The sequence below is a fragment of the Bradyrhizobium altum genome (assembly GCF_020889705.1).
GTDB classification, from domain to species: domain Bacteria; phylum Pseudomonadota; class Alphaproteobacteria; order Rhizobiales; family Xanthobacteraceae; genus Bradyrhizobium; species Bradyrhizobium altum.
Genome location: NZ_JACMYP010000038.1, coordinates 1 through 45,369, shown reverse-complemented (window position 1 = coordinate 45,369; position 45,369 = coordinate 1). Strand labels below are relative to the sequence as shown.

At 58.6% G+C, this 45,369-nt stretch carries 41 protein-coding genes and 9 pseudogenes; 29 read left to right on the top strand and 21 right to left on the bottom strand.

Features of this window, described 5'->3' with window-relative positions:
* Nucleotides 1-223, top strand: a 223-nt coding sequence (locus H8B02_RS13200; RefSeq protein WP_229166631.1) for a hypothetical protein, incomplete at its 5' end; no start/stop codon positions are given.
* Entirely contained in the window at nt 216-1,289 is a 1,074-nt protein-coding gene (locus tag H8B02_RS13195; protein WP_229166630.1) for a hypothetical protein, read from the top strand. The genes H8B02_RS13200 and H8B02_RS13195, both read left to right, overlap by 8 nt.
* A gap of 68 nt (nt 1,290-1,357) precedes the next feature.
* Here H8B02_RS13195 and H8B02_RS13190 read toward each other — a convergent pair whose 3' ends face one another.
* On the bottom strand, nt 1,358-1,585 hold the full coding sequence (locus H8B02_RS13190) for a hypothetical protein (RefSeq protein ID WP_229166629.1): 228 nt from the start codon (nt 1,583-1,585) through the stop codon (nt 1,358-1,360).
* Nucleotides 1,586-1,776: 191 nt separating this feature from the next.
* Between H8B02_RS13190 and H8B02_RS13185 the strand changes: the two genes are divergently transcribed.
* From H8B02_RS13185 to H8B02_RS13170, 4 genes are all read left to right on the top strand, one after another.
* The gene (locus tag H8B02_RS13185; protein ID WP_229166628.1) at nt 1,777-2,370 is read left to right on the top strand and encodes a CHAT domain-containing protein; all 594 of its coding nucleotides are present in this window, start codon (nt 1,777-1,779) and stop codon (nt 2,368-2,370) included.
* Nucleotides 2,371-2,386: 16 nt separating this feature from the next.
* Nucleotides 2,387-2,842 (top strand): hypothetical protein, encoded by a 456-nt coding sequence (locus tag H8B02_RS13180; protein WP_229166627.1) that lies wholly within the window; start codon nt 2,387-2,389, stop codon nt 2,840-2,842.
* Nucleotides 2,843-2,994: 152 nt separating this feature from the next.
* Entirely contained in the window at nt 2,995-4,182 is a 1,188-nt protein-coding gene (locus tag H8B02_RS13175) for a hypothetical protein (protein WP_229166626.1), read from the top strand.
* 2,802 nt (nt 4,183-6,984) lie between these two features.
* Nucleotides 6,985-7,893: a LysR family transcriptional regulator gene (locus H8B02_RS13170; RefSeq protein WP_229166625.1), complete on the top strand. Its 909-nt coding sequence runs from the start codon at nt 6,985-6,987 to the stop codon at nt 7,891-7,893.
* A 257-nt stretch (nt 7,894-8,150) separates the two neighbouring features.
* On the opposite strand, the gene H8B02_RS13165 is transcribed toward H8B02_RS13170, so the two are convergent.
* The 3 genes and pseudogenes from H8B02_RS13165 to H8B02_RS13160 form a co-directional block, all read right to left on the bottom strand.
* A complete protein-coding gene (locus H8B02_RS13165) occupies nt 8,151-8,510 on the bottom strand; it encodes a DUF2285 domain-containing protein (protein WP_229166624.1) in 360 nt (119 codons plus the stop codon).
* Nucleotides 8,511-8,808: 298 nt separating this feature from the next.
* A pseudogene (locus H8B02_RS48930) lies at nt 8,809-8,937 on the bottom strand (transcriptional regulator domain-containing protein); the annotation flags it as partial.
* 169 nt (nt 8,938-9,106) lie between these two features.
* On the bottom strand, nt 9,107-9,382 hold the full coding sequence (locus H8B02_RS13160; RefSeq protein WP_229166623.1) for a DNA -binding domain-containing protein: 276 nt from the start codon (nt 9,380-9,382) through the stop codon (nt 9,107-9,109).
* 800 nt (nt 9,383-10,182) lie between these two features.
* Between H8B02_RS13160 and H8B02_RS13155 the strand changes: the two genes are divergently transcribed.
* Both H8B02_RS13155 and H8B02_RS13150 read left to right on the top strand, forming a co-directional pair.
* The gene (locus H8B02_RS13155; RefSeq protein ID WP_229166622.1) at nt 10,183-10,407 is read left to right on the top strand and encodes a helix-turn-helix domain-containing protein; all 225 of its coding nucleotides are present in this window, start codon (nt 10,183-10,185) and stop codon (nt 10,405-10,407) included.
* 120 nt (nt 10,408-10,527) lie between these two features.
* Nucleotides 10,528-10,845, top strand: a complete 318-nt coding sequence (locus H8B02_RS13150; RefSeq protein WP_312000865.1) for a helix-turn-helix domain-containing protein — start codon at nt 10,528-10,530, stop codon at nt 10,843-10,845.
* Nucleotides 10,846-11,294: 449 nt separating this feature from the next.
* On the opposite strand, the pseudogene H8B02_RS13145 reads toward H8B02_RS13150, so the two are convergent.
* The 4 genes and pseudogenes from H8B02_RS13145 to H8B02_RS13130 all read right to left on the bottom strand — a co-directional run.
* Nucleotides 11,295-11,483 (bottom strand): annotated as a pseudogene (locus tag H8B02_RS13145) (DUF736 family protein); the annotation flags it as partial.
* A gap of 318 nt (nt 11,484-11,801) precedes the next feature.
* Nucleotides 11,802-13,145: a UDP-glucose dehydrogenase family protein gene (locus H8B02_RS13140; RefSeq protein ID WP_229166621.1), complete on the bottom strand. Its 1,344-nt coding sequence runs from the start codon at nt 13,143-13,145 to the stop codon at nt 11,802-11,804.
* Between the two features lie 7 nt (nt 13,146-13,152).
* A complete protein-coding gene (locus H8B02_RS13135; protein ID WP_229166620.1) occupies nt 13,153-14,229 on the bottom strand; it encodes an NAD-dependent epimerase/dehydratase family protein in 1,077 nt (358 codons plus the stop codon).
* Nucleotides 14,226-14,411, bottom strand: a complete 186-nt coding sequence (locus H8B02_RS13130) for a hypothetical protein (RefSeq protein WP_229166619.1) — start codon at nt 14,409-14,411, stop codon at nt 14,226-14,228. The genes H8B02_RS13135 and H8B02_RS13130 overlap by 4 nt, the downstream gene beginning before the upstream one ends.
* A gap of 945 nt (nt 14,412-15,356) precedes the next feature.
* Between H8B02_RS13130 and H8B02_RS13125 the strand changes: the two genes are divergently transcribed.
* From H8B02_RS13125 to H8B02_RS13115, 3 genes are all read left to right on the top strand, one after another.
* Nucleotides 15,357-15,521 (top strand): integrase core domain-containing protein, encoded by a 165-nt coding sequence (locus tag H8B02_RS13125; RefSeq protein ID WP_376711655.1) that lies wholly within the window; start codon nt 15,357-15,359, stop codon nt 15,519-15,521.
* 1,918 nt (nt 15,522-17,439) lie between these two features.
* A complete protein-coding gene (locus H8B02_RS13120) occupies nt 17,440-18,678 on the top strand; it encodes a class I SAM-dependent methyltransferase (protein WP_229166618.1) in 1,239 nt (412 codons plus the stop codon).
* Between the two features lie 390 nt (nt 18,679-19,068).
* Nucleotides 19,069-20,376 carry a DUF4910 domain-containing protein gene (locus H8B02_RS13115; RefSeq protein ID WP_229166617.1) on the top strand — a complete coding sequence of 436 codons (1,308 nt, stop codon included), beginning with the start codon at nt 19,069-19,071 and terminating at the stop codon, nt 20,374-20,376.
* A gap of 465 nt (nt 20,377-20,841) precedes the next feature.
* Here H8B02_RS13115 and H8B02_RS13110 read toward each other — a convergent pair whose 3' ends face one another.
* A complete protein-coding gene (locus H8B02_RS13110) occupies nt 20,842-21,783 on the bottom strand; it encodes an NAD-dependent epimerase/dehydratase family protein (RefSeq protein WP_229166616.1) in 942 nt (313 codons plus the stop codon).
* A 125-nt stretch (nt 21,784-21,908) separates the two neighbouring features.
* On the opposite strand from H8B02_RS13110, the gene H8B02_RS13105 reads away from it, so the two are divergent.
* Nucleotides 21,909-22,112: a hypothetical protein gene (locus H8B02_RS13105; protein WP_229166615.1), complete on the top strand. Its 204-nt coding sequence runs from the start codon at nt 21,909-21,911 to the stop codon at nt 22,110-22,112.
* A 47-nt stretch (nt 22,113-22,159) separates the two neighbouring features.
* Here H8B02_RS13105 and rfbF read toward each other — a convergent pair whose 3' ends face one another.
* The 3 genes from rfbF to H8B02_RS13090 form a co-directional block, all read right to left on the bottom strand.
* Complete coding sequence (gene rfbF / locus H8B02_RS13100) at nt 22,160-22,939, bottom strand: glucose-1-phosphate cytidylyltransferase (RefSeq protein ID WP_229166614.1); 780 nt, start codon at nt 22,937-22,939, stop codon at nt 22,160-22,162.
* Nucleotides 22,936-23,274, bottom strand: a complete 339-nt coding sequence (locus H8B02_RS13095; RefSeq protein WP_229166613.1) for a hypothetical protein — start codon at nt 23,272-23,274, stop codon at nt 22,936-22,938. Before H8B02_RS13095 ends, rfbF begins: the two co-directional genes overlap by 4 nt.
* Nucleotides 23,275-23,448: 174 nt before the next feature.
* Nucleotides 23,449-23,700: a hypothetical protein gene (locus H8B02_RS13090; RefSeq protein WP_229166612.1), complete on the bottom strand. Its 252-nt coding sequence runs from the start codon at nt 23,698-23,700 to the stop codon at nt 23,449-23,451.
* A 569-nt stretch (nt 23,701-24,269) separates the two neighbouring features.
* On the opposite strand from H8B02_RS13090, the gene H8B02_RS48925 reads away from it, so the two are divergent.
* Entirely contained in the window at nt 24,270-25,049 is a 780-nt protein-coding gene (locus H8B02_RS48925; protein ID WP_376711652.1) for an amidohydrolase family protein, read from the top strand.
* A gap of 14 nt (nt 25,050-25,063) precedes the next feature.
* On the opposite strand, the gene H8B02_RS13080 is transcribed toward H8B02_RS48925, so the two are convergent.
* From H8B02_RS13080 to H8B02_RS13075, 3 genes are all read right to left on the bottom strand, one after another.
* Nucleotides 25,064-25,249, bottom strand: a complete 186-nt coding sequence (locus H8B02_RS13080) for a DNA -binding domain-containing protein (protein ID WP_229166610.1) — start codon at nt 25,247-25,249, stop codon at nt 25,064-25,066.
* Between the two features lie 246 nt (nt 25,250-25,495).
* Nucleotides 25,496-25,669 carry a transcriptional regulator domain-containing protein gene (locus H8B02_RS48920; protein WP_376711651.1) on the bottom strand — a complete coding sequence of 58 codons (174 nt, stop codon included), beginning with the start codon at nt 25,667-25,669 and terminating at the stop codon, nt 25,496-25,498.
* A gap of 4 nt (nt 25,670-25,673) precedes the next feature.
* Complete coding sequence (locus tag H8B02_RS13075) at nt 25,674-25,838, bottom strand: hypothetical protein (protein WP_376711650.1); 165 nt, start codon at nt 25,836-25,838, stop codon at nt 25,674-25,676.
* A 1,674-nt stretch (nt 25,839-27,512) separates the two neighbouring features.
* Between H8B02_RS13075 and H8B02_RS13070 the strand changes: the two genes are divergently transcribed.
* Together H8B02_RS13070 and H8B02_RS13065 are read left to right on the top strand one after the other, a co-directional pair.
* Nucleotides 27,513-27,989, top strand: coding sequence for an Lrp/AsnC family transcriptional regulator (locus tag H8B02_RS13070; protein ID WP_229166609.1), 477 nt, complete (start codon nt 27,513-27,515; stop codon nt 27,987-27,989).
* 490 nt (nt 27,990-28,479) lie between these two features.
* A complete protein-coding gene (locus H8B02_RS13065; protein WP_229166608.1) occupies nt 28,480-29,316 on the top strand; it encodes a Crp/Fnr family transcriptional regulator in 837 nt (278 codons plus the stop codon).
* A gap of 676 nt (nt 29,317-29,992) precedes the next feature.
* On the opposite strand, the pseudogene H8B02_RS13060 reads toward H8B02_RS13065, so the two are convergent.
* Together H8B02_RS13060 and H8B02_RS48915 are read right to left on the bottom strand one after the other, a co-directional pair.
* Nucleotides 29,993-30,500, bottom strand: a pseudogene (locus H8B02_RS13060) (ATP-binding protein); the annotation flags it as partial.
* A 151-nt stretch (nt 30,501-30,651) separates the two neighbouring features.
* Nucleotides 30,652-30,808: pseudogene (locus H8B02_RS48915) on the bottom strand (Mu transposase domain-containing protein); the annotation flags it as partial.
* A 1,008-nt stretch (nt 30,809-31,816) separates the two neighbouring features.
* On the opposite strand from H8B02_RS48915, the pseudogene H8B02_RS13045 reads away from it, so the two are divergent.
* The 3 genes and pseudogenes from H8B02_RS13045 to H8B02_RS13035 form a co-directional block, all read left to right on the top strand.
* Nucleotides 31,817-32,020, top strand: a pseudogene (locus H8B02_RS13045) (phosphoenolpyruvate phosphomutase); the annotation flags it as partial.
* A gap of 70 nt (nt 32,021-32,090) precedes the next feature.
* The gene (locus tag H8B02_RS13040; protein WP_229166605.1) at nt 32,091-32,372 is read left to right on the top strand and encodes a helix-turn-helix domain-containing protein; all 282 of its coding nucleotides are present in this window, start codon (nt 32,091-32,093) and stop codon (nt 32,370-32,372) included.
* Nucleotides 32,373-32,513: 141 nt separating this feature from the next.
* Nucleotides 32,514-33,449 carry a LysR family transcriptional regulator gene (locus tag H8B02_RS13035; protein WP_229166604.1) on the top strand — a complete coding sequence of 312 codons (936 nt, stop codon included), beginning with the start codon at nt 32,514-32,516 and terminating at the stop codon, nt 33,447-33,449.
* Nucleotides 33,450-33,713: 264 nt separating this feature from the next.
* Here H8B02_RS13035 and H8B02_RS48910 read toward each other — a convergent pair whose 3' ends face one another.
* From H8B02_RS48910 to H8B02_RS13025, 3 genes are all read right to left on the bottom strand, one after another.
* Entirely contained in the window at nt 33,714-34,130 is a 417-nt protein-coding gene (locus tag H8B02_RS48910; RefSeq protein WP_376711654.1) for a DUF2285 domain-containing protein, read from the bottom strand.
* Nucleotides 34,131-34,299: 169 nt separating this feature from the next.
* The gene (locus tag H8B02_RS48905) at nt 34,300-34,494 is read right to left on the bottom strand and encodes a transcriptional regulator domain-containing protein (protein WP_376711653.1); all 195 of its coding nucleotides are present in this window, start codon (nt 34,492-34,494) and stop codon (nt 34,300-34,302) included.
* Nucleotides 34,495-34,659: 165 nt separating this feature from the next.
* Nucleotides 34,660-34,932, bottom strand: coding sequence for a DNA -binding domain-containing protein (locus H8B02_RS13025; RefSeq protein ID WP_229166603.1), 273 nt, complete (start codon nt 34,930-34,932; stop codon nt 34,660-34,662).
* A gap of 634 nt (nt 34,933-35,566) precedes the next feature.
* Here H8B02_RS13025 and H8B02_RS13020 point away from each other — a divergent pair.
* On the top strand, nt 35,567-35,848 hold the full coding sequence (locus tag H8B02_RS13020; RefSeq protein ID WP_229166602.1) for a helix-turn-helix domain-containing protein: 282 nt from the start codon (nt 35,567-35,569) through the stop codon (nt 35,846-35,848).
* An 816-nt stretch (nt 35,849-36,664) separates the two neighbouring features.
* On the opposite strand, the gene H8B02_RS13010 is transcribed toward H8B02_RS13020, so the two are convergent.
* The gene (locus H8B02_RS13010) at nt 36,665-36,829 is read right to left on the bottom strand and encodes an LLM class flavin-dependent oxidoreductase (RefSeq protein WP_229166601.1); all 165 of its coding nucleotides are present in this window, start codon (nt 36,827-36,829) and stop codon (nt 36,665-36,667) included.
* Between the two features lie 782 nt (nt 36,830-37,611).
* On the opposite strand from H8B02_RS13010, the pseudogene aepX reads away from it, so the two are divergent.
* The 10 genes and pseudogenes from aepX to H8B02_RS12965 form a co-directional block, all read left to right on the top strand.
* Nucleotides 37,612-38,506 (top strand): annotated as a pseudogene (aepX, locus tag H8B02_RS13005) (phosphoenolpyruvate mutase).
* Nucleotides 38,507-38,864: 358 nt separating this feature from the next.
* Nucleotides 38,865-39,956 carry an aminotransferase class I/II-fold pyridoxal phosphate-dependent enzyme gene (locus tag H8B02_RS13000; protein WP_229166600.1) on the top strand — a complete coding sequence of 364 codons (1,092 nt, stop codon included), beginning with the start codon at nt 38,865-38,867 and terminating at the stop codon, nt 39,954-39,956.
* A 46-nt stretch (nt 39,957-40,002) separates the two neighbouring features.
* Nucleotides 40,003-40,777: pseudogene (locus tag H8B02_RS12995) on the top strand (phosphocholine cytidylyltransferase family protein).
* A gap of 495 nt (nt 40,778-41,272) precedes the next feature.
* Nucleotides 41,273-41,680, top strand: coding sequence for an STAS-like domain-containing protein (locus tag H8B02_RS12990; protein ID WP_229166599.1), 408 nt, complete (start codon nt 41,273-41,275; stop codon nt 41,678-41,680).
* The gene (locus tag H8B02_RS12985; protein ID WP_229166598.1) at nt 41,613-42,371 is read left to right on the top strand and encodes a hypothetical protein; all 759 of its coding nucleotides are present in this window, start codon (nt 41,613-41,615) and stop codon (nt 42,369-42,371) included. Before H8B02_RS12990 ends, H8B02_RS12985 begins: the two co-directional genes overlap by 68 nt.
* Before the next feature lie 160 nt (nt 42,372-42,531).
* Nucleotides 42,532-43,572, top strand: a complete 1,041-nt coding sequence (locus H8B02_RS12980; protein ID WP_283842185.1) for a phospholipase effector Tle1 domain-containing protein — start codon at nt 42,532-42,534, stop codon at nt 43,570-43,572.
* Between the two features lie 5 nt (nt 43,573-43,577).
* Nucleotides 43,578-43,637: pseudogene (locus H8B02_RS48900) on the top strand (phospholipase effector Tle1 domain-containing protein); the annotation flags it as partial.
* Between the two features lie 30 nt (nt 43,638-43,667).
* On the top strand, nt 43,668-44,048 hold the full coding sequence (locus tag H8B02_RS12975; protein ID WP_229166635.1) for a hypothetical protein: 381 nt from the start codon (nt 43,668-43,670) through the stop codon (nt 44,046-44,048).
* Between the two features lie 366 nt (nt 44,049-44,414).
* Nucleotides 44,415-44,879, top strand: a complete 465-nt coding sequence (locus H8B02_RS12970) for a hypothetical protein (protein ID WP_229166597.1) — start codon at nt 44,415-44,417, stop codon at nt 44,877-44,879.
* Nucleotides 44,854-45,369: pseudogene (locus H8B02_RS12965) on the top strand (hypothetical protein); the annotation flags it as partial. The gene H8B02_RS12970 and the pseudogene H8B02_RS12965, both read left to right, overlap by 26 nt.

Sequence of the window (45,369 nt, the reverse complement as noted above, 5' to 3'; positions counted from 1 at the left end):
GCTCAGACGTATCGTTTCAGACCAAGGATGTAAGCTCGCTTGTCAGGAAGTTATTGGCTGCCTGGAAGCGCAGGCGGTCGAGGAGCGAAATGCTATGACCGAACGCGACGTCCATGCTGTTGTGCTCGTGATGCGGGACGGGCGCGAATCCGGCTTCGTATTATGGCCATGGCAATCGAAGCGATGCGGGTCGCTGACGCGAGCGGGAGACGGCCGTGGCTAAGAGTGTGTTTGGCCGCTTTGGTGTTGGCATCCTGGGCGACGCGACGGTCACGTTAGGCGCGGTCGAAACCCTGATGACGTGCTTGCCGGAAATTTCAACCGGCAGTCGGCAAAAGCTGCTTGATGGCATCATCGCTGCCGCCGCCGAACACGGGCCATTCGACTTGGTGTACGGCCAGCCTAATAACCGACACCAGCTGACGCTCGACGCCGAACAAGTCTTTTCGGTGTGCCGGGGCATTATCGATCACGCTGATGCGACGGTGCGTCGAACCTTTGCCAATCGCCTCGCCCGGGCCGACTGGGTCGAGGCTATGCCGTTTCTAGGGTATCTAGCCGGCGACACGGACACGGGGGTTCGCCGGCGTGCCTATGCCGGCGTGAAGCGACACGATCCACCGCTCTTCCAGGCACTAAAGACGATTGAGGAGCTGCCCACCGCAGCCGGGCGATTTGCGCCATCGCCGGCTTCTTTCGAGGTGCCGTCTCTGTCACCTGGCGTCGAATTGGATACGCAGCCGGAGGAATCACCGACTAGCCAGAAGGAATCGTCGGAGACAACGCGGCCCTTCACCGCCATCAAACGGCGTACCAGTCTCGGCTACGCCCCCGACCCCGAGGCCCCCAGCCAAGGGGAGATCACCCTGCTGCTTCGGGTGGAGGGCGCCGAGGACGCCGCACGCAGTCTGGACATCCGCGTGCCCGCTGGAAAGGAACACGCAACGCTGCTTTTGCACGTGAGCTCACAGTCCGGTTCCCTGAAGGTTGAGCCCGAGGTCCAGACGATGCGCGTTCCGCGCAATGGCGACAGCGACGAAGCCCGCCTGCGGGTCACGGCGCTGCACGCTATCAACGGCGAAGGCGAAGTGGCCATCACGATCTTCGACGAGTTTCGCCTTGTCGGCAGCATCGCCGTCATGTTCCGAGCGGAGGCCCGTGATAGCGCACTCATTCTCGAGAAGAGCCGCGATATGTTGTTCCGCGAAGCTGGCGACAGCGGAGCCGCGCCGTATATCAGTCCAACGATCCAGCTGTCGCTTACCAATGGAACTCCTGCGCGCATCTAATTTCACATGCCGGCGCTGAACGAGTCGGGCCAACTAGAGCTGGTGCCGCTCGGCAGCTCTCGCGACGACTACGACGCTTTCGCGGTGCTCAATGCCTCGCCGCGGCGAGCACGCGGATCGAAAGCATCGAGAGGAATCTCGGCAACCCGCGTAACGTCGGGGTCGAGAGCGGCGATCAGGTGCTGGAGCTGCTGGCTATGGACTTCCATGGCATTGCGCGCGAGATCGTAGACAATCTGATTTCGCTGCAGACGCGGACCGTGCTGGCCCGCCTCGACGCGAATGCGGTGGTACAATGGGTGCTCAAGAGCCCGAAGCTTGACGCCGTTCCTTGGGAGCTGGCGTTTCAGACCGCCGCCCAGTCCACTCTCAAGGAGCCGATATTGCTGGTCCGGGTTCCGGTGCGTGACGACACCGGCGCAGCCGGCTCTCCGAGGACGGCCGCCAACGTGGCCGCATCACCGCAGACCAAACGGAGCTTGTGTATGTGGTCGGCGATGGCGTGGCCTCCGACGCAACCACGCTGAACGGGGTGCTCGAGGTCGTCAACGTCGCCAGGAATAAGGGCCTTGACGTTGTGCCCAACGTTACCGGCGGCGCCCGAGAGCCGATGAACCTGCTGAAGCTCAAGGACAGTGTCCCCCAGGCCGACATCATTCATTTTCTCTGTCACGGCATCGTCGAGTCCTCGGGCAGTCTGTATCTCAGGATCGAGAACAACCTCGGCGGCCAATTGTTGCCTCACCACATCCGCACTTTCGCGCTTCCGAAACAGCCATTGGTGTTCGTCAATGCCTGCTCGTCGGCGGCGGCGACATTTGGCGCGGTCGGTTTCACCAGTTTCGCTCGCAGTTTCTTGGCCGCTGGTGCGTCAGCCTACATCGGAACGCTGGCTCCGGTCGTCACCGCGACGGCGCTGCGCTTCGCGACCGCGTTCTTCGATGGCCTGCTAGGCAAGGGCCTCAGCATTGCCGGAGCGATGAACGCGGCACGCGCGGATATGGCTGGCGATCCCGATCCGACGTGGCGTCTCTATGCGGTTTACGGCGACCTCGGAGTCGCTCGCGTGTCTGCGTCATGAAGATCGGGAGGGTCAGATGAATATGAAGGACTGGGTAATCGTCGTGCTGACGGCGGTGTTCGTAGCCCTGTATGTGCTTGCGCTCGCTGGGCTGCTGCAGCCGCCGAGCGATGACAAGCTGGTGGTCCAGATCTCGCCAATCATCTCAGTGATCGGCTATTATTTCGGCCGGATACCGGGAGAGAAGAACGAGCAGACACTCCGGCAACAGGTTGATGACACCCGGAACGAGCGGCAGCAGGCGGTGGACCAGAAGAACCAGGCGCAGAACGCGCGGAACGATGCCGTCCAGCAGCGTGAGAGGTTGGCGACGAAGATTGCCGATGCAAAGGCTGCGCTGAGCGCCGCCGCACCGGCAGCTCCGCCCGAGCAACTCGCCGCAACCCTCAGCGGCGGCGGCGCTGCGGCGCCTGACCTAGAGGCGGTGCAAAGGGCGGCCACGGCTGCCCTCAAGGTGCTCGAAACCCCGTAAGCCGCCCCCTCTATCCGCTTGACCGGTCGCAATCCACAACCGAGGCTGCCTCCTCGCCTCAACACGAAGAGCAGAACTCGGCCCGAGCCTCCAGATTGGGAGAACGCATTCCATGATCGTCGCGCACTACATAGACTAGGGAACCGGACTAATTGGACGTCGCGATTTTGCTTAGCCGTGCAAACAAGTCAGAGATCCTCAAATGGCGCGATCGACGTCGTGCGCGCCAGCGCTTCATACGCTTGAAGCAAGCGGCTGGTATGGTAAGCGCAACCAGCGAGGAGGATTTTACGATGCCGTTCGGAGACAACCAGGCGCCCCGATCTGAACGATCCTATCTCAATCTTTTTGAGCCACTGCCACAGTTGATTGAGCCCGCCGTCCGGGCCTGCCGATTATTCAACACGATGCTAGATCTCATCTTCTACAACGTGCCGGCGTTGGCTATTCAGCTCGCAGAAAGGGACGCGCCGATGCGAGCCCGTGAAGAGAAACCTCCTTCCCGCATCGTCCAGTTCGATGCGCTCAGCGATCCGGAAGGCTCACTTCTCCTGATCGACGCCAATACCTCGCCGTACGTGCACAGATACACGGATGTGGAGCTGTTCCTTGCTTCGCCTCACGCGGAGACGCGCACTGTCGAGATCGCCACGATTACGGGAGTCGGAAGCTCGGCGCTCGGCAGCGCCGCGCTGGCATGGGACATCTCGCTCGCGCTCAAAAAGCCCGTACTTGCCATTGTTCCCGGATACGGCATGGCGGACGTCATGCTACAGGCGCTTGGAGGGTGGTTCGGCTTCGGCCTCTACGACTATGTGCATGCAAAGAGCCTGATCCAGAACACTCTCGCCAATGCCACGCCACGGACGGCGAGCATCGGTCGTCAATTGTCCGCGTCTACTCCGGACGCGAAGACGCTTCATGGCGCACCTATTTTTCGCCACGGCTCTGGCTCCTCGGACGTGCTGCACGCCCTCCTCCTCCATCGCGAGACGCCGTTCAAGCTTCTGGTTGGACACAGCAAGGGCGCCCTGCAGATTGGAAACGCAATCCGTTCCCTCCCGCCGGAACGAGCGCAAGACCTCCGCGTCGTGACGCTTGGCTGCCCGATCTCGAGTGATGTCGAAGGCGTGAGCTACTATCAATACCTTGGGCTGTTTGACGCCCTGGGGCAGCTCAATATGTGGGGACATCTGCCAAACCAATGGCCACCGACCTGGCACAGCACGAACCCTATGTTGCCGCCCGCAATGGCGGCGGGAACATACACGGTAGAGGCGTTCCTGCCACCGTCCAACCCTCACTTGGCTGTCCGGCATTCATCGGAAACGACAGTCTAGCTGATAGGCAGCTCTAAGATTCGGGTCCCAGTTGGTCTGCTCGCAATCGCGCTGAGGAGCGATGTCGCGCGTTTTGTTCCTATCCTGAATGGCAGATGCTCGGGCTATCGCCCGCGGCTTAAGAATGGCTGAGCGGCGAGGCCCTTCGTCGGCTGAAGCGGCCTTCTGCAGCATACACATAGGATGCCTTTAATCTCGACGGTGACTCTCATATTCACGGATTGTATTACTCTCGATCAACCAAGGACCGTTTCGGCAATTGCGAGCCGCAATCAGCCCGTACCTTGTACCGAGGGCCCTCAGCCGTATTACGGTAGGAGACGGCCGCACCACTCCCTGCCTGATTAATCGTCTATCCACGCAAACTTCTAGTTGGTCTAAGAACCTTTGAGTGGTCTCTTTAGCCAACAGAGCTTCTTTGTCGACTGCCTCATACTTCGCCATCACTGAGACGTGCGGGGCGACATATGAACTCGTGCCATACGACTCCCGATCCACACTCACGCCGAGTACATACCGCGAATAGCAATCATCCCCTTCGGTACGATCGAGCACCTGCGCCGTTGCAATGGAGGAATTGAAAAGCAAAAAAGCGGAAACAATCGCGCGCATTAGTATGCTCCCTTGATAAGGCACGCTCCCCCGGAACGAAGTTCACTAATAACTGAGCCCCAGGAAAGGCCTCCCATCTCCGTCACTTAGGTCCCTCCTGCGAGGGTAGTTATCAACTCGACAATCACCCACTGCCGTGGTTTCGAAAGCGAACGGCGTTCTTGTCAGCAGCCGAGTCCCAGCTCTTTGGGGACGATACTCGTTCGCCTCACTCAGCCGTCCAAAAATGACAGTTGATGCAGCGGACGATCAGAAATGAATTTGACCAAAAAGACAGGTGATGTCTCGATTTCCTGATCTCGTGGGACTGATGTCCTTGCATGCATTGTTCACGACCTGCGCAGCGTTTGGGAAGCGATCTGGCCTCCTTAGCAGCTCCGGATCAATGCAGATTAGACTTGGATCAGACCGACGGCACCCTGCGTCGCTAGACTTATTGACCGATGTGCGTTTCCTGTCCTCTCGAACCAACGCGAGCCTGATATTGAGGACGTCCTCCGCCGTCATATTCAGCTCTGCGGCGGTCTTCCGGTCTGCCTCTTCCTTCCGTACCCTGTCAGGGTCATAGTCGAATATTGGTGGACGTTCGACATATGGAAAGAACTCTCTCCACTTCCTCGCAACCATCAAAGCCTTATCTGAGGGCGCGTTCGTCTCCGCGTCTATACTCCACACATGGGACCTAGTCGTGCCCCTACCGAAACAAACACGTTTGCGGTTGATGCCACCATGGACAGAACAGCAGGACCGTACCAGTTGCCCACTGCATTTACCGTGATGCGGTCATATTCTCCACTAGCAGTGAGATCCTTCGCTACCAGCACAGTCGCGAGAAGTATCTGTACGGGATCATCACTTTGGACGCGAACAAGGATCTTGGCCAACCGTGGTCGCGTGCTTTGCGCCAACCACCGCTCGACACCAACTAATTCCCACGATGCGTTCACCACGCCCGCAGCGGCAGCAACCCGCTCGCGAAATGCGCTGCGGGCGCCTGCCTGCCTCTCGGATTGCGGTTTCATCTGCGCGGGTGGCTGTTCGCTGAATCCTGTCCGCTGAGCCAAGCATTGCGATGCTGCAATCAAGCTGATTGCCAGCAGTCCGATAAATCCAAACGAACTTCGCATCGAACCCTCGGGATGTCAGCGCAAATTTCAAAAGTCTCTTTTGCGTGTCGCGGCTCGCGCGATTATACGGCCCCCTTTTTCTGACCCGAACCGAATTGTACACTCACTCGGTAGCATTGCAGTTAGAGTCTGTCCGAGCCCGGCCTTGGAGCGAGCCGCGACCCGCTTTTCAAGGATGACAAGGAGCAGGTCGCGCACGACCTGACGGTCGAATTACTCGCGAACAAACGCGTCGCGAAAGCCGTCACGCTCCATGATGGTGAAGAGCGCGAGTATCTTCAGGCGCATGGGAGTTCAAAACAGTGTACCCGTGCTTCGATGCGATCAACGGGATTACTGTCCTTTGGGGGCACAAACTGATAACCTCTTTGTCGGAGGGCTGCGAATGTATTCTTATTGTGGCGGACGGACAATCCTACTTTTCGTGTCGCTCACTTTCTCCGGTAGCTGCTGCGCCGCAACCACCGGCAACGAAGCAAGTGAAGCACAAGCCCTGGCTTTGACATCTACGGAGGCTTTGAACGATTTCGCGAAGCGCATTCCTTCGTCGGTCAAAGAAATTGAAGACAGTGGCCATGCAGGAGACCTTCCGTCGGATCGTAGCAGACGGCGGCGTCCAACACGTACACAAGGACATTCTACCGGTCGAGGAAATCTTCAGACTTCAAAGGATGGACGAGATCAAAGCAGCCGAAGCTCGCTTCCTTCGCTGAACGCTTCGCAACCAGCAAAGATCTTGAAACTATATCCAGCGCTCGAGGTCCGCTCAGGACGCCTTCCTGACGCCGTTAGGAAAGTCTGAGTAGCGGCCTAGTACTACTCTGGAAATCGCGCGTGGCCGACGCGAGAGCAGTGATCGCGCCACGCATTGGGCGCTTAGTAGCTGTGAAAAAACCGCCGACAGCAGTCGCGCGCCGTACGAAACGCACCAAGATTGCTGATTTTGCGCGCGAAACCCGCTTGATAAGCGGCAATCCTGATGTACGCATCTAATAAAGTGATACAGCATTCATTCTTGGCAACGGCCTGCCGTGGCAGTTGGCGGAAGCTACCGGAGCAGAAGATGGCTGCCGAACACGATGAAGTGCCCCTCAATGCAATCCGTGCATTTGTAACCATTGCGCGAGAGGGAAGCGTGACGCGTGCGGCTAGCGCATTGGGAACGACCCAGAGCTCGGTCAGCCGCTACCTGGCCGTGTTACAAGATTATCTCGGTACCGACCTCGTGGAAAGGCAAGGTCGGCGGAGCCAGCTGACAGAGTTTGGGAGACTTTTCGCGAACACCGTCGCCGAACCGCTTGATACGATCTGCTTCACCGCCAAGAGAATGCAGCGCCGGAGCCGATCGGACCCCAACCGGATTGTGGTCCGCACGTCGCTTTCTACCTTTGCTTACTCCTTTCTGATTCCGAATCTCCAAGCTTTCTCCGCTGAGATGGATGGCGTGATCGTAGACGTGATCAGTTCATTGTCTGCACCGACATCATCTGACCATTTCGACATCTTGATTACGCGCGATCTTTCCGTCGTTGAACCGGCCGACGATTGGGAAATCCACAATGAGACACTCGTATGCGTAGGGTCTCCAAATCACGTAGCCGGCAAAACGCTCTCGGTTGTTCGTTCGATGCCAATTTTGAACATCACATCCCGGCCGGATATCCTACCCACATGGCTGAGGGCGATGAATCTCACCACAAAAGACATAAAGTCGGGAGCGCGATACGATCACAATTTCCTTGCTCTACCGGCTGCCATCACGGGAAACTGCCTGCTGGTAGCGCCTGAAATCATTGTCAGCGATCTCGTGCGCGGCGGCGCGCTGCATGCGATCCCAGGATCGCGGGCTCCCAGTGGCATGCAGTATCGAGCGTACGCGGTCGATCGCAGTGACAATCCCGAAATCGCCCGTGCCTTTTGCCGATGGGGGGCTCGGCTCTGCAAGAAGGCCGCAATCCCGGAAGCCGCCTAATATCGCATCAAGCGATACCACAAATCAGGTATACAGACACAGACACCGCAGCCCAACGTGGCCGAAGCTGATCGTTCGAGCGGCGAGACGAATGGTCCAAACCAGCCCGCTCCTTTTCATTCGTCTACAGCCCTTCCGCGGTCGCGAAACCGAACCGAAGTCATGCCCAGAGGATACCAAGCGGAATGATGACATCACTTAGCTTAGCTGCGAGGGGTTATTTTCCGGGACCGTGGCCGCAACTAACCGATCAGAGCTTAGGACTCATCGTACTTGTCTTTGCGCTTGTGACGGAGCAAGGCGCGATAACCGCCCCGGATAAGACGTAGCCCCGTCTTGACCAGCCGAATGATCCGGCTGCGCAGATCACTTGTTTTCCATCCTCGATCGGGAATGCGATGCGCGCCGAACAGGCCTTGCGCGATTTTGCGATAGCTGTTTCCTTCCAGCCATCCATCAGCGGCACGCAGAGCAAGGATGAGCCGATGGCTGGTCTGGATCGGCAGAGCATGTGGGGACGGGCCGAGGGGGCGCTGTTCGAGCGCTCGCCAAAAGCGCTGTGCCGCCTGCGAACGAATGTCGAAATCGCGGTCGAGCGGGAGATCGACGACAATCACTGAGCCTCTCGATGGTAGTTCTCTCAGCCAAAGGCGGTGCCTCGCTCCTCCGAGCGGCACGATGGCATGCCATCCATCTGGCGCCCGACGAAGCTCGCTGCCCGTTAGTTTGCCGAGATCCAGGTCGTACCGTCTGGACGACCTCAAACCGATAACTGGGTGGACGGGCAGCACGGTCGACAGCGCCTCGGGCGCCCAGAAAATGGCCTGTTTGTCGAACGCCGTTCGCGGATCCCCGGCGAAACGAAAGCCCCCACTTCCCTCGGAAGTGATCCGTCGTCGCGTCGGATCGTTCGCTGCTGGTCAGGACCTCATAATCTCTTTCATACTCAAGGTCGCGACGTAGACATTCCCAGGCAATGTCCTCCGTCTCTACCGTCTTGGCGTCAGGATATGCTTGCTTTGATCTCCAGTCAGCGGCTGCCATCGTACTTTTCTTCCCCGCACGTTCATGCAAGGAAATTGCAGCCCCACGATTGTGACGATTTCTGGTTGTGCTAATGCATTTGTTCAATATTGATGTGCTCCGTCGATGGAACAATCAATTTTTGCGATTAAAGCTCAATAAGAAATCAGGTCCGCTTCAAGTGCATCCACTATTCACTCTTCGGCCAACCGCGTCGCAGGAGATGACGATAGCCGTGACGCGCCATCCATTTGGCGCGAGCCAAATGAGTGTCGAAAGCACGGCGCGCGCGATCCGGCTCAAGGATCGGATCAATACCGAGCACAATGCGCGCGACTTCGTGCCAATCTGCATTATCCGCCTGTGCATCGAGAAGGCGCAGGTAGGTAACGACCTGCTGCTCATCGTATGGCGTAAGCTCGGGCGCGTTGGGCGCCAAATCTGCGATTTTGGGATCGGGCGACACTGGCTGGAACTCCTACGAAATCGAAAAACTCTATAGAAATCTGAGCGACGGTAGCCCGCTTCACGGCATCTTGGTACCGGCTCGATTGTCGCAGTTTGCAAATTGTTTCCCGCAGAAACATCGATTGGAGGCGGCTATCGGATATCCTGGGGCCTGGTTCCGTCGTTTGTCTCGATTTCGCTCGCTCCGACCTTCGCCGGTGTTGATTTGACCGCGTCCATATATCGCTCGGAGCGCGATGAGCAGATTTGCTGTCCAGCAAGTGCCCGCTCGCTTGTTGCCTGCGAATAGAAATCGACGCGCGTGTGGTTTGGCCGACGCACCCGTTGCCTCCTCTCGCTGGTGATGGCTGCTCGGTTTGGTCGGCTGGCGAGAACGTTGTTCTCGATTTTGAACCCCACGTGAGAAAAGTTTGCTGCTTGGTCGCGCCGCCGTGAAGAAAGCCGCGGTAATCCCGCTAGCCATCCACTTTGCGACCGCCAAATGGCTGACGAACAGTTCGCGAGCGCGCACTGGCCGAGATCTGGATCGATATGCAGCACGGTCCGAGCAACCTCTTTGCGGTCGGCGTCGACGGCTTCCGGATCGAGAAGTCGCCAGCAGGCCACCACGTGCCGCGCGCCACGGACAACAGCACTGAACTATCCAAATGAGGATCAGCGAGGGTTCAGTGGTGGGGCCCGGATGATCTTACGCGCGCGCAGCTGATCGACGCAGTTCCGGTCCACAACGAGCGTGAGACGTCATTTTGTCAAGTATATCGAGGTGCAGTATATCGAGCAAGCGGCATCCTTTCCTGCATGGACTTGCGGGACACATTCGCCACCAATTTGCGCCGTCTGCGCAATGCGAGGGGATGGTCGCAGGACGAGCTTGCCTTCGAGGCAAAGATAAGCCGGGGCTATTTGAGCGAGCTTGAAACGGCCGAGCACTATGTCAGCATCAAAATCATAGGTCGCCTTGCCGACAAGCTCGACGTTGAGCCTGCTGAGTTCCTTAAACGCCCTGCCAAGGGAGGGCGCTAGCTAGACCCATCCCAATATGCGGTCCTGCTCTCAATCCATTTCTTCTGGCTAGCGTAGCCATTGAATGCTGGTCCGGCAGGTCATTTCCGCAGGATGACCTTGCGCACGTGCAGCAGACCGATGCAGTTTCCGGTTCAAAATGTGCATGAGGCGACATTTTGTGAAGTATATCGAGGTGCAGTATTTCGGGCAATCCGCTTTCTGTCCTGCATGGATTTGCGGGAGACATTTGCCACTAATTTGCGCCGTCTGCGCAATAAGAGGAGATGGTCCCAGGACGAACTTGCCTTCGAGGCCGAGATTAGCAGGAGCTATTTGAGCAAGCTCGAAAAGGGCACGTACTACGTCAGCATCAAAATCATAGGTCGCCTTGCCGACAAGCTCGACGTTGAGCCTGCCGAGTTCCTGAAACGGCCCCCAAAGAAAGCCGCCAGGTAGGCGCATCCCAACACGCGTGTTGCTTCCATTCCATTTCTTCTCGTCTGTTCGGTAACCCTGGAATGCTGGTCTGGTGATTTCCGGCGGCCGGGAATGGGCTTCCGGCGGCCAACATGGATTCGAGAAAGGCCCAACGCAGGACCGCGTCAATGTGGTCGTTGGAATAAACGCGACGATCTCCGTGGCGACACATCAGCAAGCAAGCCTGGAGCGGCCCAACGTCTGCGACCACCGGGCCATAGCTTCACGGCATCGCGTTGGTTTGATGCAGTTCGAAGATCAAGGCGACGAGCTCGCCAGGATCAGACACTAGAGAAGCAGCGTGCTATGTGGTCTTGAATGGCTCAATCCCGGCGACATCTCCGCGAGGCTTGATGCTCGCCAAACGGAGGACGCCTGGCGGACCGGGCGGGACCCTTTGCTCACGCGTCATTGCTGCCCGGCCGCATCTAGAGCTCGATACAACCTTCGCCACCCTCATCCTCGAACAGATTCGCGTAGATCGGCGCGTTGAAGGAAGCGTTGTAAAGCTCGAGCGAGAGACACCCATGGCCCCGTTGGATCGCCGACCAAACCACCCCGATCACCGCCCTACCCGCACAAATGCGATGGCTCGGCGCATTGCTGCTTGCACGGTCGTGGCCGCAATTGTGAACCTTGGCGAGCCTTCGCAGAGGTTGACGATGTCTTTCAACGCGCGGATCACGAATGCACTTCATCCAGCCTGGTCCCATCGCTCGGTGCGAACTGATAGTCCCGGCATTTGAGCGTGCCCACATGCGTACCTAGACACTGCGGTGTTGATCTGCTTGAAACCTGTCGCCAAAGTCGCAGGCGCGCGCCGAACCTTTCGGCGCAGAAGACGCGGGCAAGAAAGCCGCGATCGATGCCGCAGGGCTCAAGGCTGACATCGAAAGCCCCCTATATCGGCGTAGGCTCGCAGATCATGGCGCGGCTCAGTTGAGGCGGCGCCCAATGGTCAGGTACTCGGCCGAGGCCACATCGGCCGGGCTGATCAGTCGACGCGCGTCGAACACCGTCTTGCCATCGACCGGCAACGAGGTGAGTTCGCCATAATCCTGCGTCCGAGTCGCGATGATGATGATCTCGGCCCACTCGACCTCGCGCCGCCAGTCAGAGGAGAAATGAATGCGGTTCGCGGCGGTTCCGATGGCCAGCTTGAAGTTCTCCGTCGCGAGGGGATCGTAACATCTGACCTCCGCCTCGGCCCGCAGAAGATCGTGAACGATCTTGATCGAGGCGGATTCGCGGACGTCGTCGGTGTTCGGCTTGAAGGAGAGGCCGAGAACCAGGGTTCGTCGGCCGGCTAACGCTCCAAGCTTCCGCTCGAGGGCAGAGACGACCTGGCCCGGCTGCGCAGCGTTCACGTCGAGAACGGCATTCAGCATGTTCATCGGGAGGCCAAGGCTTTCGCCTTGCGTGCGTAGCGCCTGTACGTCCTTTGGAAAGCACGACCCGCCGAACCCGCAGCCCGGAACAAGATAAGTCAGGATCTGTGGTGCGAGGCGGCCCAAGGGAGTGATCGGCGACCACCGTTTGTCGAGAGAGACGCCGCGCATGACGTCGAGGGCGTCGACGCTTCCGACCGCGGTGCAGAGATTTGCCACCTCGTTCACGATGGAGATCTGAGTGGCCAGAATTGCGTTGTTGGCGTATTTGATCATTTCGGCCGTACGGGTGTTCACCCGTACTTTGTCGCAATTCCACGGAGCATAGAGCTCCTCGAGCCGCACCAGCGTCCTCTCATCCTCGTGACCGAGCACGATGCGGTCGGGCTCCATGAAATCCTCGATCGCCTCTCCTTCGCGAAGGAACTCCGGGTTCATGCCCAAGCCGAACGCCCCCAGCCTCTTCCCGAACGAGTGCTCGAGCTCTTCCCGCACTATCGTGTCCGTCGTCCCCGGAATGACGGTGCTCTTCACAACGACTGACAAGTGATGAGGAGTTGTCGCGAGATACGCGCCAATCTGCCGAGCGCACTGCCGGACGGCGCTGAGGTCGATCGCGCCGTTCTCGGACGGCGTGCCTACAGCGATCAAGGCGATTTCCGCCGTCTTGAGCGAGGCGTGAAGGTTGGTGGTGGCCCTAAAGCGGGCCGATGCAAGGACTGACTTGAGCAGTTCGGAGAGGTCATGCTCGTGGATATGCGGAATGCCAACGTTAAGCTGAGCGATGACGTCCTTCTGCAGATCGACGCACGTCACGTCGTGTCCCTTCGCCGCGAGGCACACACCCGATACGAGGCCCACATAGCCGGATCCGACGACCGTGATGCGCATCACGCCCTCAACTCGTCGACAGGAAAGACAAATAGCGGCGCACGCCCTCATTTACGAGGACCCTGGGAGCGTAGCCGAGAATATCCCGTGCCTTCTTGATCGAGGGGCAGCGTCGGTTCGGATTATCGACAAGATACTCTGCATCGGAACTCTTCTCGAAGACGACGGCGCCGCGGCGTCCGAAAAGCTCCAGCGAGGCCTGCTGATAAATCTCGGCCAGATTACGGACGGAGATCTCCGGCTCGTCGATCCCGATGTTGAAATAATCGTACTTCCCGTGCAGGAGGCAGAGGAGATAACCTGTGATCGCGTCGGAGATGTAGCAGAACGTGCGGGTCGGGCTACCGTCCGAAAAAATGGCAATGTCGCGTCGATCGATCACGCATCGTGCGAAATCGGCCGGCAGCCGGCGATCGTCGATGCGCATGCCGGGCCCGTAATTGTTGAAAGGGCGGGCGACCGTGATGGGCATGCCATACGCCTTGGAGAAGACGTAGCACATCGTCTCGCCGAAACGCTTTGATTCGTCGTAGCAGGCCCTCGGGCCGACGCATGCGACATTGCCGCGGTACTCCTCCTCGGTCGGGATCGCCGTCTCCGCGGGATCGCCGTAGATTTCGCTGCTCGAAAAGAACAGCAGGCCCTTCAGCCGATCCGACCCGCGATAAGCTTCGAGCAGCCGCCGCAGTCCCCAGATGTTGGCGTCGATGGTCTCGACCGGATACTGCCGATAGAACGTCGGCGAAGCGATCGAGGCCATATGGATGACGTAGTCCGCGGCGTCAGCACCGTCGACCGTTCGAAGATCATCTGTGGCGACGTTGAACGTATGCATCTTGAACACGTCCGGACACTCCGCACCCAGATCGGTCAGCCACCGCGGCTGGTGCAGCTGCAAGGTGTCAAGCGCGATAATCCGCTCCAGCTCGAGTTCGGACGCTTTTCGCGTGAAGTACTGGAGGAAGTAATAACCGAGGAAGCCGGCGCAGCCTGTGAGCAGGACCGTTGCCCCCGCGAAGCGTCCTCGCGGCAGGGCCGCATGGATATGCTCAATATCTTCTTTGACGACAGGGCTGACTATCACGAAGCGCTCCGAACGAGAGTTTGAGCCTTGTCGGCATGTACCCAAGAGGGCCGGCCGGATACCAAGAGCTCTTCGAACCAATGCTTGTCATGCAGCGCATCCATGCCGGCCGAGAAGGTGTGGCGCGATACACGAAAGCCCGAGCGCCCGGCGAGGTCGGCCAAAGGCTCTTTCTCCAGCACGCGGTCGGCTCGATTGAAAAGGCGGTGCAGGAGGGACCGATGGAAGAAACAAGTACTCGCCGTTGACACAACCGAAGCCTTGTCTGGGCTTTTCGGAGGCTTTTCGGATTGCGCTCTCCGTCGGTCCACAAAATGTCCCTTGTGGTCGTTACTGATGACTGATGTTGGCCGGCCTCTTGAAAAGCGGATATCTCAAATCTCAAGAAGATGGATCATCGGCCGCGTCCCTCCGAGAGCGAACTGAGCTTGTAACCCTCGTCGGTGACTGGATGGTCACCGAGATGGCGGATCGAAGGCTGCGGCAATGCGCAGAGTGGCAACATAGGAGCTGTCACGCAGCTCGATGTTACTGCAAATTCATGAGCGAAAACCCGTGTTTCACTGAACATCCTGGTGGAGCGTGATGGTTGCATGGCGATGGCTTTCGAAGGACTATGTTGCAGTGTGATGAGAAGTTATTGCCTCGGTCACCAGGTGTGCGCTTCCGCACGGGCCGGTTCGGTCGCACCTCAACGGCTCCAGCACCTCGGCGAGCATAGCGAGGACAGATAGTGAGTGGTGCGGCATGCCGATTCCTTTTGCACTTTACCGGCAGACGTTCATTATCGACAGGTGACATGCTTTCGTCATCTCGATCAATTACCGGCTCTTGTAGTTGACGGGAGCGCAACCTTTACATGCCCGGCAGAGATGAGAAGCAACGTCGCGGCCATGACAATCAGAGAGGCCCTCAGCGAACTGACTGCTTAGGCATGTCGTAGAGTCCTTCAGCATAAAATCGGTCTTCGCGGCGCGGGAGCCGCGGCTCACCTTCCCCCATGCCGACGTCGTGGAGGTTCCGGATAGGGCTTGCAAGGAACTGACTTCCCGGCCGGGATCCGCGTCAATCAAGGTAGCGAGTTCGTGTCGCGCGATCATGACCTGCGGGCCTACCAGCGCGGCGTCATGCCGGACATTTCGCAGCCTGGCAAGCCGACCGACAAAGCGTTCGCCGAGGCCTTCAAGGGTCGCTTGCGGGCCGAATGCCTCGACACCCGTCGGTTCTCAGCCTTGAGGGTGTGTTCAGTCCGATGTGATTGGCGACAGCCTGGACTGGAACCAGGTAGCTGAGACGAATGCGCTTATCGTCGCGGGTCGACTTGGCAATGAAGGCGTCCCGATCGGCGGGTCGATAAAGGCGCGCCGAACGCTGCCACATTTCTTTGTGATCATTGGCTTTTGCTTCCGGCGATGCGCCGGTCGAAGCGTTCGACGAGGCCGTGGCTCTGCGGTGGCAGCGCCTTGTGAGGCGATGCGCGATGCCACATTGCTTGAAGAGATAGTCAAAGGGATAGGCATCGGAAGGTGCGCCGGCGGCTTGTTCTTCTGTTCGATGGCGAGGAGTTCGGTGAACTCGCCGCCATTGTCGGTCAGGATGGGCGTGAACGCCGCGCGGGAAGCCGGCGAGGAGGCGCTTGAGGAGCCGGCGGCAATGCCCCCTCCCGTCCGGCATGGATCTCGACGAAGACGTAACGGACGATCGATAGCGACGAAGGCATAGTTCGTGCTGCGCTGCAGGGCCGGCAGATACTGCATGTCGATACGGATGAAACCGACGCTGGCGATTATCGAAGGCGCCGGCCTTCGGCTTGTCAGCGCTTAGTAAGCTGCTGATGCCATTGCGTTGTTGCAGTCGACGGCAAACTGGCTGGTCAGCCGGTCTTCGGCCGGTGCGAGCGCCTCGATTGTGGTGCGCGGCGCCACGGATCAATCGTGGCCTCCTCGCTGCACCAACTCGGCCGCCGATCGGGCGACCGACTTCTTGCTGCGCTGGATGTAGGCGCGCGCCTTCGGTGTGTGTTGGTGGCGTTCGCGTGCGGGTTCAGTTGCATGAGACGAAGTGCTCCCTGACAAGGGGAGCGCCTCGTTCCACACCGTTTCCTCCAACCAATCCGCGAGGATTAGATGCGGGACGAACGGGGAACAAGCGAAGGATTGATGCGGACGCTACAACGAGAGCGGCGCCACGGGACGATCGGCAATCGATCGGTGATTTTGCTGCAAAGCCACATCGCCGCAGCCAGCCCACGCGCGTGATCATAGGTGCAAACTCCGATTCTGGGGTATTCACACTCCGTCTCGCTGAACACTGACCGACGCTACCAATTTTCAGAGGAGATTGCGGAGCTCAGGCCAGCTAGAAGCAACTGAGGCTCATTGGAATGGGTCTCGTCTGCGGGGTTAGGAGGGGACCTATGGCAAGCGACGACGACTCCGCCAAGGGAGGGCCCGCCTTGCTGAATTGGACTTTGCCGTCAGTGTTCGCCGTAACCATGGCAATCCTTTTCGCTTGGCTGCAATACGACGGCAGTTCTGGTCTCAATCTCGCCGACGATGGTTTATATCTTAACGTCATCGCGAACTCATTCCCCTACGCAGTCAATATTCCGCCGTCCCTTTTCGGCTTCCTCTCACACTGGCCATATCAGTGGGCAGGCAACGACATCGCCGTGCTTCGCGCGGCGAACGTCACACCCACCATGGCGCTGGGTTGGATTTGCAGTCTCCTTGTGATCCGACGTCTCTGGATGGCAGACTGCCCGCGTGCGGCGGGGCTATCGGCAGGGCTCTCCAGCCCTGCGTTATGCAACCTTCGTAATTGGGAGCTCATCCCCCGGCTACTGCGCACTCAGCTTTGCATCGCTCTCGATGGTGATGACCGGTTTGCTGCTAGCCGGGCGGCTGCGTCGAATCCGCCCGCTTCTGGAGTGGATCCAGTTGGAGTGGATCCTGGTCGGCATTGGCGGCTGTTACCTTCATGGTCAAACCGGCCGGCACCGCGGCCATCGCAGCCGTTGTTTATGTTCCATGCCGTCGCTAGCGCGGAAAGTCGGTGCTGCGAGCGCCACGTTCCCTCGGTCGCCCCGATGAGGCACTATTCTCATCGATGATACGATGGCTGACTTTGCATGGCCTCTTCCCCAACGGATTTGTCCGCCCGCCGCTCGAAGCATCCGCTCCTTGATGCGGACTTCTAGGGACTAGACCTATGAAGTGCCGCAATTGCCAGACGCAATTACAACACGTGGTTCTTGACCTGGGACACGCGCCGCCATCGAACGCCTATCTCTCAAAAGCGCAGCTCCACGCGCCCGAGACGACCTTTCCGTTGAAGATTCTTGTCTGTCACGCGTGTTGGCTCGTACAGACCGAAGATCACACCGCCGCCGACGAATTGTTCTCCAACGACTACGCATACTTCTCCTCGACGTCGCAGAGCTGGCTGAGCCATGCTCGCGCCTATTGCGAAAAGATCGCCGAGATGCTGCATCTGACCCGAGACAGTTTTGTCGTCGAGGTCGCCTCCAATGACGGATATCTGCTCAAGAATTTTGTAGCGATGGGCGTACCATGCCTGGGGATCGAGCCGACTGCCAGCACGGCCGATGCCGCCGAGCGGATTGGCGTGCCGGTGCTCCGCGAATTCTTTGGCGCAGTTTCCGCTACCAGGCTGGCAGCAGGCGGACAGCAGGCAGATCTGATCTGCGGCAACAACGTCTACGCCCATGTGCCTGATATCAACGACTTCACATTGGGCCTGCGTCTTCTACTCAAGCCGCGAGGCACGGTGAACCTGGAGTTCCCACATCTCAAGAACATGATCGCGCACAACCAGTTCGACACGGTCTATCATGAGCACTTCTCGTATCTGTCGCTCACGGCGGTTATCCGCATCTTCGAGAAAGCGGGCCTGCGGGTCTTCGACGTTGAGGAGCTCCCCACGCATGGCGGTTCCTTGCGCATCTATGGCTGCAACAGGCATGATCCGCGCAAAACAACGGCAGCGGTCACGGCCGTGCTGGCAGAAGAGCAACGGTTCGGGTTGCAAGACCTCGGTTTTTACCTCGCATTCCAGCAAAAGGCGGACAAGATCAAGAACGATTTCCTGGCTTTCCTGATCGAGCAGAAGCACGCGGGCAGGCCGGTAGCCGCGTATGGCGCGGCTGCCAAGGGCAATACATTGATGAACTATGCCGGTTTGAAGCGCGACTTGATCAGCTTTATCTGCGATGCGGCAGCCTCGAAACAAAACAAGTTCATGCCCGGCAGCCACATTCCGATCCTTCCCCCGGCAGAGCTCGAGAAGCGAAAGCCGGATTGGGTGGTGATCCTGCCCTGGAACATTGCTACCGAGGTGATCCAGCAGCATGGGCAGATCAAGAGGTGGGGCGGCAAGTTTGTGATCGCGGTTCCCGAACTGAAGGTTTTGACACGAAGGTCTTGCTGAGCGGCCCGACCGGTATCATCGGGCAGCACGTGGTCACCCGCTTTTGTGTGATGGCCATTCCACTGTTGCCATTGCACGAAACGCCGATCGCGCTTCAAAAATTTCCTCACACCAAAACGTCAACTTCGGCGGCTGGACTTGGCCTCGGATCTCAACCCAGTGCTCGAGGGCGGACATGATGGTTCTTGTAACCCTCTTTCCGCGCGGCACGGTTATCGGGTTTCTGATCGGAATACGTCGAAGGTGTATCGAATGGTCTCGCTTCGACGGTCCAATGTTTTCCATGAGACGGCGTGAGCCGGCGACCATGTTTGTTTTTCGACCAAGATGCGGCCTCACCATCGCTCGCAGATCGCGAGTTGTAGCGCCCTCGGCAGAAACGAGATGCCAATGAAGCTCGACGGAAAAGAAACTGAGAGGAAGCCTGCGATCGACCTGTATCAACTGGTCCGCGAGCTGTTCCCGATCAACCGTAGCCAAACCGGCTCTGGAGTTCGCAAGACACTGAGCATCATCGCTCGCCACATTGATCTCGAGATCAATGAAGTCGGAACAGGAACTCCTGTTTTCGACTGGCACGTTCCAATGGAATGGAATATTCGGCGCGGGTCGATCTCCACGGTAGGCGGAAAATGCTTGGTCGACTTCGCCAGCAACAATCTTCACGTTCTAGGATATAGCAGGCCGGTGCAGGGAGTGTTCACGCGCGCCGAACTCGCACGGCACATTCACACTCTGCCTGATCAGCCGGATCTTATTCCATACAGGACCGGCTATTACGCCGACGATTGGGGCTTTTGCCTGCCTCACAATCTTTGGCAGACCATGAATGATGACACCTATCATGTCGAGATTGACAGCGATATCTCGCCTGGTTCACTGACGTTTGGTGAGTGTTTCGTTCCCGGCGAGACGCCGAACGAAGTTTTGCTCAGCAGCCATATCTGTCATCCGAGCCTCGCAAATGACAATCTTTCGGGAATCGCCGTCATGACAGCTCTGGCCATGCGGCAGGCGCGCCAAAAACGACGGCTAGGGTATCGATTTCTCTTCCTTCCAGCGACGATCGGGGCCATCACCTGGCTCGCCCGCAACGAGCCGGGATTGGCTAACATCAAGCATGGCCTCGTGCTGACGTGTCTGGGTGATAGCGGGCAATTTCACTATAAGCAGAGCCGCAAGGGGACGACCATCGATCGGGCCGTCGCACATGTCCTCAGGCATTCCAGCCTCCGCCATGAAATACTGCCGTTCGCGCCTTACGGATATGACGAGCGGCAGTTTTGTTCGCCGGCTTTCGATCTGCCGGTAGGCTGCCTCATGCGCGGTGTACATGGTGCTTTTCCCGAATACCATACCTCGGCGGACAATCTGGATTTCGTGAAGCCGGAGGCCCTCGATCAATCTTATTCGGTCATAGAGACGGTCTTGGATCTACTTGATGCGGACTGCACGTATGAGCGCCTCGACGGTCGATGCGAACCCCAGCTTGGAAGACGCGGTCTCTACAGAGCGATCGCCGGACAACGCGAGGCGGGCGGCGCCACGCAGATGGACCTATTATGGTTGCTCAACCTCGCGGATGGCGGTCATAGCCTGTTGGAGATGGCGGTGCGAGCCGACGTGCCCTTTGCTCGGCTTGAATCCGCCGCGCGAATCGCACTGGACGCAGGGCTCGTCCACGTACGTCCCGAATGATCGAAGCGGATCGAACCAACCACCATCATGCCGCGAGTTCATCTTGCAATTGATCGGCTCGATGGCGTTGGGGATGTCAAGTGTCCGAGCCAACCACGTGGTGCCCCCTCGGAGTTTATTCCGCCCTGATGGCGACGCAAACATTCTTTGTCGACTTGGCCGACGGCCTGTCCATGCTTTCCCTGTGCAGATTCTCCGCAATAGCTGATTGAGCAATGCTCGAACCCGATATCGAAGCCTATCCGGGCTCGGCGGCGGCCTAATCAAGTACTGTTCGAGCTGTCGCGATTTCGGGATCTGAACCCGGCATTTTGCGAGGTCGTCTCTCGTGATGATTCACTTTGAAAACGCGCGCCGCGCAGAGACACGCAAGCCGCCGCACGCGATCATTGCCGGAACGAGGCCGAGAGGAGCTGCGCGTTCGTGGCAATCGGGCACGGGTGACGCTCCGGCCCTGCAATCCGGTCATGCCCCGGATCGGGATCGATACCATTCCACTGTACGGCGCAGGCCTGCCTGTAGCGTTGTCGACGGGTTCCAGCTGATCAATTTGCAGGAGGTGGCAACGTCGGCTTTCAATACCCGCTCGAGGGGTCGATCAGGAACTGCCCCGAAAAGCGGTTCGGGCGCATCGGGAATCAATTCTCTTAACCGCCGTACGATCTCCCGGATCGTGCACACCTTGCCCCATCCGAGATCTATCGTGCGGCCCCTGGCGCCAGATGCGTGGGCGCAGTCCATAAGGCCATCGACCACATCATCGACGTAAATCCAATCAACTGGCCGAACGCTGCTGCTCAGTTTGGCGCGCTCGCCGCGCAAAAAGGTAGTGATAACGTAGGGGACGAGCTTTGTGAGGTCCGCTTGCGCCGGGCCGTAAACCATGGCGATCTTTGCGATGACGACCTCGGTCTGGTACAGCGCCTCGAACATCCGGGCAAACGCGGACGTCGCCCCTTTCGCTGCGGCATATGGCGAGCAGGGTATGGGATTCGGGCTATCAGGCTCTTCAACCGAGCCCGCGAGCACGATCCGGCCGGCGCCGCTTTCACACGTCACCAGGAGCAGATTGAATGCGGTGAGAAAGTTGTTTTGCAGGATCGGCAGCACCATTTCGAAGCTGCCCGTACTCGTCGCCAGACCAGCGAGGTGATATGTCGTGTCAGGCTGGACAGTCCGGATCAGTTCTCGCGTTGCTTGCAGGTCGATCAGATCGACGTTCCACCAACGGATAGCGGTGGCGCGTCGGGCGTAACCCTCGTCTCCACCGATCGATTGCCACCAGGCCGGTACGTCGGCGGGTGGCTGGCGCGAGACCGCGTGCAATTCGACGCCCGAGCCCGCGAGCCTTTTGCAAAGCTGCGATCCAATGAAGCCTCGTGCGCCGGTCACCAATACCTTTTCCATAGCCGCATCCTAATGACAGAAATTACCATGCCCATCAGGTCGAATGCTGAACACGGCGAATTGCCGTGGCGACCCGGTGGGCCGATCGCCCTTAAAGGTTGGGCGACCCCGTGGATAATGACCGCGTGGATATCAACATCGGGCGCAGCGCCACGAAGCATACCTACCAAATAATCGTCGTTGCTCGTGTCGCCCAGAATCGTCTCTATGCCGGCCGCGATGCGGGCGATTTCAAAGGGGCCGGTGTGCTGGCCGGCGGAGCCAGCGCGTCGCGGGGTCACCCCGCGCACCGCGATGTCGCAGCCAAACCGCGAGCCGCGCGCACTTGAAGCCCGCGTGCCCCGTGAGAAATTTGCGCTTGCCCGCCGAGAATGGATCATTTCTCCCATACCTTCCACGGTGCCTTGCCCTCGACCCAGAGCGCTTCGAGCAACGTCTTCTCACGCAGAGTATCCATGGGCTGCCAGAAGCCGTGGTGCTGGTAGGCCGAAAGCTGCTGCCGCTCAGCCAACGCCATGAGCGGCTCGCGCTCCCAAACAGTGGAGTCATCCACCAGCAGGTCAATGACTTTCGGGGAGAGCACGAAGAAGCCACCATTGATCATTTCCCCATCACCACGAGGTTTTTCCTTGAAGCTGGCGACACGGTGATCACTACGAATTTCGAGGGCCCCGAAACGGCTGGGCGGATTGGTAGCAGTCAGAGTGGCGAGCGTACCCTGCCGACGGTGGAAGGCGATCAATGCGGTTATGTCGATGTCTGCCACACCATCGCCATAGGTCAGGCAGAAGGCGTCCTCATCGGTCAGGTAATTAGCAACTCGCTTGAGCCGACCACCGGTCATCGTCTTCTCGCCAGTATCGACGAGCGTCACCTTCCATGGTTCGGCATGATGCTGGTGGACCTCCATGCGGTTATTAGTCATGTCGACGGTGACATCCGCCACGTGCAGGAAGTGGTTGGCGATGTATTCCTTGATCAGATAGCCCTTATAGCCGCAGCAGATCACGAAATCGTTGATGCCATAGTGCGAGTAGATTTTGAGGATGTGCCACAAAATCGGCTTGCCGCCGATCTCGATCATGGGCTTGGGCCGAAGGTGTGTTTCCTCGGAGATTCGGGATCCAAGGCCACCCGCGAGGATCACAGCTTTCACCGCCGGCTCCATTGCAGGCTGTCCACCCGTTGTCGCCTGGCTTCACGGCAGGATTGCTCCGCCGGCCCGGCGCGGCGTACGGGCTTCAACAAACGCCGCCACCTGTAAGTGTCCGGATCATCCTCGGGGATTTTCAGCGTAGCGGCAAAAATATGGTCCGCCCGTCCGGCTGAGGCGATAGCACCGGCTTGGTCAAGATGATGCAAGCCCTCCGGATCGGTACCGACGGACAGAGCCAGCGAAGTCCGATCCGGCAACACCGACCCTTCGTTCGCGAAGTGGTTGTCTCCTGGCACAGGCCCCTTCCCGCCAACCTGATAGACGAGGCTCTCCATGGATTGGCCTCGACGAACTTTTAACGGACCTGAGCCCGGCAATCTCCTGCCAAAATTGGTAGCATCACCTCGGTGAGAAGCGCTGGTCTGCGGATCAGTTGGCGTTAGAACGCTCGTCAGGCAGACGTACATGAACGACAAGGATTCCAGCGACGAAACGCGACACGCAAGCAATCAGGACGCGGTGAAACACACATTGCGGTTACGAGCGATCAGATAGTGGTCAGGGCAGTCGTCGTGAGAACCGCCTGAATTGAGCAATGGCGCCGTCTCTAGATCCAACTCGAGGATTCGTTCAAGGATGTTGTTCGCGATGGCGAGCCCAAGGGGGATGAAGTCGCTCTCGCCAGCACTCCTGACCGGCTGATCGAAGGTTCGTCTTGAAAGTGTTCCATCTTCAGCGAGCAACGAGATGCTATAAATCATCGCGACTGACCTCCTTTGATCGCGCGACACAATCGCTCCGTCGGGCGAGGCATGAGTGCAAGCGCCGGATCGGGGTCCGGCAGCAGAGCCGGGTCAGGCGAGCGGCTGCGACGATAGCGGATCCTATTCCGGTCTTCGTGCGCAATCGAGCGTGTTCTTAAGCTCGCCGAACTCCAAAGCCTGAACGAGGAAAAGTCTGCAGCGTACGAAACTCGCGGGCTATCTTCGTCCAAAACGTACGAACTATTTGAGCTGCTTTCTTCAGCGATTGTCCCTACCTTTAGTTCGCGCTAAAGGGAAACAAGCCAAGGATGGAAATCCTGAGCTAATAATCGAATAAGTCATCTACAGCGAGTCCAGTACCTGCAATTGGCTCGCAAGCGTCCCCCTGGAACGCGGCCCGATCGGCGAAATCATGCAAAGGCCACGATCTGGACGCGTAGCGGGAGGTCAATCGCCGCGCGCTTAGCGGAAGCTCGCGAGTGTCGACACCGACGGTCGACGAGCTGCGGTTTCAACTGTCCTAGGCCTGGCGCTCCGCCGGTTGTGGTCTGAGGCGGGAGCGCGCCATGAGGATCGACTGCGAGGTTCACGTCTTCTGCCAGGAGGCCCGCCGGGCGGCGCCCGTCATCGATGGGTCCTTGGAACGGCTGGAGAGCACAGCGCGCGGTTGCGAGATCACCGGACTGGTATTGGTCCACCCGGGTTTCCTGCACTGCGACCCGGCGGAACTCTTCGCCCAGGCGAGCAATGCCCAAATGCCGGTGCGGCTGATTCCGCCTCTCGTGCGACCCTTGGCGCCTGCAATTTTGGAGGAGTGGAGCCGATCAGGCGTCGCGGGCTTGGCGCTTACGCTTGATGATCATGATTCGCTCGCTGAGTCCCTTGAAGCTGCCCTTCAGCTGGGCTTCCACCTGGAGGTATCCGGCGGGGTTGAACAACGAGAGCGCCTTGCAGAGCTGCTCCTGGCCGACGGCCATCGCCTGGTGTTTCGAGACTTCGGCCTTGCGGACAGCACCCGCGATCCCACTTGGGATCCGCGAGTGGAACGGCTCCTCGCACTCGCTGAAGGCGCCGAGGTGTGGGTGAAGTTGTCGGGGATAGGACGCGTCCCAGATTGTTGGGCCAAGGCAGCGGCAGATCGGCTACTGGAGGGGCTCGGACCGGATCAGCTGCTCTGGGGGTCTGAGTGGCCGCACGTGACGACCGCACACGCCTATGCACCATCCTATGCTCAGGCGATGGCTTGGCTTGAGGAGCTCGTCCCAGACGCAGACGCGAGAGGACGGATCCTTAGCGAGACTCCGGCTGCCTTATACGGATTCCGCAACCAAGACCTGTTTGCTTGAGGAAAAACGAAATACTAGCTGCTTCCTTCCAACCATCCATCTGCGGCACGCAGAGCAAGGATGAGCCGACGCCGGGTCTGGATCGGCGAAGCACGTGGGGACGGCCCGATGGAGCGCTGTTCGAGCGCACGCCAAAAGTGGTGTGCCGCCCGCGAACGAATGTCGAAATCGCAGTCGAGCGGCAGATCGATGGCAATCACAAGCGGCTCGATGGCAGTTCTCTCAGCCAAAGGCGGCGCTCGTCCGAGCGGCACGATGGCATGCCATCCATCTGGCGCCCGACGAAGCTCGCCGCCCGTTAGTTTGCCGAGATCCAGGTCGTACCGTTGGACGACTTCAAACCGATAGCTGGGTGGACGGGCAGCACGGCCGACAGCGCCTCGGGCGTCCAGAAAATGGCTTGTTTGTCGAACGCCGTTCGCGGATCCGCGGCGAAACGAAAGCCCCTACTTCCTTCGGAAGCGTTCCGTCGTCGCGTCGGACCGTTCGCTGCTGGTCAGGACCTCATAGTCTCTTTCATAGTCAAGGTCGCGACGTAGACATTCCCAGGCTATGTCCTCCGTTTCTGCCGTCTTGGCGTCAAGATATGCTTGCTTTGATCTCCAGTCAGCAGCTGCCATACCACTATTCACTCTTCGGCCAACCGCGTCGCAGGAGATGACAATAGCCCTGACGCGCGATCCATTTGGCGCGAGCCAAATGAGTGTCGAACACACGGCGCGCGCGATCCGGCTCAAGGACCGGATCAACACCGAGCACAATGCGCGCGACTTCGCGCCAATCAACCATGGCCATGCTTCTGCCGTGCAGGTTCGCTTATGTCTCGAGTGGCTCGATCACGGCAACATGCTCGCGAGGCCTGATGGAGCGCCTACCCGCCATGGTCCGCCCCTGGCGCATCAGCGCGTCTCCGCTCGCGACTGTGAAAAGCCCACCTGCGGCAAAGCTTCTTCTATCGATTGTGAGGATCTCGGGTATTTCGCTCTACCCCTGCCGATAACTCGACCTCCATGACACGCCCTCTTTCGTACTACGGGGCGCGGTAAGGCGTCGTGCTGGCCGATTAACGCCCTGTGCTGGGAAGCACAAACAACGCGGGCTTTCGACTACGCGCCAAACGAACGAAATTGCAGCTCGAGCAAATCGGCATAGTGGTGCTGTTGATGGCTCGGTACGAAGCGCGCTTTGCGAGGGGTTTGAAGCAAGCCGGCGGAGAATGCAGATGCATTAGTCCGTTGCGTACAGATTTGTGCGTCGATAGCAACATCCTCGCTCAGAAGTCGAGCCGTCGACCGCACCGCTTCGCGTCTCCAGCAAAATAGGGTACGAGCGGACTTCAGCCTCCGCCGTTCGCGGTTTGCATCGCGCCGGGCAAATCCGCGCTCGGCGCTCTGGCAGCACCGTAGCGGCAGAGCTGGCTCATTGGCATCCTAGTGATAGCCCGCGTCACTGGGAGTTCAACTTTGGTTACCCTCGGTTGCACAGTTGGGCCGAAGCGAACCGTCTGCACGGCGGAGAACATAAGGGCTCGCCGAAGTTCACCACGGAACGGATGGAGACGCAGCAAGTACGACTATCAGGGGATGTTGAGCGGCACGACACGGCACAAGGAGCAGCCCAGGCGATCTGAGCAAACCTGTACGAGCTGACCTCGTCAGGGCAACTACGCAAGGATGCTGACGAAGCTCGCGTGCTGTCCGCGGCAGCCAGCTTTCCTCTTGCGATTGAGCCGCATCGCACTGGCGGAGACGCCAATCCAATTCAAGAACAGAGGTTGGTTCGCGAGACTCGGGTCGTCCTGCAGACAATTCCGGCAGGATGCCATGAGCAAAGCGCAAGGGGAACGCATGTTGTGTTTTAGAGTTGAGAGCAGTTCGGATGATAGGCACTGCGAGGTATTCGCAGTTCCGTCGGGCGACCAAGTAGGGATGATCTGCGAGCGGGAGGCTGCAGAGTCCTGCACCAAAGGAGCAGAAGCTGACCGGCGACAATCTCCATCCAGCAGCCTTGGGTCAGTGGTCGCCACCTGGGAGAATGCTTTCCGCTAGCACTGAGCTGGAGGGCGAGGTCGAGCCGAAGGTGCGCCTGTTGAAGGCAAACAAGGCGCTTAGCTTCGCGCTCTCAGCGGGCTGATGGCGGCCTGAGCTCAATCAAGATGCCGTCTCCGCATGAATTTACAGCGTGGCGCGCCTGGTTGTGTTTCAGCTTCGCCCTGCTTCACATTCACACCGATACCGAAAGCTCAGGCCACATCCGAACAGCCGGCGCGGCCGCGCCCCTCTTTGAGGCGGCGCAGAAGTCGAAGGCCGTTGCCTCTCACCCTTGCTCGGATGTTGCGACGCAACAAGACCGGCGCAAGGTGGGGCTTTGTTACGGCAAATTTCCTCGTATTTTTCACCCTGGAGGATTTCCTGCGCTGAGTGGTCATCTCGCGGCGAAATTCGTCTTAGGCTGGAGGTGGTCATGCAATACGATCGGATAGACGCCCGCATTCTCGAGATCGTGCAAAAGAATAACCGTCTAACTTCAGATGTCATCGGCGAGATGGCCGGCCTCTCTCCTACCGCGTGCCAACGACGCTTGAAGAGGCTCCGCTCGGAAGGCATCATCCAGGCTGACGTGTCGATTGTATCGCCGAAGGCGGTCGGACGACCCATTCAAGTGCTAGCGCTGGTGACGTTGGAGCGGGAAAGCGCCGATATCATCGACAGGTTCAAGAAGGCCATCAAATCGTCAGTCGACGTCGTCCATGGCTTTTACGTCACGGGCGATGCCGACTTCGTCCTGTACATCACCGCGCGGACCATGGAGGAGTACGAGGAGTTCACGCGGCGCTTCTTCTACGAAAATCGTGACATCAAGGGTTTCAAAACAATGGTCATATTGGACCGCATCAAGGCAGGCTTTGCTGTTCCAGTTGAGCTTCCCTCTGACGATTGATCCGATTGGTGCTGGCGTCTCGCCGCGCCGATCGAGGAATCGACTTGGCTGCTTCTCGCATGGCCCCTTGATGATCTTGACCAAAAGCAGAAAGCCGCTCATCGGAGCTACCCCTTGGCGCGCGGGGTACTCGCCGAGCAATCGCTCGACTATGCGAGGCATACTTGGAGCTTCCTTGGTCATACCGGATCCTCACCGTTCGGTACCTACATAGGCCCCGATCACACCCCGGACCGTTCGTAGGCCGCGGTCGCCTCACGGTAGGGGCGGCTCAGAAAATCAAGTATGCGGCGCCGATAGTCCGAGCCGGTGACACACATCTGCGCTCGGACGGCTGAATTCATCGAAGACGGGGCTCGCAACGCTGGATTTGAGCGTCGATGCGATGCTCGTTGCATCAATCAAGATGAAGATGTTGCTACAGTCGTAATCACGTTCTCGTTACGGTCAGCGCGCAGGCTAGCAAAAGCGTCTTGCCAGGAGAGGGACCATGACCGATCGCGTGCCCGCCGTCTTCGAAGCGCTTGACTGCTCCGCAGAAGGAGCCCCCAAGCAGTTGCCCGGCAATCGGCCGGTGCTTCACCGTTGTGTTACGGCGCGTCCTACGAAGCGGCCCTTTGTAAAAAATGTAATCTTGGCGCGTCTTTCTGTGCCACACCTTGCGGCAATAGGGGAGTGCCTTGAGCCGATCGTCTTGAAAGAGCGCATGGTTCTGCAAGAGCCAAAAAAGCCGGTCGAGCACGTCTACTTTATAGAAACAGGCCTCGTCTCGCTGAGAGTTGTTGCCGCGGGAAGCATGCTTGAAACGGCAGTCATAGGATACCGGGGGGTGGTTGGCGCTTCGTTTCTGTGGGGCGGGCATTTTTCAACGCATCAATCAGTGGTCGTATTCCCCGGAAGCGCGCACAGAATTCGGGTCGACGATTTGCGTCGCATAATGAAGGCGCATCCAGAGGTCCGCGACCATCTGTTTGAGTACGTTCAAGCGCTGACATTCCAATGCGTCCAGACAGGATTATGCGGAGTTCGGCACCATCGTGAACAACGGCTTGCGAGCTGGCTGTGTCTTGCGAGTGAAGCTGTTGACGCCCGCGTGCTGCCAGTCACCCATGATTACCTTTCCTCAGTGTTGGGGCTGCGCCGCGCAGGTGTCACGGAAACGTTGATCCGCTTCGAAGAGCAAGGACTGATTCGCAAGATGCGCGGGGTCTTGCAGATCGACGATCCCAAATTGCTCGAAGAAAAGGCATGCTGTTGCTATAAGCTCGTTTCAGCTGCCTACGCCTCGTCATCAGTCCGCCCCCTCAGCGAAGAACAGGCGAGCTAGCAACTCGCGAAAGGTGCTTTGCGTTAACCGGGTATGTTGCTGTCCTGCTGTTTGGATTATCTTGTAGCTCGGTCCGGCGTTGATGCCACTCGAATTGGCGAGTCTTGTCGGCTGCTCTAGCGACTGATTTCGCAGCCTCCGATAGCCACCTAGCTGCGGCGGTTTGCGACGGCGGCCTTTGGAGCTGGGCGCGAATACTGGCGTCTGTCGGCTGGGTGGCAAAGGTTGCCGATGAAAGCGATGAGGAGGGAGTGTCGAATGCTTCGCTCACGCTTGGTACGACGGTTGAAATGCCCAGTACTGGCCTAGCTGGTGGCCGCGGCCCTGTCAGGATGTCGGAGGCGCCCAAAGCTTCAAGCTGACTGCCCGTCGGAGCACGTCGCCATCGATTTGGCCGTACCGTACGTTAGCGCACAGGCGATAAGAACCGCCTCAGCGAAGCAGCGTGTGCAAGTCCAAGACTCGCCTAAACAGTCCTGCACACCCTGATGATACGAGAACTTGGCAAGTTGAGACAGGTGTAAATGCCGATCTAATTTTCCCCGGAAGCGCCGAAGTAAAATTCACCAGTCTGCGGGGTGTGGGGATCGGCCGCGGGCGGGATCGACATCTCCGTTTTTCGGCGACTGTCCTCGTCGACGCAGGGTCGGAGGTATGGGCGTAGGTTGGATAGGCAGATCTTCTCGCGCAGCGCGCCTTCGCGCTCGGCCCTTGCGAGCGTCGCGACGATGTCGGCGAGCGAGCCGAAGTAGACGCTACGACCGGCTTTGACCGCCTCGACACCGAGCGCGAGGCTGAGATGCGTCTCGCCCGTACCAAGCGGTCCGATCAGATGCACCGCCTCGGCGCGATCGATGAACTGCAGCTCAGCGAGCGCCATGATGCGGTTCCCATCGAGCGAGGGTTGGAACGAGAAGTCGAAGCCGGCAAGGGTCTTGACTGCCGACAGGCGCGCCATCTGCAAGGCCATTCTGACGCGCCGGTTCTCGCGCAGGGTGAGCTCCTCGGCGAGCAGGATGTCGAGCGCTTCGACCGCGGTTGTCTCGCCGCGTTCGATTCCGCGCAGTGTGACGTCGAGGATTTCGAGCGCGCGCGGCATTTAGGCCGACAAGATTGCGTTTGACCCGATCGATGACGGCCGGCGCGGCACCGGTCGGTTTGAGGGCTGCGACAGGTACGCTCATAGCGAACCTCCCTGGGCAAGACGCCGCCCGACGGCTTCATAGAAGTCGAGAGAGCGGCGGACGACGCGAGCGCCGGCCCGCAGGATCGGGGGACTGGCTTCGCCCGGTCGCCGGCGCGCTGGGGCAGGCATTTTCCGACGGGTAGGATCGAGCCGTTTTTCGCCGCGCCCTTCAAGTGGCGCGTGGCTGGCAACGAGTGTGCCGTCTTCGAAGATACGGATCGCGTCGGCGAGCACCTGGACATCCAGAACGCGCCGCCGCGCCGTGTCCGGTACGCTGTACACGTTGCCGCCCACGCAGACCATGCCTGCCCCTCCTTGCGTCGGCTCGCGTAGAGCAGAATGAAAGCGGATGATGCTCTCCCCCTCGCCGAGCAGAGCAAGACCGTGGAGATGGCTCCCAAGCTGGCCCCCCGCGAGGCCGAAGGGCCGCGAACCATTTCTGCGGGAAATCTAGGCAGTTGTGACGCTTGCCCGCGACAGGCTAACTCTGGGCTCGCCGCTTGGTGGCTGCGCTCATTCTGTATTCACTCTCGCGGCCCCTCTCATATTGCCAGAACTGGTAGGAGAACGCCGTTTGCAATCGGCGTATTCCTTCCATGCGATCTCGGTGCTCGGCACTCATCTAACGTCACAGCTTATGTGCACCGCGGCGAAAATGAGTTTTGATGTCATTCCATCCTCGCTCTCGGCCGCGGTGTAAGTCGCCTGACAATTTCGCAACCTGTTCGCGATGCGAATTGGAATGCCTTCGCTATGGACTTCTTCACATGAGCCTAAGCTCTCGTTTCACGAGGGGACATGATGACTCCGCCCTTCGAGTCCCCTCGCGTGACTCTGCCCCACGGATCGTTCTTGTTGGTAGGAATCGGGCGGGTAACTGGGTTGCCCGCGAACAACGGGGCGTTTTTGGCGGCTTGTTTGTCAACCGCGCCCAAGCTCTGAAATATGCTCTCTTCGAGAACGGTGGCCATCCAGAGAGCGTCATCGACGTAACGCGTGAAATTGAACTGGATTTCCGCGCCAATCCATGAGCGCCATAGCGCCAAATGTCGCAAGCAGAAATCATTGAAGAGGTGAGCTGAATATTGGTCTCATAGGACGCTTGGCCTAAGTCAACCGTTCCAAACGCTCTTGCGACGCGCATACGTACGCGAGCACGGCGTCTGACCTCAAAGCGCCGTCGGTACTGCGGACCTCCATGGCGAGATGCCCCGTTGTTCTGCCCGTGTCACCTACCGATTCTAGCAATTGAGCGAGATGACAGAAACATGTCAGCTGTCGAGCACGTTTGCCGTTCGATCCACGAGAGTTTGCATGCGACAGCCCTCACATTCGCTCCTCGCCGGCGGCTTTGATCAGCAAGTTGATTCCTCCCCGGCTGATACCCTGCGCAGGGCGGTCTGCTCCAGCAACGAACTCTCCTTCCTCATGGAGGCACATGACGGCCTCTCGGCTGCGATCGCCGAGCGTGCAGGTTTCAAAGGTCTTTGGGCCTCGAACAAATCGATCGAAACCTCCAATTTGGTGATGCTCTTTAGTTAGGTTATAGCCAGTGGTTTGATGACCATCTAAATGGCTGCCTTCGCGCATGAAAGCTCGTGCGCTTGTGGCCTACAATGTGCGCCGGATCCGCGTCGAGCGCGGTATTCCGCAGGAGCAGTTGGCTTACGACGCCGGGATTGATCGCTCCTATATGAGCGGTCTTGAGCGCCAACAGGCGAACCCGACAATTGATCTTCTCGATCGCCTCGCCGAGACCCTGGGTGTTGCTGTGTCCGAGCTATTTGTTCGGCCATCCAAAGGCGCGCCGGCCCCGGGCACCCTACCTAAGGGTCGCAAGCCCAAACCGCAACGTCGCAAGAGGACCTAGCACCCTCCCCGCAGACGGTGAGCTTGACGCAAATCTGCTGCGGCGCCAGACCAACTGTAAAGTAGAAGGGTACGCGGCTTTTGTGCGCAGCCGACCCTTGATACGCGGCAATTCCGCTGTGGACATCGAATATTGTGATGGATGTTCATTCTGGCGCCGGAGCAGACGATGGCGGCTCAAGACGATGAAGTTCCGCTGAATGCCATCCGCGCTTTTGTGATAGTCGCACGCGAAGGCAGCGTCACGCGCGCCGCCAGCACCTTGGGGACAACGCAGAGCTCGGTCAGCCGTTATTTGTCCGTACTACGGGAGTATCTCGGTGCGGACCTCATCGAGCGGCGTGGGCGGCGCAGTGATTTGACCGAGTTCGGGAGGCTATTTGCAAACGCGGTCTCCGAACCGCTTGAGACAGTCGGCTTCACGGCGAAGAGAATGCGCCGGCGTGCGGGCGCGGGAACCAATCGGATTGTCGTCCGCACGTCACTATCGACCTTTGCTTTCTCTATTCTGATTCCAAATCTGCAAGCGTTCTTTGCTGAAGCGGGCGGCGTTATCGTGGACGTCGTCAGCTCGCTGTCGCCGCCAACATCTTCGGATGACTTCGACATATTGATTACACGCGACCTTTCCGTCGTCGAACCTGCCGATAGCTGGGAGATCTACAATGAGGAGCTGGTATGCGTGGGGCCGCCAAATCTGGTCGCGGGCAGAGAGCTCTCGATCGTTCGATCAACGCCGATACTGAACATCACATCTCGTCCCGACATCCTGCCGACATGGCTGAGGGCCATGAACCTGTCCTCAAACGACATAAGAGCGGGCGCGCGGTACGATCACAACTATCTTGCTCTGCCGGCCGTCATGACAGGAAAATGCCTTCTTGTCGCACCGGAAATCATCGTCAGTGATCTAGTGCGAGGGGGCGCTTTGCAAATCATACCCGGCTCGCGCGCTCCAAGTGGCATGCAGTATCGGGCCTATGCGGTGGATCGCAGCGCGCATCCCGAAATCGCTCGTTCTTTTTGCCGGTGGGTCGCTCGCCTTTGCAAGAAGGCGGCGCTAGCGCGGGCTGCCTGACATGCCTACCCGGGCCTCCATCAGTCTGCGCGAGGTCGATGCACTTCCCGCCGTTCAAGTCGAGAGCACTCAACCTGAGAGACAATCCGAGCAAAGCGGCCGGCGTCTTCTTCCGACCAGATAACGTCTCTGTTGCAGCAATCCCAACGACAAAGGACGGAGTGAGAGATCGAACGCAAAGACCTCATCCCATCCCGATCGTGCCATGCCAGCAGAAGAATTGGTCGCACAGTACGGAGGCGATGCCATTGATCGCCCGAGAGCTCATGAACGGTCATCCCTGCCTCTGCCCTTGTGGAGCAATGCGCGGCAGCGAAGACGCATGAGGCGCCGCCCCAGCTTAACAAGTCGGATGGTTCGGCTACGCAAATCGTCTGTTTTCCAGCCCCGCTCGGCAATACGATGACTTCCAAACAGGCCTTGCGCGATTTGGCGATAGCTATTTCCTTCCTGCCATCCATCCAGTGCGCGCAGCGCGAGGATCAGCCGACGCCGCTTCAAAGCCGGCAAAGCAAGAGGGGGCGTTCCGAGCGGCCGATGCTCAAGCGCGAGCCAAAATCGACGTGCGGCCTGCAAGCGAAGCTCGAAATCCGCGTCGAGCGGCAGATCGAGGACGACAGCAGACCCGCTCGCCGGAAGCTTACTCAGCCAAAGGCGATGCTTCGTGCCCCCGAGCGGCACGATAGCATGCCATCCATCCGGCGCGCGACGAAGCTCGCCGCCTGGCAGATTGGCGAAATCGAGCTGGTAGCTTTTGGGCGCCACGCAGTTGGCCGCCCGCACAGCCAGTACGGTCGACAGCACTTCGGGTGCCCAGAAGACTGCCTGCTTGTCGAACGTTTTTTGCGGATCAGCTGGAAAACGAGAGCCCCCACTTCCGTCGGAACTGGCCCGCCGCTGCTTTTGAACGTTCGCGGCGAGATAACCGCCTATAGGCCTCTTGGTAATCGCGATCCCGGCGCAGCCACTCCCAGGCCAGGTCGGCAGCTTCTGCCTTCTTGAGGCCGCTGTATGCTTCCTCAGATCTCCAGTCAGTATCCGGCATTGCACCATTCCCCGCATGATCTTCACGCGCGGCGAACTGCAGCCGATGATTGTGGCGCTTTACGGTTGCGTGCGTGCCGCGCACCCGCCCTGCATGCACTTAATCGATGCAACGATCATGTTTTGCGATTGCTAGGAATTCTGCCGATCCTGATATCCGCCATGTTCATTCCTTTGGCCAACCGCCACGCAGCAGGTCACGATAGCCGTGGCCCGCTAGCCACTTCGCTCGAGCCAGATGACTTTCGAAGGTGCGTCGCGCACGATCCGGTTCAAGGGTCGGGTCAAGCCCGAGCACAACACGCGCGATTTCGCGCCAATCTGCCTTATCGGCCGCGGCATCGAGAAGCCGCATGTAGGTAACAACGTGCTCCTTGTCATATGACGTGAGCTCGTGCGCGCTGGGCGCCAATTCTGCGATCTTCGGGTCGGCCGGCACTGCCTGAAACTCCTACCAAACTGAAATCTCTATCGAAATCCCAGCAACGATAACCAAGTTGGGGGCATTTGGTACCGCTCGAATCGTCGCGGCGCCAAGCTTTTTTCGCCCAACGCTGTGGGTGCGAGCGCACATCGGCTCACAATGACCTGGTAACTCCATTCCGCGCATTTGCTCTTTCATCGGCGCTGGATCTACTCGCAGTTCATACCGGTGACTGATCGCAGATTTGCCACGCAGCTAGGCTGTTGTTGCTCTTCACCCTGCCGGGAACGGAATGGAGGCCCGTCGTCTGCCCGCGCGCGCTGGTGAAAAGCCGCGGCCTGAAGGCAGCCAAGTGGAGAGAATTCGTTCACTCTTCGAGATCCAGCTGAACGGTTGTCCTATTTAGTCGCGACGCCCGGAAAAAGCTGCAGCACCTCTGGCACCATTTTGCTCTCCCGCCAGCAGCGCCGCGAGCTCGCTTGTGACGGGTCGACGACATTCGAAGACGACAAACTCCACGACATCTGTGTCTCACGCTACTTCGTTGAAGCGATAGCGCGAAGACAGCCAACTACTTGGGTGCCAGCTTATCGCAATAGTCTGGCTATAACCAGTGGTTTCATAATCGTCGGAATGGCTGCCTTGGCGCATGAACGCTCGTGCGCTTGTGGCCTGGAATGTGCGCCGGATCCGTGTAGATCGCGGCATTCCGCAAGAGCAATTGGCCTATGATGCCGGGATCGACCGCTCGTACATGGGCCGCATTGAGCAGCAGAAAGAGAACCCGACCATTGATCTCCTGGACCGTATCGCCGCGACGTTGGGCGTTCACTTGTCCGAATTGTTCACTGAGCCGGCCAAGGGTGCGACGCCTCCCACACCGATGTCCAGAGGACGCAAGCCGGCACGCCCGTGCCGGACCAGGAAGTAACTATTCCAGAGAGCCATGTTTGTAGCTAACGAGGGAGCAGGCGAGCCGGAGTGGCTCACGTGCCATCTTCAAATCGCCCACCGCGGTTCCGATCTGCCGCTTCAGCCGCGCCAGCAAGCTTCCGCTTAAAACAGCGCCCAGAGCGGCCTGTCTGAAAGACAAGTAAGGCCTCACCCATGCTCGAGGAGCACCTTCTGGCGGCTCTGAATGAAATTCGTCTGGCCGGCACCAAAGAGGCAAAATTGATCGCACGCAGGTTGGTGACGAAGCCCCGCCACCGATCTGCCGTCTCCGTCATGACATCTGGATGTGTATAGGGTGCAGTTTTTCAAGCTTATCAGAGACCTCCTGCTTGGTTCTTCCAACAATTGGGACAATGCCCGGCATCACCAGCACCTGATCGTCCGGACGCCCAAGCTGGCGAGCCTTCCCCTTAGATTTGCGTAGTAGTGCTTACCGCTTTCGATCGATAGCTGAGCGGTGAACACAACTTCCGCAAATTCCGCAGCGAACCTGACCCCGGCGTCGGATGAACCGGCCTGCACCAATACCGGGTATCCCTGGGGAGGCCGCGCGATCTCAGCGGCCCTCCCACTGAGAAATAGGTCCCATGGTGATTGAGAACATGCCACTTTGACGTGTCTACGAAGATTCCCTTTTTCTTGTCACGAATGAACGCGTCGTCTCCCCATGTATCCCAAAGCCCTTTCACGACGCCGACAAACTCTCTCGCTCGCTCATACCGGCGTCATGTTCTGGAATCTCCGGGTCACCAAAATTTGCCCCCTCGGACTTATTTCCCGAGGTCACGACGTTCTAAGCCGCACGCCCGTGCGAGAAGTGATCAAGGGACGCGAACATACGTGCGAGATGATAAGGCTGGTGGTACGTCGTTGTCGCTGTCGCAACGAAGCCAATTTCTTTTGTTCTCGCTGAGAGAGCCGACAGCAGCGTGGTTGGCTCAAATGTATCGGCCCGCACGCGCTATATTTGCATCGTCACGCTCGACGACTCTTGGGCTATCCGCAATAAAACCGAAGTGAAATGCCGCGCCTTCGGCAAGTGTCGCAAGGTGCGCATAGTGGTCGATATCGACACCGCCAGTCTCCGGCACGCTCGATCGCGCCAAGCTCCTTCGATGTATCCCAGCTGCACGACGTATAGTCCGAGCGCCATTTCACCATTACGTATCATTCGATGTGAGCTCCAGTACCCAAAGAACTTGTAACCAGCAGGACCATCGCGGCAGGCATCGCCGCAGCCATTGGCTAAAAAGCGGCTGGCTCATGGCGTGCTAGCGAGTCAGCCTTAGCTATACCTCGTGGTGCACTCTGGCTCACACGTCAGTATTAACGTTGCGGTCGACGAGCGCTCTATCCTGTGGGACTGAGTATGAGAAGGCGACAGCCCGGCCATGATGTGCCTGCTGATCGGCTCTCCCCTCCACAAGGTCGGACCGCCGAACGCAGTCCGGAGGTCAAGGACGCGCAAACCGAATTATTGCGCGCGCATGCAACGGCAGGAACATGCAAAATCGACCCAATTTCTATCGGTCTCAGCCAAGCTCCTGCGCAGCTTGACGCAACAATTTAGGGCCCCCGGTCAACTACCAACCCTCGCAATTGATTCAGATGACAGACGCATGTCACCTTCACTGCGCGAACCTCCGCCGGTCCAGCGCCCAAGGAATTGGTATGGAAGATCAATCCCAATCTGTCCTCGCCAATCGCCCTGATCATTCCGCTGGTTCGTCACTTGCAGACATGCTGCGGGCCGAGGTCTGCTCCAGCAGCGAGCTCTCCTTTCTTATGGAAGCGCATGACGGTCTCTCCGCCGCGATAGCGGAGCGCGCAGGTTTCAAAGGCCTCTGGGCATCCGGTCTGTCGATCGCGTGCTCCCTCGGTTACCGTGACGCCAACGATGCGTTCCGGAGCCAACTCGCGGACGTAATCGACCGGATCGTAGACTCGACTCAACTGCCTGTCCTCGTCGATGGTGATGGCGGCTTCGGGAATTTCAACAATGCTCGTTTGCTGGCGCGCAAACTCCATCAACGCCGCGCAGCCGGTGTCGCGCTGGAGGACAGCTGCTTTCCCAAGACGAACTCGTTTGTTGGCGATCGGCATCCGCTCGCCGATGTCAACGAATTCTCCGGCCGTCTGTGCGCGGTGAAGGATGCATTGGCCGAAGACTTCGTTCTTGTGGCCCGGATCGAGACACTGATCGACGGTAAAGGCATGGACGAAGCGGTTATGCGCGCTCACGCTTATGCGGATGCGGGAGCCGACGCGATCCTCATTCACTCGCGAAGGAGTTCTGCAGATGAGATCCTTGCGTTCGCACGCGCCTGGCAGAACAAGTTGCCGGTCGTGATCGTTCCTACCAAATACTATCGAACATCGGCCTCTGTATCGCAAAGCTCGCATCTCCACGGTGATCTGGGCTAACCACTCGATGCGAGCTGCAATAGCGGCAATGCGGCAAGTCTGTCATCGCATTATCGCCGAGGAGAACACTGCGAGCATTGAGCCTGGTATTGCGACGCTTGATGAGGTCTTCGAGCTGCTAAGATACGACGAACTGGCCCGAGCCGAAGCGCGATATCTGCCTGGGCGCCGATGCGACTCCTTTCATTCAGAGACGGCAGCGATTCCGTAGGACAGTTGATATGAAACCATCTGCCATACCATCCGGCGCAGAGGACTTACGATGGCACGGCCGCTCTTCCGCCACTCGCCAAAGTTGATGACATCCTTTGGTCGCAATCCCTCACCCCTCAGTGGCTTTCCAACCACCGAAACCGTCAAATGGATGATGAACCGTCAGCTTCAGTATGAGCAGGTCGTCCTTTTACGTAGGGGACAAGCTTCGCGTCGCAGCGCCAATGGTGACATGCCGGATTGACGGAGAGCGCACATGCTGGCGGAGCGAACAGCCTTGTTCAAATACCCAGACACCGCTGCCGCGTGGACCGCGGCTCAAAGCAGCTGCCGCGAGCGCCGAGCAAATCATCGATTTGACCGCCGAGGAGATCCAGAGTGATCTAGCGCCAATGGTGCGCGAGGGCACGATCATCGCGATTAATCGCAATATCAACCGCAATACCGAGATAGGTGACCCGATAGAGCTCCGACACGCGATCGCTCGCAAACTTTCCACCGAGACCGGTCAACCTTGGTCGACGGACGAAATCGCGGTTACGAGCGGCTCCAAGCATGCTCTCTTCAACGCAGCTATGGTGCTTCTGAATCCGGGAGATGAGGTACTCATCCCCGTTCCACATTGGACTTCTTTCCCCGCGCAGGTCCTTTTGGCTGGCGGGGTCCCGATCTTCATCGAGACAAGGGCCAACAATTACGTGCCGAAGCTTTCGGATCTAGCTTCGGCAGTTACGTCAAAGACTAAAGCGATCGTTGTCAACACCCCGAACAATCCGACCGGCACGATTTATGACTGCGAAACTCTTGCTGAAATTGGCCAGCTTGCAGTTGAGCGGGATCTGTGGATTGTGTTCGATGAATGCTATGGAGCTTACGTCCATGCTCCACACACTCATCATTCGATCGTCTCGGTCGCTCCTTTGGCGCGCCACCGCACACTAGTCGTTAACTCGTTCTCCAAATCCCTGGCCCTGACTGGCTGGCGGATTGGTTATCTCGCCGGCCCAAGACCCGTTATTAGCGCGGCGCAGGCGCTACAACGCGATACGACCTGCAATCCAAATGTCATTTCCCAGCATGCACTGCTCCACCATTTGGACTCCGGTGATGACGCCTTCCAACAAAAACTTAAACGTCAGATCAGTGATGCGCGAACGCTTGGGCTCTCGATCCTGTCGACGCTGAGGTCGATCCCCCAACCTACAGCCCAAGGCGGATTTCACTTCTGTCTTGATCTTAAAGGCTGGCAGCGGCGCACCAAGGGCCCTGGCCCCGAATCCAACGCCGATGACGTCGTTAACGTATTGCTGATGGACGCTGGTGTCGCGACAGTTTCGGGCACGATCTTTGGCGATCCAACCGGGGTCCGGCTCTCCTACGGGGTTGATCTTGGCTCGCTCGACAAGGGCTTGCGGCGTCTGTCCGCAACTCTGAACACGTGGAACTGAATTCTTGGTGGTTCGGCGTGCTTGGAAATTGCAGAGAGTTAGCATTATGACCGAATTTCATCGCCGCGCTATCGTCCTTGCAGCCGGCCTCGGCTCACGCCTGCGGCCGCAGACGAATCTGCGGCCAAAACCACTCGTCGAGGTCAACGGCATACCGATCCTGCACAACGCCCTGCGAAACCTAGAGGCAGCCGGCATCGGTGAGGTGACGATTGTCGTTGGCTACCGCAAGGACGCCATCCAGGATGCGTGTGGCGACCGCTTCGGCGGGCTTGAAAATCAACTACGTCGAGTCGACCGTTTTCGATCGCACCGGCAGTGCCTATTCCCGATGGCCGGCGCGTGAGGCACTGCTTTCGGGAGACTGCTTTCTCCTCGAGGGAGACGTTTTCTTCGAGCAAGATGCATTGCGCCGCCTGATCGGCCCGGCGACCGATATGGCAGCAGTAGCTCCCTTCGACAAATCGATCGAAGGGTCTGCAGTTCTCTTGTCGGATAACGGCTTCATCACAGGGTTCCGCATGAAGCAAACGGCGGCTAATCTTGTCACGGACGGCCCATAGCTTTTCAAAACTATGAACCTGCTACGGTTTTCGGCCCAGACCCTCAAGGCAACGATCGTACCAGCTCTGGATGAGATCATCGGATCGGGAGCTAGGCAGGCCTACACCGAGGAGCTTCTTGGCTTTCTGGTCGAGAGGCGCGGCTTACAGCTTGCAGCCGCGCGATGCGATGATCTCACGTGGTGCGAAATCGATAGCATCGAAGATCTGCGCATTGCAGAGCGCATTTTCTCGCGCGCGCAAGTCCTCGGCCATTAGAGAGGTGGCGATGCTAAGATATCTTTGCGATCCAGCGAACGCCATCACAGCGGGCGGTCTTGTTTTGTCATCCGCCAGCTTATTCCTCGCTCTGTCAGGGCACCTTGAGCTATCGGTGGCGGTGGCTCTTTGGGCTACCCTCTCAGATCACCTTGATGGCATCGTGGCCGCCAGCACGGTGAATCGTGATCCAGACGCGGCCAAAATGGGCAAGAGCCTGGGATGACCTTGACACCGACGGACGGGAACATGATTGCTGCAGCGACCGAATTACACCGCACCTTCACGGCGCAACCCGGCCGCGGGCGAGGCTTCCAGGATATGAAGCGCTTCATCGATACCTGCGATGACGGAGAATTGCGGGTATGCTCTCAAATCGGGGTGTCTACGCCTATTCGAAGCAGAACCAAACCATCTCAGATTTTCCCACCTCGATCGGCGGAACTCTGATAGTGTGGCGGATTAGACACTTAGGATCTGCGTTGGAGATCCAGGATGAGTGCACGGAAAATCTCGCTGGCACAGGATTTCAGTCGCCATATCGGGCCGAGGTTCATTAAGCAAGGTCCTTTCAGCGGCGAGAACTTCAGGAAGGTGCTCATTGCCGCACTGAAGGAGAATGACGTGGTCACGGTCGATCTTGATGGCACGACCGGGATCGGCTCGTCCTTCTTGGACGAGGCATTCGGCGGCCTCGTCTTCGCCGAGGGGATGACCAAGGTTGACGTCCGCCGCCGCGTTCGGGTCAAGTCGGATCGAGACCAGAGCTATCTTGCGACCGTGAACGAAGCGATCGAGCTCGCTCAGGCGCCCAAGAGGCAGCGCACGCGCACTGATGGTGCAGCCGGTCACGATCAACGTCGGTCCCGGCTCCCAGCCCCAGACCTTCACCATTCAGCTTGAGCAACGTCCTCCCTCCTGGACAGATTTTGCGATCTACGCTCCTACTGTGCCTGGGCTCGTGGTCGCAGTCTTGGGATTGTGGGTCGCTCACAGGTTTGCGGTCGCGCGCGACCGCAGGAAGGAGATTGCAGACCTCAAGGAGTTCACGAAAGATGCGCTGACTGCCGCCCAGGAAGCATGCGTGGCAGCGTGGATGGCTTCGCCGGAGGAGAGCTGGCTAGAGAAGCTCATGACTGCGAAAGGCAAGCTGCAAGAGCTGGGCATTGCTGCAACCGATCTTCGCCGGCGAACGAAGCAGGGTTGGATCACAGATATCCAACACGTATTTATCGAATGTCCCCTAGCCGTCGACATCATCCATGACATCGCGCGACTTAGCAATCTGGCTACTAACGATCCGTTCGACGATCCGCAGCGGCAGGCCGATAATGCCAAGGCCGAGGAATTTCCGCGTTCGCCAGCGAAATCAGAAGCCGCATCGACTCGCTCTTTTATCAGCTCTATCCCTGAGCTCACGCGTAATACGTCTCCGGTCGTCGACGTCCATCCTCTGGCACGTCGCTGGCCTGAGCGACGCTTGGTAGACGGCCCTCCAAACAAGGCGCGATCCAGATTATCCTCTTCGCAGCGGCGATCTTTCGGCCTTCACCAGTTGGCGCAAGCGTGCCGCGCCGACCAGGCGATCCGGTGAGGATGGCTTCCGCCGACAAACGCACGAACGCACGAACGTTGCATGCAAGCTTCGCTTGGTACGCGCAGGATTTGAGCGCGTCGTAGGCCCGGATGATGCATTTGTCGGCTGCCTCCATGATATGGGTGGTTTATTGGGTACTTTTGGGGAATGGTGTGCGATGCCAAAAAATATCGTGATCTTCTCCGACGGCACAGGCCAAGCCGGCGGCATCAAATTCGACGAAGCACGGACGAACGTCTACAAGCTCTATCGTGCGTGCCGCGTAGGCCCGGACACAAAGGTAGAACCAGCCGAACAGGTTGCTTTTTACGATGCCGGACTTGGCTCAGCATCCGATGGTGGTCACTTCAAGATTGGCTGGATGCGCTGGCTGTACAATCTCGCCAGCATGGCGACGGGGCTCGGCATCACCCGGAACATTGTCGACTGCTATGCGGCAATCATCAGCCTGTACGAAGAAGGTGATCGCATCTATCTGATCGGGTTCAGTCGCGGCGCATATACTGTGCGCTCGGTTGCGGGCGTCATGTCATCGTGCGGCATCCCGCGCAACCTGTCCGACGGCTCCCCGTTACGCCGCGATTCCAAAAGCATCCACAAGCTCGCGGAGCACGCGGTTAAGAACGTCTATCAGTTCTGCCCATCCTATAGCCGCAAGGATACCAAGGGCTACCGCCAATTCCTCCTTGAAACCCGCGACGCAATCGCTGCGGAATTCAGGAAGAAACATGGCTGTTCTCAAACTGTCGGACGCACCGAGCAGGCGAACGTATTTCCCTACTTCATCGGCGTATTCGATACGGTGGCGGCTCTCGGGCACAAGTATCTTGGGCCGGCGCTGGTGGTCTTCGGCATTGCGCTCTTATTCGGTCTGCATTGGGGCGGCAGCCTGCTTGAACCCGTTTTCCCTTGGGCCGGGCTGGCCGCCCGTATCCTGAGTTACGTCGGATTCGCTGCGGCGGTAATCGCCTTTATCATGAACTATCTCAAGATTGCGCCGCCTCTGCCGGGCTATAGTTTCTGGAAGCGGATGCTGACGTTGCATATTGCACCCCCCAAACACAAATTCTATGATACCACGCTCAACAGGAATGTCGGCTTCGCCAAGCATGCAATTTCGATCGACGAGAACCGGGCGGATTTCAAAAGAGTGCCTTGGTCGCCGACGGCGGATAAGAGGACGAACGCGACAGCCTAGGCAACCTGTACTTCGAGCAGGTATGGTTTCCCGGCGTCCACGCTGATATCGGCGGCGGCTACCTGGAAAACGAAGCTCGCCTGTCGGATGTAGCCTTGAACTGGATGGTCGCGGGCGCATCTCTGATTCCAAATGGGCTCAAGCATGACGGAAGCGTGCTGCGGCTTTCGCCTGATCCCGCTGGTCCTCAGCACAACGAACAGGCGGGTGGATGGCTCAAGGCCGGCGTGCGTCACCTCCCAGTGGATCTCCAAACAGGCCAATCCAACTCACCGATGCATAAGTCCGTCTACAGGCGCTTCGCGTCAGGACCAGTCCTGCTATATGACCGGATGGGAGAGTATCGTCCGGACAATATGAAAGCCCACGTAGACTTCAGGCACTACTTCGATCAAAGCACGGCGCAGCCGCCCAACTACGTCGCTGACGATCTCGAACTCAAATGGCAGAAGGCCAACCATGTAGGCCGCCTATAGACCGTGCGCATGCTAACCATGCCCTCATGGGACTTCAGGTTGACGAATGCAAATTGCCGGCAACTGCGATTGGCCATGAGCAGCAGCTGTCATCTCATTTTGGACGCTGCGAATAGCAATCGAGCAATTGGGGAATGCTTTCATGACAAGTCCGGGCGGGCGTCTACCTGCGGGGATTTTTGCGCGGGCCTCCCGTTACCTCCCCGTCGCAGCAGAGGTTCGGCGCGGTCATGGTCAATACGCATCATGCCGGGATTTCTGTGCATAACTCCCCACGTCACGGTTCGTCTTGCTCGTGCAATCGTATGTCAATACCATTTAAGGTCGTTTCATCGCTGCATTTCTTTTCTTCATTGGAGATGATCGTTGGTCGAGATCGCAAATGCTGCCCGCATGGCGGTTCGGCGGCAGATTCGTTTGGGCTTCACCCGAGTGATCACGCTCATCGCTTGTCTTCTTGTATCTAGTGCATCCAGAGCCGTGGGCCCCGATGGCTCGCCCGAACAGGCAACAACGACAACGATCAAGGGCAGCGAACCTGCCGCCGCCAAGAGCGCCGCGCAGCAGCCCGCAAGCGTAAAGGACGCAGCGAGGGCAGCTCGCAAACCGGTCCCCGATTGCGCGGGCGGCGAGGCTTTCCGAAAGCTCGCCAACACAGCCAACAGTCCGGCGATCATTTACAACGGCAATCTTATCCCTGCAGGCAGTCTGGTCGATTTCGGGCTTACCAGCTCGCTGGACTCGGACGCCCACTATTTTGCGCTCATCAATGATGACGACAGCTCGCCCCGCGATGACAGGCGACATGGTGCGCGCGCGCAGAGCCGGTGATACGGATGATCTGGTCGCACGGCGTCTGCTGTCCGCCGGCGACACGATCGTTTCGGTCGACGTCCCGGCGAGTGCGTCCGGATTCTGGACCAAACGCAATTTGTTCATCTATCAATGCGACAACACACGTAGGCCCTTCAATGTTTCATACCTACCGGTCTATGTGAGCCCGCTTTCGTCGAGTGTGGTCATCGCCTTGCTGATCGTGGTTTTGGCCTATTTCATTGCAGCGAAAGCTTTCATGCGTGTATCCGGCCAATCTCTCCGCGGCGCACAGGCTTGGAATCCCATCCGCATCACAGCGGGCCCTGACAATCGCGGCAGCCTATCGGCCTTCCAGGTGTTTTTCTTCACGATCCTGGTTTTTGGGATGCTCGCTTTCGTGCTGCTTCGGATCGGCATCCTGTCCGATTTGTCGACGAGGGTTCTGCAGCTACTTGGGATTTCTGGCATCGGGGCGGCGACGGCCAAAGGAGCGGATTCGACAAAG

Excerpts from the sequence above, each read along its gene's own strand:
- H8B02_RS13180 (WP_229166627.1), top strand. The coding sequence starts at position 2,387 with ATGAATATGAAGGACTGGGTAATCGTCGTGCTGACGGCGGTGTTCGTA.
- H8B02_RS13170 (WP_229166625.1), top strand. The coding sequence starts at position 6,985 with ATGGCTGCCGAACACGATGAAGTGCCCCTCAATGCAATCCGTGCATTT.
- H8B02_RS13155 (WP_229166622.1), top strand. The coding sequence starts at position 10,183 with ATGGACTTGCGGGACACATTCGCCACCAATTTGCGCCGTCTGCGCAAT.
- H8B02_RS13150 (WP_312000865.1), top strand. The coding sequence starts at position 10,528 with ATGCAGTTTCCGGTTCAAAATGTGCATGAGGCGACATTTTGTGAAGTA.
- H8B02_RS13140 (WP_229166621.1), bottom strand. The coding sequence starts at position 13,145 with ATGCGCATCACGGTCGTCGGATCCGGCTATGTGGGCCTCGTATCGGGT.
- H8B02_RS13125 (WP_376711655.1), top strand. The coding sequence starts at position 15,357 with ATGCCGGACATTTCGCAGCCTGGCAAGCCGACCGACAAAGCGTTCGCC.
- H8B02_RS13120 (WP_229166618.1), top strand. The coding sequence starts at position 17,440 with ATGAAGTGCCGCAATTGCCAGACGCAATTACAACACGTGGTTCTTGAC.
- H8B02_RS13115 (WP_229166617.1), top strand. The coding sequence starts at position 19,069 with ATGAAGCTCGACGGAAAAGAAACTGAGAGGAAGCCTGCGATCGACCTG.
- H8B02_RS13110 (WP_229166616.1), bottom strand. The coding sequence starts at position 21,783 with ATGGAAAAGGTATTGGTGACCGGCGCACGAGGCTTCATTGGATCGCAG.
- H8B02_RS13095 (WP_229166613.1), bottom strand. The coding sequence starts at position 23,274 with ATGGAGAGCCTCGTCTATCAGGTTGGCGGGAAGGGGCCTGTGCCAGGA.
- H8B02_RS13090 (WP_229166612.1), bottom strand. The coding sequence starts at position 23,700 with ATGATTTATAGCATCTCGTTGCTCGCTGAAGATGGAACACTTTCAAGA.
- H8B02_RS48925 (WP_376711652.1), top strand. The coding sequence starts at position 24,270 with ATGAGGATCGACTGCGAGGTTCACGTCTTCTGCCAGGAGGCCCGCCGG.
- H8B02_RS48920 (WP_376711651.1), bottom strand. The coding sequence starts at position 25,669 with ATGGCAGCTGCTGACTGGAGATCAAAGCAAGCATATCTTGACGCCAAG.
- H8B02_RS13075 (WP_376711650.1), bottom strand. The coding sequence starts at position 25,838 with ATGGTTGATTGGCGCGAAGTCGCGCGCATTGTGCTCGGTGTTGATCCG.
- H8B02_RS13070 (WP_229166609.1), top strand. The coding sequence starts at position 27,513 with ATGCAATACGATCGGATAGACGCCCGCATTCTCGAGATCGTGCAAAAG.
- H8B02_RS13065 (WP_229166608.1), top strand. The coding sequence starts at position 28,480 with ATGACCGATCGCGTGCCCGCCGTCTTCGAAGCGCTTGACTGCTCCGCA.
- H8B02_RS13040 (WP_229166605.1), top strand. The coding sequence starts at position 32,091 with ATGAAAGCTCGTGCGCTTGTGGCCTACAATGTGCGCCGGATCCGCGTC.
- H8B02_RS13035 (WP_229166604.1), top strand. The coding sequence starts at position 32,514 with ATGTTCATTCTGGCGCCGGAGCAGACGATGGCGGCTCAAGACGATGAA.
- H8B02_RS48905 (WP_376711653.1), bottom strand. The coding sequence starts at position 34,494 with ATGCCGGATACTGACTGGAGATCTGAGGAAGCATACAGCGGCCTCAAG.
- H8B02_RS13020 (WP_229166602.1), top strand. The coding sequence starts at position 35,567 with ATGAACGCTCGTGCGCTTGTGGCCTGGAATGTGCGCCGGATCCGTGTA.
- H8B02_RS12990 (WP_229166599.1), top strand. The coding sequence starts at position 41,273 with ATGAGTGCACGGAAAATCTCGCTGGCACAGGATTTCAGTCGCCATATC.
- H8B02_RS12985 (WP_229166598.1), top strand. The coding sequence starts at position 41,613 with ATGGTGCAGCCGGTCACGATCAACGTCGGTCCCGGCTCCCAGCCCCAG.
- H8B02_RS12980 (WP_283842185.1), top strand. The coding sequence starts at position 42,532 with ATGCCAAAAAATATCGTGATCTTCTCCGACGGCACAGGCCAAGCCGGC.